This window comes from Ectopseudomonas composti, from assembly GCF_001567565.1.
Taxonomy (GTDB): Bacteria; Pseudomonadota; Gammaproteobacteria; order Pseudomonadales; family Pseudomonadaceae; genus Aquipseudomonas; species Aquipseudomonas composti_A.
In genome coordinates, this window is the sequence record NZ_LSSW01000020.1 from 228217 (window position 1) to 285887 (window position 57671).

Genomic DNA, 57671 nt, shown 5'->3' on the forward strand with positions numbered 1-57671 from the left:
GGCGAACAGGCAGAAGAACAGGGCGAACCCGGCCAGCACCGCCGCCAGCTCCTGGCTCTCGGCGTTGATCGCCCGCGCCAGGCGCCGGGTCAGAGCCTGCATTTCAGGCGAACAGTTCGATGATGCGCTGGCGCTGCGCCGCGTCGGGCAAGCGCCCCTGCCCGGCGAGAATGTTGTCAGCCATATAACGGGGGTTGGAGGAGGCCGGAATCACTGCGGTCACCGCCGGATTGGCGAGGATGAACTTGAGCATGACCTGTGCCCAGGAGGTGGCGCCCAGTTCCATCGCCACCCAGTCCGGCAGGCTCTTGCCCTTGACCCGATCGAATAGCGCCGCGCGCTGAAATGGCCGGTTGATCAGCACGGCGATGCCCTTGTCGGCGCAGAACGGCAACAGCTCACGCTCGGCGTTGCGCTCACCGATGGAATAGTTGAACTGAACGAAATCCACCGGCTCCTTGCGCAGGACCTCGAGCAGACGATCGTGGGCGGAATCCAGATAGTGGGTAACGCCGATGTAACGCACCCGCCCCTGCGCCTTGAGATCGCGCAACAGGCCGAGCTGAGTACTGGTGTCCTGCAGGTTGTGCACCTGCATCAGGTCGATGGTGTCGGTGCGCAGCGCGGCGAAACTGGCCTGAACCTGGCGCTCACCGGCAGCGCGCCCGGTGGAGGACACCTTGCTGGCCAGAAACAACTTCTTGCGCATGTCGTCTTCAGCAGCCAGGGCACCGCATACCGCTTCTGCACGCCCGTAGCTGGGCGCGGTATCCACCAGGCTGGCACCGCCGTTGACCAGTTCCCGCAGCACGTCGCGCAGTGGCTGCAGGGCCTCGTCGGTCATGGCCACATCATGAGTGCGTGAGGTTCCCAGGCCGATCACCGGCAACTGCTCGCCGCTGCTGGGAATGGCCCGGGTCAGCAGGGTCTCGGAGACGGAAGCGAAAGACGGTAACCAGGGCATCAGGGCGGCCAGCGCCGCCAGACTGGCGCTGCCTTGCAGGACTCGACGACGACTGGGCATGACGTGGTTCCTCGAACAGTGACCGATTGGTTATAGGCACTGACCACGCAAGGGCCAAGGCGTTACATCCACTGGCGGCACGAGATCGAACGAAGCAAGTCGAGAGGAAAACCGCTGCAGCGCGGCGATGACGGTAGCGACAGAGGAAATAGGGCAGGCCCCAGACGCAATATCCGGTAACCAAAAACGCCGCTGCGCCACAGGGGATAAAGGCGCAACGGTCGGGAAACAGTGATCAGGCAGCGCGCGCAGCCGACTCGCTGATCAGCATCCCGTGGGAGACGAGATAGCAACGATGGCCGTTCTGCAGGGTAAGGGGGTTACGGCTGGAAATGCTCCAGCCCTTGTTCAGTAGTTGCTCGATGTGAGCACGCAGTGCCGGTAAATGGCGCTGTTCCTTCATGGCCGACCTCTCGTTATATGGGGTGCCCAGCACCCGCTAGCTCATCCGTGACGCACTTCGCAAAATAGTAGTGGCGCAGTGCCAGGAAATAAAGCGGCGCAATTCTGCATTTTTTTGTAGGACATTCGCTATAGCCGTGTTGCCATCAAGGCTGCGTCAACGCCCCCTGCTCCGTTCTCTGCGGGGAGGAGAACAGCAGATAGTCGTCCTCCAGCTTGCCGTAGCGCAGCAGCGCCAGATCCAGCAGGTAGTTCTGGTGCAGCTTCCATGGCACGCGGTCGCCCTGAGCCGGCAGCAGGTGCGAGGCGCGTTCGATATAGCCCGACTGCAGGTCGAGAAAGGGCTCTGACCGCACCTCGCCGTCGCTATCGCGCGGCGTCACCTGACGCATGCCGATGCGCTGCATATGGTTGATCAGGCGGCAGAAGTACTCGCTGGAAAGATCGGCCTTGAGCGTCCAGCTGGCATTGGTGTAGCCCATCACCACCGCCAGGTTGGGCAGATCACGCAACATGATGCCGCGATAGCCCATGCTCTTCGGCGCTTCGAAGGGCGCACCATCGACGCTCACGGCGATACCGCCGAACAGCTGCAATTGCAGGCCGGTGGCGCTGACGATCACATCCGCTGCCAGCTCCTCACCGTTCTTCAGGCGAATACCTTGCGCGGTCAAGCGCTCGATCTCAGCCGTCAACACCTGCGCCTTGCCCTGGCGCAACACGCGGAACAGATCGCCGTCAGGCACCGCGCAGACGCGCTGGTCCCAGGGCTTGTAGCTGGGGCTGAAGTGGCGCAGATCGACGTCGCCCAGTTGCCGCCGCACCAATCCCAGCAGCACTCGGCGCACCAGGTTGGGAAAGCGCTTGGCCAGTTTGTAGAACACCAGTTGCAGGGTCACGTTGCGGCCGCGTGCCAGGCGATACACCCACGTCTCGGGCACAACACGGCGCAGCGCATTGGACAACCCATCGCGCTGCGGCAAGTTGATCACATAGCTGGGTGATCGCTGCAGCATGGTGACCTGCGCGCCCTGCTCGGCCAACGCCGGCACCAGGGTCACGGCGGTGGCGCCACTGCCGATCACCAGCACGCGCTTGCCGCTGCAGTCGAACCCCTGCGGCCACTGCTGCGGGTGGATGAAGGTGCCCCGATAGTCATCGCGCCCGGCAAAATCCGGGGTGTAGCCGGCCTCGTAGCGGTAGTAGCCGGTGCACATCATCAGGAACTGACAGCTCATGTGCAGCGGCTCGCTGTCGTCGCCGCGCTGCACCAGCAGTTGCCAGGTGGCGCTGGCACTGCACCAATCGGCCTTGAGCACCTTGTGGCGATAACGGATCAGCCGCTCGATACCCTGCTCGGCGGCGGTCTGCTCGATATAGCGGCGGATCGACGGACCATCGGCGATGGCCTGGGGGTCGCTCCAGGGCTTGAAGTTGTAGCCGAGGGTGTACATGTCCGAGTCGGAGCGGATGCCCGGATAGCGAAACAGATCCCAGGTCCCGCCCATGGCTTCGCGCCCTTCCAGCACGGCGAAACGCTTACCCGGGCACTGGCGCTGGAGATGACAGGCAGCGCCGACGCCAGACAGGCCTGCGCCGATGATCAGGACATCCAGGTGTTCCACGGACATGAGACACACTCGCTAGAGATGAATGCTGAGCTTCACCCTAGTCGAGAGCGCTGTCATCCGTTCTTTAGTGTGGCTAGAGTGGCTCAGGAATAACCGGCGAGAGCACTCATGAACACGGCCAACTGGGAACTGCTGTCCTACATCGTCACCGTGGTGGCGTTGCCGTTTGCCATCGCCGTATTTCTCTTCGAACAGCGCAAGGAACGGCAGAACGAGGAAGACGCCACCTGGCAGCAGGTGTCCGACGCCTACATCGACTTTCTCGAAGTGGTACTGGCCAACCCCGACCTGCGCCTGCGCAGCCAGCGCGCGACGGCCAATCTCAGCGACGAGCAGCAGGAGCGCATGCTGGTGATCTTCGACATGCTGGTGTCGCTGTTCGAGCGCGCCTACCTGCTGCTCTACGAGCCGAAGATGGACGAGAAACGCCGACGCCGCTGGCACTCCTGGGAGGATTACATGCGCGAATGGAGCCGCCGCGAGGATTTCCGCGAACGCCTGCCGCAACTGTTGCGCGGTGAAGACCCGGGATTCGCTGCCTATATCCAGCAACTGGCCGTGGAAGAAGCGCGCAATGCCGAGTGAACCACACGACTGGTCGGATGCGCCCGTGCGGCGCTAAGCTGTGGCGATGACCACACCCTACCTGACCACGCAGCAGACCAGCAGCACGGACGCCGCCAGCGGCTTGCGGCTGGGAGGCGACTGGACGCTGGCCCACTACAACCGACTCGAGCCCCAGGTTCTGGCCCTGCGCGAACGGATCCAGGGCGAGGAGCCCGTCGACCTCAGCCAGCTGGCGGCCTTGGATACCGCAGGTGCAGCCCTGCTGGTGGAGCTGTTCGGCAGTGAACGACTGCGCCGGCTGATCCAACAGGCACAGCTCGACGAACAGCACCGCTCCCTGTTGCTGACGGTAGCCAACGCCATGGCCGGCAGTAGCGAGACGCACACCACAGCGGAGCCGTCGGTGCTGCGCGAGGTGCTCGGGCATATCGGTGAAGTGGTCGAAAGCCTGTGGCACCAGGGCCGCGCGCTGCTCGGTTTCATGGGCCTGACCCTGACCAGCATGCTGGCGATAACCGTGCGCCCGGCGCGCTGGCGCCTGACCTCGCTGGCCGCGCATCTGGAACAATGCGGGCTCAATGCGGTGCCCATCGTCGCCCTGCTGACCTTTCTGGTGGGCGCCGTGGTGGCCTTTCTCGGCGCCACCATCCTCGCCGACTTCGGCGCCAGCATCTACACGGTGAACCTGGTCGCCTTCTCCTTCCTGCGCGAATTCGGCGTGCTGCTCACCGCCATTCTCATGGCTGGCCGCACCGCCAGCGCCTTCACCGCACAGATCGGCTCGATGAAGGCCAACGAAGAAATCGACGCCATTCGCACCCTCGGCCTGAGCCCCATCGAGCTGCTGGTGCTGCCGCGGGTGTTCGCCATGCTCATCGCCCTGCCGATCCTGACCTTCATCGCCATGCTCAGCGGCATGCTCGGCGGCGCCCTGGTCTGCGCCCTGTCGCTGGACATTCCAGTCGCCATGTACCTGTCGATCCTGCAGGACAGTGACCTGCTGCGGCACCTTCTGGTGGGTCTGCTCAAGGCCCCGATCTTCGCCTTCCTGATCGCCCTGATCGGCTGCCTGGAAGGCTTCAAGGTCAGTGGTAGCGCGCAATCGGTGGGTGAGCACACCACCTCGGCGGTGGTCCAGTCGATCTTCGTGGTCATCCTCCTCGACGCCCTGGCGGCGCTGTTCCTGATGGAGATGGGCTGGTGAATCGGGACAAGGTCATCGAGGTACGCGACCTGTGCAATCGCTTCGGCAGCCAGGTGGTGCACGAACATCTGGATTTCGACCTGTACCGTGGCGAGATTCTCGGCGTGGTCGGCGGCTCCGGTACCGGCAAGTCGGTGTTGCTGCGCAGCATCGTCGGCCTGCGCCGGCCCAATGCCGGCACCGTACGCGTTTTCGGCGAAGAGCTGCTGAGCCTGTCGGCCGAGAAGCGCTCGCAGCTGGAACGGCGCTTCGGTGTGCTCTACCAGCGCGGTGCGCTGTTCTCCTCGCTGACCGTCAGCGAGAACGTCGCCCTGCCGCTGATCGAGCATGCCGGCCTGTCGCGCGCTGCCGCCGAGCGCCTGGCGCGGGTCAAGATCGCCCTGGCCGGCCTGCCGCAGGATGCCGGCAGCAAGTATCCCAGCTCGCTGTCCGGCGGCATGGTCAAGCGCGCCGCCCTGGCCCGCGCCCTGGCACTGGACCCGGACATCCTGTTTCTCGACGAGCCCACCGCCGGCCTCGACCCGATTGGCGCGGCGGCCTTCGACCAACTGATCCGCACCCTGAGCGACAGCCTGGGCTTGAGCGTGTTTCTGGTGACCCACGACCTGGACACGCTGTACAGCATCTGCGACCGGGTCGCGGTGCTGGCGCAGAAGAAGGTGCTGGTGGCCGATCGTCTGGACGTGGTGGCGGCCACCGACGACGCCTGGATTCAGGAATATTTTCACGGCCCGCGTGGACGCGCGGCCGCACAGACCGCTGCGGCGGCAGGGAGTCAATGAATGGAACCCAGAGCCCATCATGTGCTGATCGGCCTGTTCACCGTGCTCACGGTGGGCGCGGCACTGCTGTTCGGCCTGTGGCTGAGCAAGGCTGGAGCGGACCGCGCCTTCACCGACTACGAGGTGATCTTCAACGAGGCGGTCACCGGCCTGTCACAGGGCAGCGCCGTGCAGTACAGCGGTATCAAGGTCGGCGACGTGATCAGACTGGGGCTCGACCCGGACGACCCACGCACCGTGCGCGCCCGTATTCGCATCGTCGGCAATACCCCCATCAAACAGGACACCCGCGCGCGCCTGTCGATCACCGGCATCACCGGCCTGGCGGTCATCCAGTTGCATGGCGGCAGCCCGGAAAGCCCGGCGCTGGAAAGCCAGAATGGAAAGCCCGGCATCATCATCGCCGACCGTTCACCGCTGTCGCGGCTGATGGCCAACGGCGAAGACCTGGTGGTCAACATCACGCGCCTGCTCAACCGCGCCAACCGCATGCTGTCGCGTGAGAACGCCGAGCGCGTGTCGCGCACCCTGGAGAATCTGGAGCAGGCCACTGCAGGTATCGCCGAGCAACGCGGTGAGCTGGGCGAAGTCCTGCGCCAGACCAGTGCCGCCACCCGCGAAGCGGCCGAGCTGATGCGCACCGCCAATCACCTGCTCGACGGCCAGGGCAGCCAGGTGCTGGAGAATGCCGAGCGCCTGATGGCTTCGCTGGAACGCAGCAGCCGCACTATCGAGGAGCTGCTGCAGAGCAATCGCAGTGCGCTGGACAACGGCATGCAGGGCCTCGCCGAGCTGGGCCCGGCGATTGGCGAACTGCACGACACCCTCAGTGCCCTGCGCGGCTTCTCCCGTCGCCTGGAGCAGGACCCCACCGGCTACCTGCTGCGCAACGACAGCATCAAGGAGTTCCAACCATGAAGCGTCTGTCCCTGCTGCTGGCCGCCAGCCTGCTCGGCGCCTGCTCGATCCTGCCGCAGAGCGAACCGCTGGATATCTACCTGCTGCCGGGCGCCATGCTGCCGGCGCAAACCCAGCGCGTCGACTGGTCCTTGCGGGTGGACAGCCCGAGCAGCAACCAGATGCTCGACGGCACGCGCATCATCGTGTTGCCCGAGCCGGGCCGGATCAACACCTATCAGGGCGTACGCTGGAGCGAGCGCACCCCGCAGTTGCTGCGCGGCCGCCTGCTCGACGCCTTCCACGACGACGGACGGATTCAGGCACTGAGCAACGAGGAACAGCGCCTGCAGGCCGACCTCGAGCTGGTCAGCGACCTGCGCAGCTTCCACAGCCAGTACCGCGACGGTGTTGCCGAGGCGCTGATCCAGCTCGATGTGCGCCTGGTCGACGCACGCGACCAACGCATCCTCGCCAGCCGCCGCTTCAGCGTCAGCCAGCCGGCACGCGACACCTCGATTGCCTCGGTGGTGACGGCCTTCGGTCAGGCCGGCGATCAATTGTCCCGCGAGCTGGTGGACTGGACACTGGCCGAAGGACAGCGCGCCATCCCGTAGGATGCGCTACGAGATCGACGTCTCGAGCCAGGTTCGCACTTCAGCGTAAGGGTAATCCTCCAGCGCAGCGAAGCCGGCCAGCTGACGCGCCTTGAGCTTGGTCAACAGCGGCGTGGTCACACCACAGAGAAAGCGCGTCAGGCACTCATGGCTCGGTCTTTCGCCGGCGTGCTGCAGGTGCTTTTCGACGAAGGCCGCGCATAGCGCCTGCGCATCACGAGCGCTCAACGGCGGCAGCTCTGGCGGTTGCGGCAGGGTGGCGACACGTCCCAGGCATACCGAGCAATGCCCACAATGCTCGGGCGCCTGCTCATCACCGAAGTACAGCGCCAGGCGCCGGCTCAGGCATTCACGGCTCTCGAACAGGGCGAGCATGGCCTGGATGCGGGCGATTTCGCTGCTCTCATGAGCGCGAAAGTGCGCGTGCAGATCATTGGCCAGCGCCGCCACATCGAAGTCGCCGTCGAGCACGGCATAGACCTCGGTCATCTGCTTGCTTTCCAGCTCCAGCCAGCCCTTTTCCTGGAAGTAATCCAGCGCTTTGACCACCCGCGCACGCTCGGCGCCGTGATCGCGGTACAGCACATCGAAATCCAGGGTATTCCACGTCCGCGCGCGGCGAGAGCTGGACAGGATGGACTCTACGAACAGACGGCGCTCGCCGTCGAACTTGGCCAGCAGCGCCTCGTCATCGAGCAGCAACTTGAAGCGGTACTCGGCGAAGTAGGCATAGCGCGGCGCAATGACGCCACGCAGCTCCAGCTGCACCAGCAGGGTCTTGAGCGGCAGCGCGCGGATATTGCTCAGATCCGCCAGCTGATTGAGCATCAGCTCCCACTGCCCACCCGTGCCGACCGCGCGTAGGTCGTCGAGCACGGCGCGAATGCCAGAGAGTTCTGGCGTGTCGCCATAGACGAAGTTCTCCAGCACGCTGAGGCCGTCGCGGCTGGCCAACACCAGACAATCCGAAGCCTGACCATCGCGCCCGGCACGACCGATCTCCTGGCTGTAGTTCTCCACCGACTTGGGCAAGTCGAAGTGCACCACATTGCGGATGTCACGCTTGTCGATGCCCATGCCGAAGGCGATGGTAGCGACGATGCATTCCAGCTCGCCGGCCATGAAACGGCGCTGGATCGACTCGCGTGCCTCGTGCGCCATACCGGCGTGGTAGGCGCTGACCGCCAGGCCGTCGCGCGCCAGGCGTTCGGCGACCTGCTCGGCGCTCTTCTGCTGGGTGACGTAGACGATGCTCGCCTGGCCGCAACGCGGTGCCAGCCAATCCTGCAGGCGCCGCAACTTGGCGCCGCCGGGCACCGGCTCGACCAGCAGATTGAGGTTGGGTCGATAGAAGCCGGTGGTGACCACATCCGCCTCGGCGATGGCGAATTTCTCGCGCATGTCGGCGATCACCTTGGGCGTCGCCGTAGCGGTGAGCAGCAGCACCTGATTGATGCCGAACTGGCGCTGGTAGTCGGGCAGCTTGAGGTAGTCCGGGCGGAAGTTGTGGCCCCACTCGGAGATGCAGTGCGCCTCGTCGACTACCAGCAGAGAGATCGGCACCTGGGCGATGAAGTTGCGAAAGCGCTCGTTTTTCAGGCGCTCCACCGAGATCATCAGGATCTTCAGCTCGCCGCTGCGGGCGCGGTTCATCACCTCGGCAGCCTGCTCGCGACTTTGCGCCGAGTCGATGCTGGCCGCCGCGATGCCATGGGCATGCAGGAAGGCCAGTTGATCCTGCATCAGCGCCAGCAGCGGGGAAATCACCAGCGTCAGGTGCGGCAGGTGCAACGCCGGCAACTGGTAGCACAGGGACTTGCCCGAGCCGGTGGGGAAGATCGCCGCCGCCGAGCGGCCAGCGAGCACGGCACTGATCACCGCCTCCTGACCGGGGCGCAGACGCTCGAAGCCGAAGACACGTTTGAGGGTGGACATGCGCTGTCACTCCGTTGACCGCTGAATGGCCCATGACCATAGCGCGGTCGCGTAGGGTGCGCCATGCGCACCGCCGTATTGACCGATGAAGCCGGTGCGCTCGGCGCACCCTACCCCATGAATGACAAAGCCGCCCGAAGGCGGCTTTGTCAGAGAACACGGCTCAGCTTACAGCTGCGGGCCGGCGTTCTTGATCGCTTCACTGACATCGAACTTGGCGAAGTTATCGATGAACAGCTTGGCCAGGCCCTTGGCGGCTTCGTCGTAGGCGTTCTTGTCAGCCCAGGTGTTGCGCGGGTTGAGCAGGTTGGTGTCGACGCCCGGCACGGCCTTCGGCACGTCCAGGTTGATGATCGGCAGGTGCTCGGTCTCGGCACCGATCAGCGCGCCGCTCTGGATGGCCGCGATCACGCCACGGGTGGTGGGGATGTTGAAGCGCTTGCCGACGCCATAGCCGCCGCCAGTCCAGCCGGTGTTGACCAGGTAGACCTTGGAGCCGAAGGCGTTGATGCGCTTGATCAGCAGCTCGGCATAGACGCCAGCCGGACGCGGGAAGAACGGCGCGCCGAAGCAGGTGGAGAAGGTCGACTTGATGCCGCCGCCCGAACCCATTTCGGTGGAACCGACCAGCGCGGTGTAGCCGGACAGGAAGTGGTAGGCCGCCTGCTCGTTATTGAGGATCGACACCGGCGGCAGTACGCCGGTCAGGTCGCAGGTCAGGAAGATCACGGCATTCGGCTCGCCGCCCAGATTCTTCTCGCTGCGCTTCTCGACGTACTCCAGCGGGTAGGCCGCGCGGCTGTTCTGGGTCAGGCTGTCGTCGGCGTAATCCGGAGTACGGCTGTCGTCGAGCACGACGTTTTCCAGCACGGTGCCGAACTGGATGGCTTTCCAGATCACCGGCTCGTTCTTCTCGGACAGGTCGATGCACTTGGCGTAGCAGCCACCTTCGACGTTGAACACCACGCCCTCGCCCCAGCCGTGCTCGTCATCACCGATCAGGTAACGCGACTCGTCGGCGGACAGGGTGGTCTTGCCGGTGCCGGACAGACCGAAGAACAGGGTCACGTCGCCTTCTTCGCCGATGTTGGCGGCGCAGTGCATCGGCAGCACGTCTTTTTCCGGCAGCAGGAAGTTCTGCACGGAGAACATGGCTTTCTTCATTTCACCGGCGTAACGCATGCCGGCGATCAGCACCTTGCGCGCTGCGAAGTTGATGATCACGCAGCCGTCGGAGTTGGTGCCGTCACGCTCAGGCACGCACTCGAAATTGGCGACGTTGAGGATCTGCCACTCGGCCTTGGCGCCCGGGTTGTAGGACTCGGGGTTGATGAACAGCTGACGGCCGAACAGGTTCTGCCAGGCGGTAGCGGTGGTCATCTTGACCGGCAGGTAGTGCTCTTCGGCGGAGCCGACGTGAACGTAGGAAACGAAGTGATCCTGAGCGGCGTTGAAGGCCTCGACACGCTCCCACAGGGCAGCGAACTTGTCGGCTGGGAACGGACGGTTGATGTTGCCCCAGGCGATTTGAGCCTCGGTGCTCGGCTCCTGAACGATGAATCGATCAGCCGGCGAGCGGCCAGTGCGATGACCGGTGCGTACGACCAGCGCGCCGTTGGCGGCCAGTTCCCCTTCACCACGGCGAATGGCTTCTTCGACCAGTTGCGCGGCGCTGATGTCGGTGTACACGGCGTTGTTGGCTTGCGTCATGAGGGTCCCCGTCGGCCGCTGGCCGAGTCTTCCGAACGTTGTGTAGTACAGGGGCAACTGCGCTACACGGTAAAAAAGTCGCGGGAGTATGCCAGAAAAGCGATCAGCTTGGCAGCCTCCGATCCGATCTTGCCCCGATAGTGACAGTCTATTGGCGCGAGAGGTTCATCAGTGACGGGTCTGCGACGGCGCCTCGCTACCGGCTCCGGCGAACAGCTGGGCGATGTCGGCGGCATCGAAGGCATAGCGTTCGTTACAGAACTGACAGTCGATCACCACGCTACCGCCCTGCTCGGCCAGCAAGAGCTCGGCATCGGCCTGACCGAGGCTGGCCAGGGCACTGGCCGAGCGCTCACGCGAGCAGCTGCAGCGAAACTGCAGCGGCTGCTCGTCGAACAGACGCACATTCTCTTCGTGGTAGAGGCGATGCAGCAGCGTCGCGTTGTCCAGGCCCAGCAGCTCTTCGGCGCTCAGGGTGTCAGCCAGGGTCAGCACGTGGTTCCAGCTCTCGGCGCGTGCCTCGGGCTCGGTCTGGTGGTGCACCGGCAGTTGCTGCAGCAGCAGACCGCGCGCACGTTGGCCGTCGGCCTTGAGCCAGAAGCGCGTCGGCAACTGCTCGGAGCTGGCGAAGTAGTTGGACAGGCACTGCGCCAGGTCCACGCCGTCCAGGTCGACGATACCCTGGTAGCGCTGGCCACGGGTCGGATCGATGGTGATTGCCAGCACACCTTGGGGCATCAGGCTCTGCAGGTCGGCATCGGCGCCGATCTGCTCGCCGTCGTAACGGGCAATGCCGCGCAGCTCACGGGCGCTGGAGCACTCCACCATCAGCAGCGACAGCGGGCCTTCGGAGCGCGCCTGCAGCACCAGCAGGCCGTCGAACTTGAGGGTACCGACCAGCAACGCGGCAGCGGCCATCATCTCGCCGAGTAGCTGTGCCACCGGCTGCGGGTAGGCGTGTTTGGCCAGCACATGAGCGTAGCTCTCGCGCAGAGCGACCATCTCACCACGCACATCGGTGTCGTCGAAGAGAAAGCGTTGACTGAAGTCGTTCATGGCGGGTGGCCCAGGGTCTGTAAAAAAGGCTGGCGATTTTATGCACAAATGCCGGCACAACCAAGGCCCGAACGTCATGTGCGCGCGCTCACAAAAAACGGATTCAGCCCTGAACCTGGACTGAACAGCCGCACAGATGGCCTTGCACTGTCGCCAAGAGTGCCTATCATCCGCGCGCCCGAAAGGGTCTGTCATAAATCTGCAAAGGGACTTCTCATGTCGAGCACGTTCATCAATCGCCACTGGCAACCACGCGCCCTGCTGGTCTGCCACCTCGTGGCCGTCGTGCTGCTCGTCAGCTGGTTATGGCAACCCACGCGCGAGCTGTGGAACCACTTCGACCTGTGGCTGTTCAAGCTGCTCAACGACCCGGTACACGCTGGCGGCCTGTGGGCACACATCTGGGCCATCGGCAGCATGCGCCCGGTCGATGCGGGCGTTGGCGTGGTCATGCTGGCGGTCATGCTCAAGGCCGACCTGGTGTTCACCGGGCCGCAGGTGCGCCGGGCACTGTTCGCCTTCCTGGTCGCCCTGGTGGTGATGCTGCTGATACGCGTGCTGTTTTCCGATCTGGTCGAATACATGGGCTGGCAGCACGCCAGTCCGTCCCTGGTGGTAGAAGGCAGCGCGCGCCTGACCGAAATGTTCCCGGCCTGGGAAGAACGCTGGGACCTGAAGGACAGCGCCAGCCGCAGCTTCCCCGGTGACCACGCCTCCGTGCTGCTGATCTGGGCCTACTTCATGAGCTTCTTCGCCCGCGGCTGGCGCCTGCTGCTGGTCTGGGGCATTACCGTGGTCGGCATATTGCCGCGCCTGGTGGCGGGCGCTCACTGGGGGGCAGACGCCTTCGTCGGCGGCGTATTCCTCAGCCTGCTGGCGCTGGCCTGGAGCTGTTACACCCCTCTGGGCTATCACGCCAGCGAATGGCTGGAGAAGATCACCCTGCCGATCACCTCGCGCCTGAGCAAACTCCCCCTGCTGGGCCGCCTGAGCATCGTCAGCGGACGCTGAACGAAGTAGCCCGGTGCAATCCGGGCTACAGGCAAGCGTGCTGCCCCGCCAGCCCAAGGCTGCGCCAACATCGGTCGGTGTAGGGGCGGTGCGGTGCGCAGCACAGCACATCCTACGGGCAGGTAGCGCTATTCGTCCTCGTCCGCCCAGGGGTGGCGCAAGCCGCCATCCTGCTGCTCGTTGAACTGGTGGATCTGTCGGCGCTGCTTCTTGCTCGGACGACCGTCGGTCTGTACGCCGAGGCCACCGGCCTTGCGCATCGCCGCAGCCTGTTCGCGGCGCGCGATGCTCTCTTCGGTTTCACGGTAGAGCAGTTGCGCCTCGGGCGCGCCACGGCGCACGGCGGACAGCGCCAGCACGACCACGGTGCGTTCGTCGAAACCGGTACGCAACACATATTCATCACCGACCCTGGGCTCCTTGCCCGGCTTGCAGCGGTCACCGCGGTGGTGCACCTTGCCACCTTCTATAGCCGCCTTGGCCAGGGCTCGGGTCTTGTAGAAGCGCGCCGCCCACAACCATTTGTCCAGGCGCACCTTGTCGTCGTCTTTTTCGCTCATCTAATACTCTGAAGGGGTTTGGCATTCGCACGCGCAGCGGATGCAGTTGTCACACGACACAACTAGAATGCGCGGAATCATAGGCGTTGTCGGCCGCAGGGGACACTCCCACCTTGAAGACTTTCGACCAGCTCAGCGTGATCGGCCTGCGTGAGTGGATCAATCTGCCCGAGCTCGGCATCATCGGCCTGCGTGCCAAGATCGACACCGGTGCCAGCACCTCCAGTCTGCATGCCAGCGACATCCAGCCGTTCCAGCGCGATGGCGAAGACTGGGTGCGCTTCACCGCCTACCTCGGCACCCAGGTACAGAGGCGCCATCGCTGCGAGGCGCAGCTGGTCTCGGTCAAACGCATCAAGAGTTCCAACGGTCAGGCGCAGAGCCGCTACGTGATTCGTACCCACCTGGCCCTGGGCGATCGCCTGTGGCCAGTGGAATTCACCCTGGCCTGTCGCAAGACCATGCGCTATCGCGTACTGCTCGGTTCCAAGGCGCTGATCACCGGCCAACTGGTGGTCAATCCTGCTCTCAGCTACGTGCAGGACAAACCCTCACTCTCCTCTGCCCTTCCAGGTGCCCAATGAAGATCGCCGTGCTGTCGCGTAACCCGCGTCTGTATTCCACCCGCCGACTGGTGGAGGCCGGCCAGCAGCGTGGCCACGAAATGGTGGTGATCGATACCCTGCGCGCCTACATGAACATCGCCAGCCACAAGCCGCAGATCCACTATCGCGGCCAGGCCATGGAGGGGTTCGATGCGGTGATCCCGCGCATCGGCGCTTCGGTGACCTTCTATGGCTGCGCGGTGCTGCGTCAGTTCGAGATGATGGGTGTCTACCCGCTCAACGAGTCGGTGGCCATCAGCCGCTCGCGCGACAAGCTGCGCGCCCTGCAACTGCTCTCGCGCAAGGGCATCGGCCTGCCGGTCACCGGCTTCGCTCACTCGCCGGACGACATTCCCGACCTGATCCAGATGGTCGGCGGTGCGCCGCTGGTGATCAAGGTCCTGGAGGGCACCCAGGGCATGGGCGTGGTGCTGGCCGAGACGCACAAAGCGGCCGAATCGGTGATCGAGGCCTTCCTCGGTCTCAAGCAGGACATCATGGTCCAGGAATACATCCAGGAAGCCGGCGGCGCCGATATCCGCTGCTTCGTGGTCGGCGACAAGGTGATCGCAGCGATGAAACGCCAGGCCAAGGCCGGCGAATTCCGCTCCAACCTGCACCGGGGCGGTAGCGCCAGCCTGATCAAGATCACCCCGGAGGAACGCATGACCGCCGTGCGCGCCGCCCGCGTGATGGGCCTGAACGTGGCCGGGGTCGATATCCTGCGCTCCAACCATGGCCCATTGGTAATGGAGGTGAACTCCTCGCCAGGCCTGGAGGGCATCGAGACCACCACCGGCAAGGACGTCGCCGGGATGATCATCCAGCACCTGGAAAAGAACGCCGAACCCGGCCAGACCCGCACCCGAGGCCGCGGATGAGCCAAGTGTTCGACGGCCGCCTGGCGCTGATCGCCCCCGCCGCCGCGATTGCCGAAGAGGTACTGGAAGCGACCCTGGCCCAGCTCGATGTGCTGGGCATCCGCTATCACCTGGGCCGGCACGTGCGCGCCCGCCATCGCTACCTGGCCGGCACGCCGGAGCAGCGCCTGGAAGACCTGCACCAGGCCTTCAGCCTGCCTGATATCAGCGCCGTCTGGTGCCTGCGTGGCGGCTACGGTTGCGCGCAACTGGTGGCGGACATCGACTGGAGCCTGCTGCGCCAGGCCAGCCCGCGTCCGCTGATCGGTTTTTCCGACCTGTCGATCCTGCTCGATGCCTTTCAGCAACGAGGCTTGCCGGCCATTCACGGCCCGGTGGCCACGGCGCTCGGTCATCAGGCGCTGTCTGCCCCTGGTGGCCAGCGCGAGCGCCTGGCCTCGATGCAGGCGCTGTGGAGTCTGCTCAAGGGCCAGCACCGCCAGCTACCCCTGCGTCACATCAGCGGCCCGCAACTAGCCATCGAAGGCACCTTGCAGGGCGGCAACCTGACGGCATTGGCCAGCGCATGCGGCACTGGCGCGGCGATGCGCCTGGCCGAGGACTCGATCCTGATTCTGGAAGACGTCGGCGAGCCCTACTACAGACTCGAACGCAGCCTCTGGCAGCTGCTGCACAGTTTCTCCGGGAAGCGACCACGCGCCGTATGCCTGGGCAGTTTCACCGACTGTCCGCAACGCGGCGTGCACCACAGCCTGGAGCAGATCGTCGGCGAGTACCTGGCGCCGCTGGGCGTCGCGCTGTACGGCGACCTCCCCAGTGGCCACGGTGACGTCAATTATCCCTGGCCCTATGGCCAGCGGGCGCGCTTGAGTGGCAACAGCCTGAGCTGGTAACCCTGCTCAGCGCTGGCGCGCCTGCATCCAGGCGAGAAACTCCGCTTCCATCATCGGCCGGCCGAACAGATAGCCCTGCCCCAATGCACAGTCCTGCTCGCGCAGCAGCGCCAGCTGACTCTCGCGCTCGATCCCTTCGGCCACGCATTCAAGGCCCAGGTTGCGCGCGATCATCAGGATGGTCTGCACCAGCATGCGTCCGCTCGCCTCGCCATCCAGATCGGCGACAAAGCTGCGGTCGATCTTCAACCGGTCCAGCGGCAGGCGCTTGAGGTAGGTCAGCGACGAGTAGCCGGTGCCGAAGTCGTCGATGGCAAAGCGCACGCCCTGCTGCTTGAGGCGTTGCATGTTGCCGATGCAGCGCTCGACGTCTTCGAGCAGCACACCCTCGGTAATTTCCAGCTCGAGGGAGTGCGCCGGTACGCCGTGATCACGCAGGCAACGCTCGACACGCTCCACGCAGCCCACCTGGCGCAGCTCGCGCGGGCTGAGATTGACCGCCAGCACCAGCTGCGGCCACTGCGCCTGCCAGCGCGCCAAAGCGGCGCAGGCATGCTCCAGCACCCAATGACCGATGTCCTGGATCAGGCCGGTTTCCTCGGCCAGCGGGATGAACTGATCCGGGCCGATTTCGCCGCGCTCGGGGTGCATCCAGCGCAACAGCACCTCGGCACCGGCGAGCGAACCGTCAGCCAGCATCAGCTGTGGCTGGAACACCAGATGCAGCTGCTGACGGGCGATGGCCTGGCGCAGCTCGCCCTGCAACTGCAGGCGCTGGTCGATGGCCGCCTGCATCTCCGGGGCGAAAAAATGCAAGGCGTTGCGCCCGGCATGCTTGGCCCGGTACATGGCGGTGTCGGCCTGCTTGAGAATGTCCGAAGCCTGCTGCAGGCCCATCGGGTGCAGGGCGATGCCGATGCTGGCGCTGATCGCCAACTCATGGCCGTCGATCAGACAGCTGCCTTGCAGGCCGCGCAGCAGCTTCTCTCCCACTGCGGCGGCATGCTCGGCAACGGCCTGCGGCTCGTGACCCAGGGCTTCGAGCAGCACCACGAACTCATCCCCGCCGAGACGCGCGAGGGTGTCTTCGGTGCGCAGCTCGGCAGCCAGGCGTGCCGTCACCTCGACCAGCAGGGCGTCACCGAGCAGATGGCCGAGACTGTCGTTGACCGTCTTGAAGTGGTCCAGGTCGATGAACAGCAAGGCGCCCAGGCTGCCCTCACGGCCCTCCCGATCCATGGCGTGCTGCAAGCGATCGAGCAGCAGGCGGCGATTGGGCAGGCCGGTCAGCTCGTCGCTGTAGGCCAGGCGCTCGATCTCGCGTTGATAGCGCTGGCGCTCGGAGATGTCGGTGATGCTGGCGCGGATCAGCAGCTGTTCGCCCGGCATGCGCACCAGGCGCACTTCGCACGGCAGTTGGCGGCCGGCGCTGTCCCGGTGGGTCCACTCGAATACCGGCGCTTCACCGGCAACGGCGCGACGCAGGAACTGTTTACCGGCGCGGGCGGACGGGCGACCGTCACTCTGGCGCACCGGGCTGATGCTCTGAATCGACCGGCCGATCAGCTCATCGCGAGGGTAGCGGAACAGGCTCAGGGCATTCGCGTTGCATTCGACGATAGCGCCGTCCGGATTGAACAGCAGGATCGCCTCCGGCGCATGCTCGACCAGGGTGCGATAGCGAGCCTCGGCTTCGCGACGGGCACTGATGTCCTCGACCAGCAACAGGAACAGCGTCTGCCGTCCGCTGCGCACGGCGCGCAGGCTAACGCGGGTAAAGACCACCTGGCCATCGGCGCGCAGAAAACGCTTGTCCATCTCGAAGCCGTCGCTGACACCGCGCAGAACCTGCTCCACATGAGCCTGCTCGGCAGGCAGATCATCGGGGTGCGACAGCTGCCGCCAACTGTTGACGAGCAGCTCGTCGCGATCGAAGCCGAGGATGCTGCACAGCTTCTGGTTGACCTCTTCCCAGGCAAAGCTCTGAGTGGTCAGCGCCATGCCGATCAGCGGTGCTTCGAAGAACAGGCGCAAACGCTCGTCGCGTTCTCGCAGCTGCGACTCGGCGCGCTTGCGCTCGCTGATGTCCTGAACGACCCCATAGATGCGCACCAGGCTGCCATCGGTATTGCGTTCGGGAATACCACGCAAACGCAGCAGCCGCCCTCCCAGACGCGCGACCAGGCGAGTCTCGACGTCCAGCTCCTCGAGCCCTCCCAGCGCTGCCTGCAGGGTCTGCATGATCACCGTCTGGCTCGGTGTGTCGAAGTAATCGAGCGCCTGCTGGAGAGAAGGTGGTCCCAGGTGGAGGTCACGCTCGACGATGCGGTAGCAGCCATCGCTCCAAAACATGCCGTAATCGCTGATCTCCAGCACCCAACCGCCCAGGTTGGCGATGTCCTCGGTCTGGCTGAACAGATGACTCTGGCGTAGCAGTTGCGAACGCTGCTGCTCGACCTTGGCCGCCAGCTCGACGCGCTCGGTGACATCGTGCTGCAGTCCGAGGAAATGACTGATGCCCTGCTCGTCACGCATCGGCGCCAGCACCACCTCGTTCCAGAACGGTTTGCCGTCCTTGCGGTAATTGCGCACCACGGCGTGGCCGCTGCGGCCGTCACGCAGCGCATTGCGCAGTGCCTGCAGCTCCAACTGGGCACGCTCCTCGCCGAGCAGGAAGCGGCAGTTGCGCCCCAGCGCCTCATCGGCGCTGTAACCGGTCATCTGGCTGAACGCGGTATTGCAGTAGACCAGGGGCAAATCGGCCTGACGCGCATCGGCGATGGTCATGCCCAGCGGGCTGGCCTCCATCGCCAGGTTGGCGCGAGCCAGTTGCTGCTGCATCTGCGCACTACGCGCCAGCGCCTGACGCAGATCGCTGATTGCACGCCCTACCAACAAGGTAGCGCCCATCAGCAGCACGACGGCGAAGTGCAGTTGGTTACGCTGCATGTCCAGCTCGCTGAAACTCAGGCTACCGCGCAGCAGGGGCAGCGGCAGGGTCGCCGCGTACACCAGCAACACCCCATACAGGGCGCCAGCGAAGGCATGTCGCAGCGCCAACACCAGCATGCTCAAACCCAGCAGCGGCAGGGCGAGCTGGGCCGGCAAGCTGGCGCTGAGCAGCATCAACGCCACGAACACACTCAACGCCAACAGCCAACCACCCGGCGAACGGCTGATGCTCAACGTCGGCGCACTGCTCGCGCCCCGATCCCGAAGCCAGCCGCGATCCCGCAGCAACGGGGTGCCGAACGCCAGCAGCGGCGCCGTCAGGGCGAGCAGGTTGATGGTGTCGCTCAACCACACGGCCAGGCTGGCCTGCGCCCATCGCTCATCGACCTGAAAGCCGGTCAGCCAGAGGTTGCTTTGCAGGCCGAGCGCCACCAGGGTGCTCGGCATCAATACGGCGAAGGCGAGAAACCTCAGCAAGTCGCTCAGGCGCCCCAGAGCCGGATCGAAAGGCTGGCGGCGCAGCAACCACCAGCCTAGCGCTATGGCAGCGGTTTCAGGCAGGGCGTAGAGCGGCCCCCACTGCCAGGGCAGGCCCCATAGCGGCACGCTGAACAGGGCATTGAGGTACAGCGCCGGCAGCACGCGCGGCCCCCACCACAGGCAGAAGGCGAGCCCCAGCACCAGAGGCAGGTAACACAACGCCACCCCGTCGCTGAGGCGGGTCGCCAGGGAAATCCAGGTTGCCAGGTGCAGAATCGGCAGCGGCAGCCACCAGGTCCAACTGGGCAAGCGGTCAGGGAACGCGGCGGACATGCAGGCCTCGAATCGGTGCGCTGGCACAGCATAGCCCAGCCCCAAAGTGCTTGGCAGCATATTGCCAGCACACGAGGAAGGTAATAGGACGTTTGGTTATACCGCGTCGCGCGGCAAAAGCAGGCCGAGCGGTAGCCGTACCCGCGCTTCAAGGCCGCCACCACTGCGGTTGCGCAGCTCGACGCTGCCCCCGTGCAGCGCCGCGATGCGTTTGACGATGGCCAGGCCCAGGCCGGTGCCACGCCCGCCACGGGCGCGATCCCCGCGAATGAAGGGGTTGAAGATGCTGTCGAGCTCGGCCGGGTCGATGCCGTTGCCACGATCCAGCACGCTCAGCACCACATAAGGCGCGCTGTGGTCACCGGCCAGGCTGGCCACCACCTCGACCGCGTCGCCACCGCCATGATTGAGGGCATTCTCCACCAGGTTGGTGAGCAGGCGTTTGGTCGACACCCGGCGCAGCGGAAACGGCGGGATCTCTTCCAGGCACAGACGCACCCGCTCGCTGCCCTGGTTGTAGGGCGCCAGCGTTTCGCGCACCAGCTCGGGGAAATCGGCCTCTTCCACCGGCTCGTCGCGACCGTCGCGGATAAAGGCGAGGAACTGATCGAGGATGGCGTCCATATCTTCGATGTCGCGCACCATGTCTTCGGCCAGCTCGGAATCGTTGTCCATGAACTCCAGCGCCAGGCGCAGGCGCGTCAGCGGTGTGCGCAAGTCGTGGGAAACCCCGGCCAGCATCAATTCGCGCTCGCGCCCGGCCTGCTCGACGTCCTCGGCCATCTGATTGAAGGCGCGGTACACCTCGGTCATCTCGCTCGGCGTATCGCTCACCGGCAGCCGTACGCTGCGCCCCTGGCCGAGCTGGCGCGCGGCGAAGACCAGTCGCTTGAGCGGCGCATTAAGCTGGCGCACGAAGATCCAGGCCGCGGCCGTGGACAACAGGCCGATACCGAGGAACCAGCCGAGCACGCTCCAGATGCGCTGGCCACGCAACGGATGCGGATACATCGGCACCCGCACCCAGCCCTCGCCGAGACTCGGCGCACGCACCCACAGCGCCGGCGGCGTGGTCGCGCGCACGCGGGTTTCGGTATCCGGGCCGAGTTCGGTCTGCATCTGCCGCTGGAAAATTTCGCTGTAGGGCCAGTGCTGCTCGCTGGCCGGCACCTTGTCGCGCGGGATGCGCTTGAGCCCGGCGGCCTGAGCGATATGGTCGCGGTCATCGGGGTTGGCCGCCCAGTAGGCGCGCAGGGTCAGCGCCGCGCCGTGGCTGTACTGGCGGTCGACCAGCACATCCTCGTTCATCATCAGATAAATGAGGGTCAGTGCCTTGGAAAACAGCACGACGACGAGCACCAGCCAGAGGGTGCGGGCGAAGAAGCTTTGCGGGAACCAGACAGGTGCCTTCACAAGCGACAGGCCTCACGCTTCGAGCTGCAAGAAAACGCCGCCCGCGCTGCAATCCAGGGCAGCTTGTGGCTCGTCGCTTGCTGCCTCACTTGTTGCCATCCGGCACGAAAACGTAGCCCACACCCCAGACGGTCTGGATATAGCGTGGTTTGGACGGGTCCGGCTCGATCAGGCGGCGCAGGCGGCTGATCTGCACGTCGATGGAGCGCTCCAGCGCATCCCACTCGCGACCGCGTGCCAGGTTCATCAGCTTGTCGCGGGTCAGCGGCTCGCGTGCATGCTGCACCAGCGCCTTGAGCACGGCGAACTCGCCGGTGGTGAGCATGTGCACTTCCTCGCCCTTCTTCAGCTCGCGGGTGGCCAGTGACAACTCGTACTCACCAAAGCTGACGCTCTCGTCCTCGCTACCCGGCGCGCCCGGCACCACCGGTGCCTGACGGCGCAGCACGGCCTTGATCCGCGCCAGCAGTTCACGCGGGTTGAAGGGCTTGGCCAGGTAATCGTCAGCGCCCAGTTCCAGGCCCTGGATGCGACTGGACTCATCGCCCTTGGCAGTGAGCATGATGATCGGGATCTGGTTGTTCGACTCACGCAGGCGGCGGCAGGCAGACAGACCATCCTCGCCCGGGAGCATCAGGTCGAGGACCACTAGGTTGAACAGTTCGCGCGCCAGCAGACGATCCATCTGCTCGACGTTCTCCACCGCACGAACCCGGTAGCCCTGCTCGTCGAAGAAACGTTCGAGCAGGCGGCGCAGACGGGCGTCATCATCGACGATGAGAATCTTCTCGCCTTCGGCGGCAGGGGCAGCGGACTGGGTCATGGCGTCTCCTTGGACAGCCGTACTATGGACGGCAAGTGGCGGCATTATCGCTCAGGCGCATGCCTGGGCGCTTCAGCCATTGTTAGCAGATTTTTCCCCGAACGGTTCCCAGCATGAGCGGGTGCGGTGTTTATAATGCGCCGCTTTCGTGTCTGGCCGGCATTCCTGCCGCCACCCTGTCGCTCAGTGGGTAGCTTTATATTTATGGACAGCATCAACAACCGCATCGCTGAAGAACTGGGCGTGCGCCCGCAACAGGTCGCCGCCGCCGTGGCCCTGCTCGACGAAGGCTCCACCGTGCCCTTCATCGCCCGTTACCGCAAAGAAGTGACCGGTAGCCTCGACGACACCCAGTTGCGCCATCTGGAAGAGCGCCTGCGCTACCTGCGCGAGCTGGACGAACGCCGCGTGGCGATCCTCGCCAGCATCGAGGAACAGGGCAAGCTGACCGCCGAACTAAAGCGTGAAATCGACCTGGCCGACACCAAGACGCGCCTCGAAGACCTTTACCTGCCCTATAAGCAGAAACGCCGCACCAAGGGCCAGATCGCCCTGGAAGCCGGCCTCGGCGAGCTGGCCGATGCGCTGTTCAACGATCCGAGCCTGGCCCCCGAGCAGGAAGCCGAGCGCTTCATCGACGCCGAGAAGGGCTTCGCAGATGTGAAAGCCGTGCTCGAAGGCGCCAAGTACATCCTCATGGAGCGTTTCGCCGAAGACGCCGCGCTGCTCGACAAGCTGCGCAGCTTCCTCAAGGACAACGCCACCCTCAGCGCTCGCCTGGTGCCGGGCAAGGAAAACGAGGGGGCCAAGTTCAGTGACTACTTCGAGCACGACGAAGCGCTCAAGGGCGTGCCGTCGCACCGCGCGCTGGCGATCTTCCGCGGGCGCAACGAAGGCATCCTCAGTTCCAGCCTCAAGGTCGGCGAAGAGCTGCCCGGCACCCTGCACCCGTGCGAGCTGATAATTGGCGAGCGCTTTGGCCTGGAGAACAAAGGCCGCGCCGCCGACAAATGGCTGAGCGAGGTGGTGCGCTGGACCTGGAAGGTCAAGCTGTACAACCACCTGGAAACCGACCTGCTCGGCGAGCTGCGCGAGAAGGCCGAGGACGAGGCGATTGCCGTGTTCGCGCGCAACCTGCACGACCTGTTGCTGGCTGCCCCGGCCGGCCCGCGCGCCACTCTGGCGCTCGACCCCGGCCTGCGTACCGGCTGCAAGGTGGCCGTGGTCGATGCCACCGGCAAGGTGCTGGAAACCGCCACCGTCTACCCGCACGCGCCGCGCAATGACTGGGACGGCACCCTGGCCATCCTCGCCAAGCTGTGCGCCAAGCATGGCGTCGACCTGCTTTCCATCGGCAACGGCACTGCCAGCCGCGAGACCGACAAGCTGGCCGCCGAACTGATCAAGAAGGTGCCGGGCCTGAAGCTGACCAAGGTGATGGTCTCCGAGGCCGGCGCCTCGGTGTACTCGGCCTCGGAACTGGCCGCGCGCGAATTCCCCGATCTCGACGTGTCGCTGCGCGGCGCCGTCTCCATCGCCCGCCGCCTGCAGGATCCGCTGGCCGAGCTGGTGAAGATCGACCCGAAATCCATCGGCGTCGGCCAGTACCAGCACGACGTCTCGCAGCTCAAGCTGGCGCGCTCGCTGGACGCCGTGGTCGAAGACTGCGTGAACGCCGTCGGCGTGGACGTCAACACTGCCTCCGCCGCCCTGCTGGCACGCATCTCCGGCCTCAACGCGACCCTGGCGCAGAACATCGTGCAGTACCGCGATGCCAACGGCGCCTTCACCTCGCGCGCGGCGCTGAAGAAGGTCCCGCGCCTGGGCGAGAAGACCTTCGAGCAGGCCGCCGGCTTCCTCCGTGTGATGAACGGCGACAACCCGCTGGACGCCTCGGCAGTGCACCCGGAAACCTACCCGCTGGTCGAGCGCATCGCCCAGGACACCGGCCGCGACATCCGCTCGCTGATCGGCGACTCGGGCTTCCTCAAGCGCCTGGATCCGGCCAAGTTCACCGACGAGCGCTTCGGCCAGGTCACGGTCGGCGACATCCTCAAGGAACTGGACAAGCCCGGCCGCGCCCCGCGCCCGGAGTTCAAGACCGCCGAGTTCCAGGAGGGCGTGGAAACCCTCAAGGACCTGCAGCTGGGCATGATGCTCGAAGGCGTGGTGACCAACGTCACCAACTTCGGCGCCTTCGTCGACATCGGCGTGCATCAGGACGGCCTGGTGCACATCAGCGCGCTGTCGGAGAAGTTCATCAAGGACCCTCACGAAGCGGTCAAGGCCGGCGACGTGGTCAAGGTCAAGGTGATGGAAGTGGACATCCCGCGTAACCGCATCGCCCTGTCCATGCGCATGGGCGACATCCCCGGCGAGAAAGTCGAAGGCACACGCGGCGGGCAGTCCCGTGGTGGCAACCGTGGCGGCAACACGCCGCGCAGCGAGCGCCATTCCAGCCAGGACAAGCCGGCACCGGCCACCGGCGGCATGGCCGCCCTGTTCGCCAACGCCAAGCAGTTGAAGAAATGAGTACGGAAGCCAACGTCGGCGCCAGCAGCGCCTTTTCCCGCCTGCTCGGTCTGGAGATTCTCCAGGCCGGCGGCGGTGAGGCGCGCGTACGCCTGACCCTGACCGACGACCTGCGCAACCTGCACGGCAAGCTGCATGGCGGCGCGCTGTTCTCGCTGATCGACACCGCCATGGGCCAGGCCAGCCACAGCCTGGGCGACGGCGGCCCGAGCAGCGTGACCCTGGAGTGCAAGATCAACTACATCCGCCCGGTGTCCGAGGGCAGCGTGCTGTGCCATGCCAAGGTGTTGCACGCCGGACGCCGCACCCAGGTGGTCGAGGCCGAGGTGTTGCAGGGCGACAAACTGGTCGCCAAGGCACAAGGCACCTTCGCCTGCGTGTAATCGTCCGGGTTCGATCTCGTCTAACGTGAGAGCATCGTCGCCCCTTGCAGAGTGCAGGGGCGATCCCCATATTGTGGCGACTGCCCAGTTAGGAATTGCATCTTGAGCAACCTTCTCTCACGCCGCCTGGCCCAGCTCGGCGAGCCGGCCAACCTGTCCCTGCTGGGTGAATGCCTGCACGGTATCGAGCGCGAATGCCTGCGTGTCGATCGTGACGGTCAACTGGCCCTGACCCCGCACCCGCAAGGGCTGGGTTCGGCATTGACCCACACTCAGATCACCACCGATTACTCCGAGTCGCTGCTGGAGTTCATCACCGGCACGGCCACCGATCCAGCCGCCACCCTCGACGAACTGGAAAACATCCACCGCTTCGCCTACGACAAGCTCGACGCTGAACTGCTGTGGAGCCCGTCGATGCCCTGCGCGCTGCCGGACGAAGAGACCATCCCCATCGCCCGCTACGGCAGCTCCAACATTGGCCGCCTCAAGTACGTGTACCGCAAGGGCCTGGCACTGCGTTACGGCAAGACCATGCAGTGCATCGCCGGCATCCACTACAACTTCTCCCTGCCCGAGCAGCTGTGGCGACTGCAGCGCCAGGCCGAAGCCAGCACGCAGAGCGAGCGCGATTATCAATCGGCGCGCTATATCGCGCTGATCCGCAATTTCCGCCGTTACAGCTGGCTGCTGATGTACCTGTTCGGTGCCTCCCCGGCGCTGGACAAGGGCTTCATGCGCGGCCGCCCGCATCAGCTGCAGGAGCTGGACCCCAGCACCTTGTACCTGCCCTACGCCACCAGCCTGCGCATGAGCGACCTGGGCTACCAGAGCAGCGCGCAGTCCGGTCTGACGCCCTGCTACAACGACCTGGCCAGCTACACCGACAGCCTGCGCCTGGCAGTCGGCACGCCCTACCCGGCCTACGTCGAAGCCGGTACCAAGCGCGGCGACGAGTGGCTGCAGCTGAACACCAACATCCTGCAGATCGAGAACGAGTACTACTCGAGCATCCGCCCGAAACGCGTGACGCAAAGCGGTGAGCGCCCGATTCAGGCGCTGAGCAGCCGTGGCGTGCAGTACGTGGAAGTGCGCTGCCTGGACATCAACCCCTTCCTGCCGCTGGGTATCGACGTGGCGCAGGCGCGCTTCATCGACGCCTTCCTGCTGTTCTGCGCGCTGGAGGACAGCCCGCTGCTGGAAAACGGCGAGTGCAGCAGTTGCACCAGCAACTTCCTCAAGGTGGTCACGGAAGGACGCCGCCCCGGCCTGCACCTGCAGCAAGGCAACCAGCAGGTGGAACTCAAGGTCTGGGCCAGCGAGTTGCTCGAACGCATCCTGCCGCTGGCCGAACTGCTCGACCGTAGCCAGGGCAACAACACGCATGTCGAGGCACTGGCGCAGCAACAGGCCAAGGTCGCGGATGTGGAAATGACGCCGTCGGCCCAGGTGCTGGCCGTTCTGCGTCAGGGCAAGAGCTTCACCGAGTTCGCCCTGCAGCAGAGCCTGCGCCACGCCGAGTACTTCCGTGGGCAGCCACTTGGCGCCGAACAGCAACAGGCCTTCGAACAGGCTGCGCATGATTCGCTGGCCGGCCAAGCGGAGCTGGAGGCGCAGCCCGAAGAGGATTTCGATGCCTTCGTTGCGGCCTACCAGGCGAGCATCCTCACCCTGGCCGGGTAAAGCCAGCAGGGCCGCACACCCCCATGCCAATCAGGTTACGCGTGCTGCGCACGGCGCACGTGCGTAGCCTGGGTGTGCGCCACTGGACGGAAGATCGCGATTCGTCGACTGTGTCACAAAGCCAGCCAGCGGAGCAAAAGCCAGGATGGGCGGCCACCCCCGCACTCGCCCAGCCAGCTAGCATTGCCGGGTAAAGGACGATAGACGAGCAGCGCCCATGGCCGATGACGCCACGCCGCAATGGAGCTTGGAAAGCCTGACCAAGGCCTACCAGCAAGGCTATATGGCCGGTCTCACCGGCCAGCCCAGAGCGCGCCAGCCGTACCCCGACGAAATCCCGGCAGCTGCCTGGGAGGCCGGCTGGGACGATGGCTTCGAACAAATGCGCCTGCAGCAGCACAGCGCCTGACGAACAATTGCGATTGCCATCAATTCCGTAGGAGCGGCTGGGCGGCATTCCGCTTCAGCCGCGAAGCTCGCGGATAAATCCGCTCCTACAGTTCGCTGGACAGACGCTGCAGCCTACAACGCCTTCTCGAACACCTTGGAATTGCGCTGATAGTTGTACAGCGACGCCCGCGCAGTGGGCATGCGCTCGACACTGCTGGGTTCGAAGCCGCGCTCGCGGAACCAGTGGGCAGTGCGGGTGGTGAGCACGAACAGGGTCTTGATCCCCTGCGCCCGCGCCCGCGCCTCGATGCGTTCGAGCAACTCGTCACCACGGCCGCCGTGACGGTAGTCGGGATTGACTGCCAGGCAGGCCAATTCGCCACAGTCCGAGTCGGCGATGGGATACAGCGCCGCACAGGCGATGATCAGGCCCTCGCGCTCGACGATGCTGAACTGTTCGATCTCGCGCTCCAGCACCTCACGCGAACGGCGCACCAGAATGCCCTGCTCCTCCAGCGGGCTGATCAGTTCGATCAGGCCGCCAACATCCTCGATGCTCGCCTCACGCAACGACTCGAACTGCTCCTGCGCCACCAGGGTGCCATTGCCGGTGCGAGTGAACAGTTCGCTAAGCAGCGCACCATCGGTGGCGTAGCTGACGATATGACTGCGCTTGACCCCGCCTCGGCAAGCCTCGGCGGCGGCATCGAGCAACTCGCCCTGGTAGTTGCTGCCCAGGCGCGCCAGGTGCGCCGGCACCTGCTGCGGACGCAGTTCGCGCACCAGCTTGCCGTTGTCGTCGAGCAGACCGTCCTCGGCGCCGAACAGCAGCAGTTTGTCCGCGCCCAGGTCGATGGCGGCGCGGGTGGCGACGTCCTCACAGGCCAGGTTGAAGATTTCCCCGGTGGGCGAATAGCCCAGCGGTGACAGCAGCACGATGCTGCGCTCGTCGAGCTGGCGATTGATGCCCTTGCGGTCGATGCGGCGCACTTCGCCGGTGTGGTGATAGTCGACGCCATCGACCACGCCGATCGGCCGTGCAGTGACGAAGTTGCCGCTGGTCAGACGCAGGCGCGAGCCCTGCATCGGCGAGGCGGCCATGTCCATCGACAGGCGCGCTTCGATGGCGATACGCAAGTGGCCGACGGCGTCGATCACGCACTCCAGGGTGGGCGCGTCGGTGATTCGCAGGTCACGGTGGTAATGCGGGGTCAGGCCACGGGCAGCGAGACGCATCTCGATCTGCGGACGCGAACCGTGCACCAGCACCAGGCGCACGCCCAGGCTATGCAACAGCACCAGGTCGTGGACGATATTGGCGAAATTGGGGTGGGCAACGCCCTCTCCCGGCAGCATGACCACGAAGGTGCAGTCGCGGTGGGCGTTGATGTAAGGCGAAGCGTGGCGTAACCAGGTGACGTAGTCGTGCATGAGCAATCCATTAGCGTCGAGACGTTAGACGGGCATGGCCGTCGTGTTCGGTTAAAGAGTCGCTCTCATCGTCGCTGCACGTCGTCACTCCGGGTCAGGCAGTAGTGTTGGATCAATTGGCGCAGCAGCGCCACAGTAGGTTCGATGCGGGCCAGCTCCAGGTGTTCCCCGGGCTGGTGGGCACAGTCGATATCACCGGGGCCGAGCACCAGGGTCTCGCAGCCAAGTTGCTGAAGATAAGGCGCTTCGGTACCGAATGCCACCGCCTGGGCCGTGTGTCCGGTCAAGCGCTCGGCCACCCGCACCAGCTCCGCATCCGCGCTCTGCTCGAACGGCGGCACGGCGGGGAACAGCGGACCGTAGTCGATACGCACCTGATGCTTGAGCGCCAGCGGTTGCAGCTTGCCGCGAATCGCTTCGCGCAGCACATCAGGATCCATACCAGGCAGCGGGCGCAGATCGAACTCCAGCGCACACTGGCCGCAGATGCGGTTGGGATTGTCACCGCCATGGATGCAGCCCAGGTTCAGCGTCGGCTGCGGCACGCTGAATTGCGGGTTGTTGAACTCGCGCTGCCACTGCGCGCGCAGGCCGCGCAGCTCACCCATCACGTCCTGCATGGCCTCCAGGGCGCTATGCCCGAGGGCCGGGTCGGAGGAATGGCCACTCTGCCCGAGAATATCGACGCGTTCCATCATCACGCCCTTGTGCAGGCGGATCGGCTTGAGGCCGGTCGGCTCACCGATCACCGCCGCGCGGCCGAGCGGACGGCCGGCCTCGGCCAGAGCACGGGCACCGGCCATGGAGCTTTCCTCGTCGCAGGTGGCGAGGATCAGCAGCGGTTGCTTGAAGGGCTGATCGAGCAGCGGCCGCACGGCCTCGATGGCCAGGGCGAAGAACCCCTTCATGTCGCAACTCCCGAGGCCGACCCAACGGTCGCCGACTTCGGTCAGCTTGAGTGGGTCGCTCTGCCACAGGGCGGCGTCGAAGGGTACGGTGTCACTGTGACCGGCCAACACCAGGCCGCCTGGGCCGGAGCCATAGCTGGCAAGCAGGTTGAATTTTCCGGGCGCGATCTGCTGGGTTTCGCAGGTAAAGCCCAGATCGCCGAGCCAGGCAGCGAGCAGCTCGATGACAGGCGCGTTGCTCTGGTCCCAATTGGGCTGGGTGCAGCTCACCGATGGCGCTGCAATCAGCGCAGCGAACTGCTCTTGAAAGGACGGCAGGGGCATCGGCGATCTCCAAAAAACGATGCCCCATGATAGGGGCATCGAACCTCAGAGGGCACCTCTAAAAACTACCTACGTTGTCATAGCGGCGTTGAAAGCAGGCTCAGAATGCTCATTTACAACTCGTAAACTGCGCTTCTTCGCCTGCCTTCTCCTTGCGCCGACCGCCTCGCCTACATTTTTAGAGGCACCCTGACGTGAAACCGCCGAAGTGGAATCAGACCCCGCCGAACAGCGCGCGCAGAATGAAGAAGAAGAAGATCGAGAGGATCGCACCGGCCGGCAGGGTGATGATCCAGGACAGGAAGATCTTGCCGATCATGCCCAGGTTCAAAGCACCGATACCACGCGCCAGGCCGACGCCGAGGATGGCCCCCACCAGGGTGTGGGTGGTAGACACCGGCAGGCCCAGGCCCGAGGCGCTGACCACGGTGGTGGCAGCGGCCAGTTCTGCAGCGAAACCACGGCTGGGGGTCAGCTCGGTGATTTCCTTGCCGATGGTGGCGATGACCTTGTAACCGTAGGTGGCCAGGCCAACCACGATGCCCAGCGCGCCCAGCAGCAGGATCCAGCCTGGCACCAGCGACTTCTCGCCAGCGGCGAGTTCACCACCGCTCTGGATCACACCGACGATGGCCGCCAGCGGACCAACGGCATTGGCCACGTCATTGGAGCCGTGAGCGAAAGCCATGGAGCAGGCGGTGAAGATCATCAGGATGGCGAACACCTTCTCCACACTGGAGAAGTGGAAGGCCTTGTCAGCCTCGGCATCGACATGGATGCGGCTCAGCAGCGCGATACCGATCAGCATGACCAGCACGCCGATCCCGATCGAAAGCATGAAGCCCTCGGTGCTGGAGAGGTCCAGACCAACGTGCTTGAGGCCCTTGGTCATGGTCATCAGCGAAATCATGAAGCCGGTGATGAACATGTACAGCGGCACGTAGCGCTTGGCGTTCATGAAGGGGTTGTCGGTATCGATGATCAGTTTCTGCACACTGACGAACAGGCAGAAGGAGATGATCCCGGCAAGCATCGGCGTGACCACCCAGCTGGCCACGATGGGGCCGACGCCGCTCCAGTGCACGGCATCCATCGACACACCGGCGGCGGCGAAGCCGATCACCGCACCGACGATGGTATGGGTGGTGGACACCGGCCAGCCGCGCATCGAGGCCACCAGCAGCCAGGTGCCCGCCGCCAGCAACGCCGACATCATGCCCAGCACCATGAGATTGGGGCTGATCAGATTGGCATCGACGATGCCGTTCTTGATGGTTTCGGTCACCTGGCCACCGGCCAGATAGGCACCGGCGAACTCGAAGACCATGGCGATGATGATCGCCTGTTTGATGGTAAGTGCACGCGAGCCAACGGATGTACCCATAGCATTGGCTACATCGTTGGCTCCAACACCCCAGGCCATGAAAAAACCGAAAAGGCAGGCAAGAACGAGCAGCACCAGCCCGTAGTCCGCAATCAGAGACATAAAATAAGTTTCCGTAGATCCCAGAAAGGACACTGGCGCTTAGCGCGCCAGCAGTTGTTCCAGTCGGTTGCCCACTCGTTGGGCACGGTCGGCGACATCGCCGACCCAGTCGATGATCTGATAGAGGAACATCACATCGACCGGGGGAAGGTCCTTCTCCAGCTTGAACAGGTTGCGGCGCACCTCGATCTGCAGGCGATCGGTATCGTTTTCGATCGAACCGAGCTCCTCGATCAGGGTTTCCACAAGCACAGCTTCACGGCCGGCGAAACCGGTCTCGAGCAGCTCATCCAGTTCGTTCATTGCCTTCAGCGCCTGGGCGCTGGCGTCCACGCTGCGCTGCACGTAGGTACGCATCAGCGGCTGCAGCGGCTGTGGAATGGCCATCTGCCGGCCAAGCATGAGGCCGGCGATGTCCTTGGCACGGTTGGCGACTTTGTCCTGTACACTGAGCAGTTCCAGCAGGTCCGAACGCGGCACCGGCAGGAACAGGCTCTTGGGCAGGTGCAGACGTACGCTTTTCTTCAGCTTGTCCGCTTCGTGCTCCAGCCGGGACATCTCCTGTTGTACCTGTTCCACCTTGGCCCAATCCTCGGCCATCACGGCTTCGAAGAAAGGCACCAGGTTCGCCGCGCACTCATGGGCCTTGGCGATATGCTGTTGCATCGGGCCGATGGGTGAACGGCCGAACAGGCTGACAAAGGGATTGATAGGCATAGGGTAAGCCCCCGTTTTGAGAAGGCCGCAAGTATAGGGACCGGCTTCGTCATCCGCCAGCACGCGTCATCGGTCTGTCACATTTTCATAAAAGGCTATCTAGCTCTCCACCATGGTCAAAGAAACCGAAATCAAACTGCGCGCCAGCCGCGCCACCCTGGCCGCCCTGCGCGAACATCCGTTGCTGAAAAAGCGCAACAAGAGCGGTTGGCAGCGCGGCGAGCTGTTCAACCAGTACTACGACACCCCGCAGCGCGAGCTGGCCAGTGCCAAGGTCGCCCTACGCCTGCGGCGTGACGGCGAGCAGTTCATCCAGACCCTGAAGAGCCGCGGCCAGAGCGTCGCCGGCCTGTCCGAACGCAACGAATGGGACTGGTACCTGGATAGCGCCGAACTCGACCTCGGCAAGCTCGATGACCAGTGCTGGCCGGCCAGCCTGGCCGAGCTGGACAAGAACACCCTGCAGCCACTGTTCACCACCGACTTCGTCCGCGAGAAAGCCGAGATCGCCTGGGGCCGCGGCAAGGCCAAAGTGGTGATCGAGGCCGCGCTGGATCTGGGCAAGGTCATCGCTGGCGAAGGCGAAGAGGAAATCTGCGAGCTGGAGCTGGAGCTGCGCCAGGGCGAACCCGCCGCACTGCTGGAGCTGGCCTGTGAGCTGGCCGCCGAACTGCCGCTGATGCCCTGTGACATCAGCAAGGCCGAACGTGGGTATCGCCTGTTCGACGCCGGCAGCTACAACCTCAGCCTGCCGGCCCCCGAGCTGAACGCCGAGCTGTCCCTCGACGACGCCTTTGCCGCGCTCGCCTGGCACCTGCTCGGCGCCAGCCAGCGCCTCGCCGAACAGTATCGCTGGAATGGTCACTGGAGCCTGTTGCAGCAATGGCTGGAGCAATTGATCGATCTGCGCGCCCTGCTCGCCAGCCTCGGTCAGGCCGCGCCGCGCGCCAGTTCTCGTGAACTGCGCGAAGCGCTCGATGCACTGCTCGAAGACTGGCGCCCGCGCCTGGCCGCCGGGCAGGACGACGACAGCATGCGGCGCAATGCGCCGGCACTGTTCGCCGCCGAGCTCGATGGCTGCCGCTGGGGCCTGCTGTCGCTGAAGCTGTCTTACTGGCTGCTGCAGCGCAACTGGACGCTGGAGCGTAACAACCGTGGCAACCGCCAGGGCAGCGCGGCCCTGGGCAACTGGCTGCCTACCCTGCTGGGCGAAGAAGGCGCTGCCCTGCAGCTGCGCCGCTACCAGCAACAGCCGGAAGACCTGGCCGAGCAGATGCCGCGCCTGGAGCGCCTGCTGGTCTGGCTGCGCCTGGCACGTGGCGTACTGGAAGTGCCCGAAGTCGACCGCCTGTATGGCGAGCTGAACAAGCTGTACGGCCTGGCCCAGCAGGCGCTGGATGACGAGCAACGTCAGCTGCGCCCGACGCAGACGCAAATCCTGCAAAGCCTCAAGGCCTGGAAAGCGCTGGTGAAGTAACGACCACAGCACTGTGGGAGGCGTTTTCGCGGCGAGCCTTTGGTCGCGACTGAGTCACCTGCCACACACCATGAAAAACGGGCCCCGCGGGGCCCGTTTTTCATTTCAGCGCAGCACTCAATTGTCGGCGCTGGAGCGACTGTCGACGACGGGCTGCCAGGATGGCTTGGTCGTCTCGTCCATGGCCTGCTGCATGGCCTTCTTGCGCTTTTCTTCGGCGCGGTGAGCGAAGAACCAGGCCAGGAAGGTGGCAAATGACACCGCCAACAGGATCAGGCTGGCTACCGCGTTGATCTCCGGTTTAACCCCCAGGCGCACGGCGGAGAAGATCTCCATCGGCAGGGTGGTCGAACCCGGACCGGAAACGAAGCTGGCCAGCACCAGGTCGTCCAGCGACAGGGCGAAGGACATCATCGCCCCCGCCGCCAGCGACGGCGCGATCATCGGCACGGTGATCAGGAAGAACACCTTCCACGGCCGCGCGCCCAGGTCCATAGCCGCCTCTTCGATGGACATGTCCAGCTCACGCAGACGCGACGACACCACGACCGCCACATAGGCCGAGCAGAAGGTGGTGTGAGCGATCCAGATGGTGGTCATGCCACGCTGCATCGGCCAGCCGATCAGCTGCGCCATCAGCACGAACAGCAGCAGCAGCGACAGACCGGTGATCACTTCGGGCATCACCAGCGGCGCGGTGACCAGGCCACCGAACAGAGTGCGCCCCTTGAAGTGGGTGATACGGGTCAGCACGAAGGCCGCCAGGGTGCCCAGCGCCACCGCCGCAATGGCGGTGTAGCAGGCGATTTCCAGTGAGCGCATCACCGAGTTCATCAGCTGTGTATTGTCCAGCAGGCCGACGTACCACTTCACTGACCAGCCGCCCCACACCGTTACCAGCCGCGAGGCGTTGAACGAGTAGATGACCAGAATGACCATGGGCAGGTAGATGAACACCAGCCCCGCCCAGAGCATCAGGCTGGAGAAACTGAAACGCTTCATGGCCGCCCCTCCAGTTCTTTAGCCACGCTTCTGGTTAAAAAGCCGGTTGAACAGGATGACGGGCTCATTGCGATTAGCTCAGTCATGGCCGGCCCTCCAGCTCTTTCGCCTGGTTACGGTTGAACAGGATGATGGGCACGATCAGGATCGCCAGCATTACCACCGCCAGAGCAGACGCCACCGGCCAGTCGCGGTTGTTGAAGAACTCCTGCCACAGCACCTTGCCGATCATCAGGGTCTCCGGGCCGCCAAGCAGTTCGGGGATGACGAACTCACCGACCACCGGAATGAACACCAGCATGGAGCCGGCGATGATGCCGTTCTTCGACAGCGGCACGGTGATCTTCCAGAAGTTGTTGAAGTTGCTCGAACCCAGGTCAGAGGCCGCTTCCAGCAGACTCAGATCATGCTTCACCAGATTGGCGTAGAGCGGCAGGATCATGAACGGCAGGTACGAATAGACGACGCCGATGTAGACCGCCGTGTTGGTGTTGAGGATCTGCAGCGGCGAGTCGATCAGGCCGATGCTCATCAACAGACTGTTGAGCAGCCCGTTGTTGCCGAGAATGCCCATCCAGGCATAGACGCGGATCAGGATCGCGGTCCAGGTCGGCATCATGATCAGCAACAGCAGCACGGTCTGCTGCGACTTGGGTGCCCTGGCGATGGCGTAGGCCATCGGATAGCCGATCAGCAGGCACAGCAGGGTGCTGAAGAACGCCACCTTCAACGAGCCGAGATAGGCCGAGAGGTACAGGGCGTCCTCGGTGAGGAAGATGTAGTTGCCGAGATTCAGCAACAGCGTCAGCTTGTTGTCCGCCCACTCATAGATTTCCGTGTACGGCGGAATCGCCACGTCAGCTTCGGCGAAGCTGATCTTCAGCACGATGATGAAGGGCAGCAGGAAGAACATGAACAACCACAGGAAGGGTATGCCGATCACGGCATGCCGCCCCCTGGGCAGATAGCGCGCCAGTTTGCTCATTTTCATGATTGCAGTACCACGCCGCTGTCGTCTTCCCAGTACACCACCACCGGATCGTCCCAGGTCGGACGCTTGCCGCGGCGCTCGGCATTGGCGATGAAGCACTGCACCACCTGCCCGGAGGTAAGCTTGACGTAGTACACCGAGTGGCCGCCCAGATAGGCGATGTCATGCACGTGACCGTTGCACCAGTTGTACTCGGGATGCTCGTGATCTTCCGGCAGCGCGGTGGCCATCAGCAGCTTCTCGGGGCGCAGGGCGTAGCTGACGGACTTGTTCTCGGCGCGGGTGCTGACGCCGTGACCGATGTAGATCGGCTTGTCCAGTTGCGGACAGTCGATAACCGCGTGGTCGACCTCATCAGTGGTGATCTGGCCGTCGAACAGGTTGACGTTACCGATGAACTCGCACACCAGGCGACTGGTCGGCGTCTCGTAGATGTCGATCGGGCTGCCGGTCTGAGCGATCCAGCCCAGGTGCATGATGGCGATGCGCTGGGCCATGGTCATGGCCTCTTCCTGATCGTGGGTCACCATCACGCAGGTCACGCCGACGCGCTCGATGATTTCCACCAGCTCCAGCTGCATCTGCGAGCGCAGCTTCTTGTCCAGTGCACCCATGGGCTCGTCGAGCAGCAGCAGCTTCGGCCGCTTGGCCAGAGAACGGGCCAGGGCCACACGCTGACGCTGACCACCGGAGAGCTGGTGCGGCTTGCGCTTGGCGTACTGGGTCATGTGCACCAGCTTGAGCATCTCCGCTACGCGCTCGTCGATTTCCGACCTGGACAGCTTGTCCTGCTGCAGGCCGAAGGCGATGTTCTGCGCCACGGTCATATGCGGGAACAGGGCATAGGACTGGAACATCATGTTGATCGGACGCTGGTACGGCGGCATGTCCGTGATGTCCACGCCATCGAGGATGATGCGCCCCTCGGTCGGCCGTTCGAAGCCGGCGAGCATGCGCAGCAGGGTCGACTTGCCTGAGCCGGAGCCGCCAAGCAGAGCGAAGATCTCGCCCTTGTTGATGGTCAGCGAAACGTCGTCGACGGCTACGGTCTCATCGAACTTCTTGGTTACCCGATCGATCTTGACCAGCACCTCTTTCGGTGTCTGATCCCCCTCGAGGGCTTTTTTGTAGGCGCTGGAGGCAACAGCCATTTAGGAGAACTCCCGGAAGATTGTGCCCGACCCCCAGGGCCGGGCAGGAACGATTACTGACCCGACTTGACCTTGGTCCAGGTGCGAGTCATCAGGCGCTGCACCTTCACTGGCAATTCAGCGGAGATGTACAGCTTGTCCAGTACGGCCTGCGGCGGGTACACGGACGGGTCGTTGCGAACCTCCTGATCCATGAACTCGTCCGCCTTGATATTGGGGTTGGCGTAACCGACGTAATCACTGACTTCGGCGATCACTTCGGGCTCGAGGAGGAAATTGATGAACGCGTGGGCCTGGTCGGCATTCGCTGCGTCGGCGGGAATGGCCATCATGTCGAACCAGAGGTTGGCGCCTTCCTTGGGAATGCTGTAGGCGATCTCGATACCCTTGCCGGCTTCTTCGGCGCGGTCGGCGGCCTGCAGGATGTCGCCGGAGAAACCGGCTGCCACGCAGATGTTGCCGTTGGCCAGATCACCGATGTACTTGGAACTGTGGAAGTAGGTGACGTAGGGGCGCACTTCCAGCAGTTTGGCTTCGGCCTTGGCGTAATCGTCGGGGTTGGTGCTGTTGGGGTTCAGCCCCAGATAATTGAGCATGGCCGGGATCATTTCGTCGCCTGAATCGAGGAAGGCAACGCCGCACTCGCTCAGTTTCTTGATGTTCTCCGGCTCGAACAGCACGGCCCAGGAATCGATCTCCTCGACGCCGAGCGCGGCCTTGACCTTCTCGACGTTGTAACCGATGCCGTTGGTACCCCACAGGTAGGGCACGGCGTACTGGTTACCCGGGTCGTTGGTTTCCAGCTGCTTGAGCAGCGCTGGATCGAGGTTATTCCAGTTGGGCAGTTTGGCGCGGTCCAGTTTCTGGAAGGCGCCGGCCTTGATCTGCTTGCCGAGGAAATGGTTGGAAGGCACCACCACGTCGTAACCGCTACGACCAGCGAGCAGTTTGCCTTCGAGGGTTTCGTTGGAGTCGAACACGTCATAGATCGGTTTGATACCGGTTTTCGCTTCGAACTTGGCCAGCGTCTCTTCGCCGATGTAGTCGCTCCAGTTGTAGATGTGCACCGTCTGCTGAGCCAGGGCGGCTCCACTCAGGCTAGCAGCTGCCAGGGCGATAAGAGTCTTGGGCAGGGTTACTCGCACAGTTTCATCCTCGCTTAGTGGCCGCTAAAAAAGCGCGGCACTTTATAGAAAAACGCGTTGGGAATCAGCGACTGCCAAATCAAGCCGCACCGCTACCACCTCGGTCTGCTGACTCGAGGACGCGCATATCGACGGCCGTCATGGCCCTGTAAAGTGTCCCTTGAAACCTGGCGGGCAAGCCCGCCAGGTGGTACTGCCTCTACGATCAGCGACCGGACTTGATCTTGGTCCAGCTGCGGGTCATGGTGCGCTGCACGGCAGGCGCCAGGTCCGGGAAGGTGTAGATCTTCTTCAGCACTTCCGGAGTCGGATACACGCCCGGATCGGTACGCAGTGCTTCATCCACCAGCGGAGTGGCGGCAGCGTTGCCGTTGGGGAACTGCACGTAGTTGGTGATGCTGGCCATCACCTCAGGCTTCATCAGGTAGTTGAGGAAGACGTGTGCAGACTCGACGTTCTTGGCGTCGGCCGGCACGGCCAGCATGTCGAAGAACGAACCGGCGCCTTCCTTCGGAATGTTGTAGCCCACTTGCACGCCGTTCTTCGCTTCTTCGGCGCGCGCCTTGCTCTGATAGATGTCACCCGAGTAACCAATGGCGACGCAGATGTTTCCGTTGGCCAGATCGGAGATGTACTTGGAGCTGTGGAAGTAGGCCACCGACGGACGAATTTTCATGAACAGCTCTTCGGCCTTCTTCAGCTCACCCTTGTCGCTGCTGTCCGGGGCATAGCCCAGGTAATGCAGGGCGGCCGGCAGGATCTCGGTCGGCGAATCGAGGAAGGAAACGCCACAGGACTTCAGCTTCTCCATGTTTTCCGGCTTGAACACCAGGTCCCAGGAATCGACCGGCGCGTCGTCGCCGAGCACCGCCTTGACCTTCTCGACGTTGTAGCCGATGCCGATGGTGCCCCACATGTAGGGGATGGAGTACTGGTTGCCCGGATCGCTTGGCTCCAGGGCCTTGAGCAGGTCCTTGTCCAGGTTCGACCAGTTCGGCAGCTTGGACCTGTCCAGCTTCTGGAACACGCCAGCCTTGATCTGTTTGGCCAGGAACGGGTTGGACGGTACCACCACGTCGTAACCGGAGCTGCCGGCCAGCAACTTGGCTTCCAGCACTTCATTGCTGTCGAAGACGTCGTAAACGACCTTGATGCCGGTTTCCTTCTCGAAATTGGCCAGGGTGTCTTCGGCGATGTAATCGCTCCAGTTGTAGACATGCAGCACCTTGTCGTCAGCCTGAGCAGCGCCTGCCACGGCCGCGGTCAGGGACAACGCGAGAAGGGTCTTGCCGAATGTTTTCATGCGTACAGCTCCTGTTGTTGTGTCGATATTCCAGAGGTCGCGCAAGCCGTTCGAATCAGGCTGGCTCACGCACTCTGGCGCAGTCTGGCAAGGTCATGGCACCGCTGACAACTTTCCGTGGCTGCGGGCTTTCAGACCTACAGGTCACGCTGAGTCAGATCCAGGCACTTGCGCGCTTTCTCTATCAGTTCATCCACTTCCGCCTGGCTGATCACCAGAGGCGGCGCGATGATCATGGTGTCGCCCACGGCGCGCATGATCAGACCGTTATCAAAGCAGTGGCCGCGGCAAATCATGCCTACCGCCTTGTCACCCGGATAACGTTTGCGCGTCGCTTTGTCCTGCACCAATTCGATAGCGCCGAGCATGCCGATACCGCGTACTTCACCCACCAACGGGTGATCCGCCAGCTCACGCAGACGACGCTGCAAATACGGTGCCGTTTCTGCTTTAACCCGCTCGACGATGCCCTCTTCCTTGAGAATGCGCAGGTTCTCCAGACCCACTGCCGCCGCCACCGGATGCCCGGAATAGGTGAAGCCGTGATTGAAGTCGCCGTGCGCCTCGATCACTTCGAACACCTTGTCGCTGACGATCAGCCCGCCCATCGGCACGTAACCTGAGGTCAGGCCCTTGGCGATGGTCATCAGGTCGGGCTTGAGATCGTAGTACTGGCTGCCGAACCACTCGCCGGTACGGCCGAATCCGCAGATCACTTCGTCGGCGACGAACAGGATGTCGTACTTGGCGAGGATTTCCTTGATGCGCGGCCAGTAGCTCTGCGGCGGGATGATTACGCCGCCGGCGCCCTGGATCGGCTCGGCAATGAAGGCTGCAACGTTGTCTTCGCCCAGCTCGAGAATCTTCTTCTCCAGCTGATCGGCAGCCCAGATGCCGAAGGCTTCCGGGGTCATGTCGCCGCCTTCACCGAACCAGTACGGCTGCGGGATATGGGCGATGCCGGGGATCGGCAGGTCGCCCTGCTCGTGCATGAATTTCATACCGCCGAGGCTGGCGCCGGCCACGGTGGAGCCGTGATAGCCATTGTCGCGACCGATGATGATCTTCTTGCTCGGCTGGCCCTTGCACGCCCAGTAGTGGCGTACCAGACGCAGCATGGTGTCGTTGCCTTCGGAACCCGAACCAGTGAAGAACACATGGTTCATGCCGGCCGGCGCCAGCTGGGAGATAGCATGCGCCAGTTCCAGCACCGGCGGATGGGCGGTCTGGAAGAAGGTGTTGTAGAACGGCAGTTGACGCATCTGCGCGCTGGCAGCTTCGACCAGTTCCTCGCGGCCATAACCGACGGCCACGCACCACAGGCCGGCCATGCCGTCGAGGATCTTGTTGCCCTCGCTGTCCCACAGGTGCACACCTTTGGCCTCGGTGATGATGCGCGGGCCTTTCTCGGCCAACTGCTTGTAATCACTGAACGGCGCCAGGTGGTGAGCCTGGCTCAGGGCCTGCCACTGAGCAGTCTTGGGATTGTTCGCTTGCTTGTTCATTACCAACACCTTGCTAGCACGCAGCGCCAGCGGCGCTACGCAGAGATTCGTGGCAGCGGCCGCGCCAGGCGCGGCCGGTAGCCCATTACACCGACAGCAGGAGGAACTCGCGCTCCCAGGAGCTGATCACGCGCTTGAAGTTCTCGTGCTCGGCACGCTTGACCGCGACATAGCCACGCATGAACTTCTCGCCGAGGTACTTCTCGGCAGTCTTGCACGCCTCCATGCGTTCCAGCGCCGCTTCAATGGTCAGCGGCAGGCGCAGGTTGCGGCGCTCGTAGCCACGGCCCTTGACCGGTGCACCGGGGTTGATGCCTTCGACCATGCCGATATAGCCACACAGCAGGGATGCCGCCAGCACCAGGTAGGGGTTGGCGTCGGCGCCGGCCAGACGGTTCTCCACACGGCGGTTCTGCGGGCTGGCCTCCGGCACGCGCAGGCCCACGGTACGGTTCTCCTCGCCCCATTCGACGTTCACCGGCGCCGAGGTATCGGGCAGGAAACGGCGGAACGAGTTGACGTTGGGCGCGAACAGCGGCAGCAGCTCGGGGATGTATTTCTGCAGGCCACCGATGTGGTGCAGGAACAGTTGGCTCATGGTGCCGTCCTCGTTGGAGAACAGGCTCTTACCGGTCTTGATATCCACCACGCTCTGGTGAATGTGCATGGCACTACCAGGCTCGTCGGTGATCGGCTTGGCCATGAAAGTGGCCGCCACATCATGCTTGAGCGCGGCCTCGCGCATGGTGCGCTTGAACACGGTGATCTGGTCGGCCAGGTGCAGCGCCTCGCCATGGCGGAAGTTGATCTCCATCTGCGCCGGGCCGTCTTCGTGGATCAGCGTGTCGAGATCCAGGTGCTGCAGCTCGCACCAGTCGTAAACGTCCTCGAACAAGGGGTCGAATTCGTTGGCGGCGTCGATGGAGAATGACTGCCGGCCTACTTCCGGACGGCCGGAACGGCCCATGGGTGCCACCAGCGGGAAGTCCGGGTCACTGTTGCGCTTGGTCAGGTAGAACTCCATCTCCGGCGCGACGATGGGCTTCCAGCCTTTGTCTGCATACATCTGCAACACGCGCTTGAGGATGTTGCGCGGCGACAGCTCGATAGGGTTGCCCTGCTTGTCGAAGGTGTCGTGGATCACCATGGCGGTGGGCTCGATGGCCCAGGGCACGACGAAAACAGCATTGGCGTCCGGACGGCAGAACATGTCGATGTCCGCCTCGTCCAGCAGGTCGTAATAGATGTCGTCCTCGACGTAGTCGCCGGTCACGGTCTGCAGCAGCACGCTCTCAGGGAGGCGCATGCCCTTCTCGTCAAGGAACTTGTTGGTCGGCGATATCTTGCCGCGGGCAATGCCGGTCAGGTCGCTGATCAGACATTCAACTTCGGTGATTTTGCGTTCTTTCAGCCAGCTCGTGAGCTGGTCTAACTTGGTACTCATAGAGACCTCAGGGTTGTAGAACCAACTAGGGTTATAGCTGGTTCAGCGTTGCCCCGCCTTCTCCCTGCAAGCCTCACCAAAGGCCTGGAAGAAAGCGAGATATTCGGGTGGATGCTACTAGGGGTACGGCACCTCCGACACCTGACTTATCACTCCACCGAAAGAAAATCGCCCGCCCTTGTCAATCGACCCCGGCCCTTCTAGCTCGCGGCATAGCGCGAGCCCAACAGAGCCGACGAACGATTTGCACACTGCAGGACGCGAGCCACCGGGCACAGCAAGGGGCGCTGCGCAGCCGCGTGCGCTATCGTGCAGGGTATTGGGTGAACGAAAGGCCTGATGACACAGACCGAGCGGCGATGATGCCGCCGAGGAAAAAAGCTGCCGTGTTGCGACGTCGCCAGGCATGCTCAGCGCGGGGGCCAGCATGATGTGCAGGCCAGCCTCGCGAACGAGGACAGTAGAGGTAGCGTGACCGTTGGTTATGGCACAAGCGCTGACGCCGATGCTCGGCAGGCAAAACATGAGACACCCGTATTATTGCTGTTATGGGTTTCGACCGAGCTTAGCGTTGTTCATTTTTTTACACAATAGCTCTGTAAAAAATTGAACACACCCCATTGAGCACCCCGGAAAGACTCCGGTTGAAGACGCCTGAAAGGCCTGGAAATGCCCCAAAATTGGCCATGACGCCCCATGACAGGGCATTATCGGGCCAGCTTGACAGTAAAGTGCGTTTCGGATTGACTCACACCCGTGCATTCGCATGATTGATATATTTAACAAAAAGGTGTTGCATCATGTCGGTACCCCCGCGTGCCGTTCAGCTTAACGAAGCGAACGCGTTCCTCAAGGAACATCCCGAGGTCCAGTTCGTCGACCTTCTTATTGCAGATATGAATGGTGTGGTGCGCGGCAAGCGCATCGATCGAAACGCCCTTCACAAGGTGTACGAGAAAGGCATCAACCTGCCGGCCTCGCTCTTCGCTCTCGACATCAACGGTTCCACCGTCGAAAGCACCGGCCTTGGCCTGGACATTGGCGATGCCGACCGTATCTGCTTTCCCATCCCCAATACCCTGTGCAACGAACCCTGGCAGAAGCGCCCCACCGCGCAACTGTTGATGACCATGCACGAGCTGGACGGCACGCCTTTCTTCGCCGACCCGCGCGAGGTATTGCGCCAGGTGGTGCAGAAGTTCGACGAACTGGGCCTGCGTATCTGCGCAGCCTTCGAACTGGAGTTCTACCTGATCGACCAGGAGAACGTGAACGGCCGCCCGCAGCCGCCACGCTCGCCGATCTCGGGCAAGCGCCCGCATTCGACCCAGGTCTACCTGATCGACGATCTCGACGAGTACGTCGATTGCCTGCAGGACATGCTCGAAGCCGCCAAGGAGCAGGACATCCCGGCCGACGCCATCGTCAAGGAGAGCGCCCCGGCGCAATTCGAGGTCAACCTGCACCACGTCGAAGACGCCATCAAGGCCTGCGACTATGCGCTGCTGCTCAAGCGCCTGATCAAGAACATCGCCTACGACCATGAGATGGACTCCACCTTCATGGCCAAGCCCTATCCGGGCCAGGCGGGCAACGGCCTGCACGTGCACATCTCGCTGCTCGACAAGAAGACCGGCAAGAACATCTTCGCGGCCGAGAATCCACTGGAGAACACCTCGCTGCGCCATGCCGTGGGCGGCATCCTCGACACCCTGGCGGCGTCGATGGCCTTCCTCTGCCCCAACGTCAACTCCTACCGCCGCTTCGGCGCACAGTTCTACGTGCCCAACGCGCCGAGCTGGGCGCTGGACAACCGCACCGTGGCCGTACGCGTGCCTACCGGCAGCGCCGATGCCGTGCGTATCGAACACCGCGTCGCCGGTGCCGATGCCAACCCCTACCTGATGCTGGCCTCGATCCTCGCCGGTATTCACCACGGCCTGACCAATCAGATCGAGCCGGGCGAGCCGATCGAGGGCAACTCCTACGAGCAGCTCGAGCCCAGCCTGCCGAACAACCTGCGCGATGCCCTGCGTGAGCTGGACGACAGTGAAGTACTGAACAAGTACATCGATCCGAAGTACATCGACATCTTCGTCGCGTGCAAGGAAGCCGAATTGCAAGAGTTCGAGACCACCATCTCCGACCTCGAATACAACTGGTACCTGCACACCGTGTGACCCCGAGAAAGCCGGCCGCAGAGCCGGCTTCTTTTTGCCTGCCAACTGCCAACCGACAGCTCCGGCGCTTGGCCTCGGAGCCAGTGGTTCGCCGCACGGCGACCCCGCTGACATGAATCAACCCCCGGCGGCCGAGGCCGCCGGATACTGTTGCCTTCATCCTTCAGGGAGCTACTCATGCAACGCGCTCTTGCCGCCGTCCTGCTAGGCCTGATTTCCAGCCTGGCTCAGGCAGCCGACAGCATCCGTGTCTACAACTGGAACGATTACATCGCGCCACAGGTACTGGAAAACTTCACCCGCGACACCGGGATCGAAGTCGAGTACCACACCTTCAGCAGTGCCGAGGAACTGAACGCCGCACTGGAAAGCGGCCAGGCCATCGACATCGCCGTGCCCTCGCACAATGCACTACCAGGACTGATCGCCAGCGGCCGCATTCGCCCACTGGACTTCAACCTGCTACCCAACCGCAGCCATCTGGACAAGCAACTGCTGAGCAAGCTGGCGGCGGTCGACCCGCAGAATCGCCATGCCGTGCCGTACCTGTGGGGCGCGGTCGGCCTGGCGATCAACACGCCGCAGGCCGAAGCCGCCTACGGCGGACCACTGCCGCACAGCTGGAGCCTGCTGTTCGACCCCGAACAGAGCAAGCGCCTGGCCAGCTGCGGCATCAGCGTGCTGGATGCCTCGGATGAAACCCTGTCACTGCTGCTCAACTACCAGGGCCGCAGCCTCGCGCGCAGCGCCCCGAGCCGGGTCGAACGCGCCGGCAACGTACTCGAGGCCTTGCGCCCGAACCTGCGCTACGTCGACAGCGAGCGCTATATCGACGACCTCAACAATGGTCGCCTGTGCCTGGCCATGGCCTGGGTCGGCGACGCCCTCGCCGCTGCGCAGGCCGGGCAACCGGTCAGCTTCGTGGTGCCGGACGAAGGCTCGGTACTGTTCATCGACAACCTGGTGATCCCCGCCAGCGCTGCCCGCCCGGACCTTGCCCATCGTTTCATCGACTACCTGATGCAACCGCAGGTAATCGCCCAGGTTACCGCCGAGACCCTCTACCCCAACGGCAACGCCGATTCGGCGCAATTCATCGACAGCGCCCTGCTGGCACAACCCGGCCTGTACCCGGATCAGGACACCAAGCGCCGCCTGTATCCACTGGAAGTGCTTCCGGAGAAACACGCACAGGTGCGCAGCAACGTCTGGCAACGCTTCCTCGATGGCGGCTGAAAGGCCTGGCGAGGCCAAGGCAATCGCATGAGGCTCTTTTACCTCCTTCCGGGAATGGCAGAGCTCTTGTAGGAGCGGATTTATCCGCGAAATTCGCGATGAAATCGCGAATAAATTCGCTCCTACACCGTTTATGCGATTGCCTCGTCGGCGCCAGCTGACGTCCAATAGCACCTCGACCCACGAGGAGCCCCGCCATGTCGCGCCCCGCCAGCACCCGCAAGCCGCGCGCCAGCAGCCAGGCTCGCATCGCCGTTATCCTCGGCGCCGCCCGCGAGTTGCTGGCCGAGCAAGGCATGACCAACCTGTCGATCTACGCGGTGGCCGAGCGGGCGGGCATTCCACCGTCGTCGGTGTATCACTTTTTCGCCAGCGTGCCCGCTCTGCTCGAGGGTCTGACCGCCGACGTGCACGCAGCCTTTCGCGGCAGCCTGCTGGAACCGGTCGATCATGCCGCCTTGCGCACCTGGCACGACCTCTCGCGCCTGGTGGAACAGCGCATGCTGAGCATCTACGCCCAGGACGCCGCCGCTCGCCAGTTGATCCTCGCGCAGCATGGTCTGGCCGAGGTGACCCAGGCTGACCACCAGCACGACCTGGAACTGGGTCGATTGATGCGAGCGCTGTTCGAACGGCATTTCCCCCTGCCGCAATTACCGACGGATATCGATGTATTCACCCTGGCCATGTCCCTGGGTGATCGCGTGTACGCCCGCGCGGTACAGCTGCACGGCGAAATCACGCCACGCCTGGCCGAGGAAGGCATGCGCGTATTCGACGCCTACCTGGGGCTCTACCTGCCTGCCGCGCTGCCGAAGCGCCCCACCCCGCTGGAATAATCCCCGCGCCCGTCTCGTCTCGCAACAACCGTCAAACACGGTGCGCCCCGCGCCCGCACCTCATTATCTCGATAAAAATCGGATTAATTTCACTTTTGCGAGCAGAATCAGCTTCTAATATCGATATTTATCGGATATAAATCGACCATCTCGCCTTGGTCGATGTTTAGCCACGGCACTGCGAAAAGGCCTCCGGCGAACCCGGTACGGCCTGTGAACGAGCCAAGAGGTGCTTTATGTCCCGTATCGTTACCGTCGCCGCGACCCAGATGGCCTGCTCCTGGGATAGTGCCGCGAATATCGCCAACGCAGAAAAGCTGGTGCGCCAGGCCGCAGCCCAGGGCGCGCAGATCATCCTGATCCAGGAGCTGTTCGAGGCGCCCTACTTCTGCCAGAAACCCAACGCCGACTACACCCAGCTGGCGACCTCCGTTGAAGAAAATCCGGCCATTGCGCACTTTCAGAACGTTGCCGCGGAGCTGAAGGTGGTGTTGCCGATCAGCTTCTTCGAACGCGCTGGCCGCGCCCGCTTCAACAGCATCGCCATCATCGACGCCGACGGCACGAACCTCGGGATTTATCGAAAAAGCCACATCCCGGATGGCCCCGGCTACCACGAGAAGTACTACTTCAACCCAGGCGATACCGGCTTCAAGGTCTGGGACACCGCCTATGCGCGTATCGGCGTAGGCATCTGCTGGGACCAGTGGTTCCCCGAGTGCGCACGCAGCATGGCGCTGATGGGCGCGGAAATCCTCTTCTACCCGACCGCCATCGGCAGCGAGCCGCACGATGCAGGCATCAACTCGCGCGAGCACTGGCAGCGCGTGCAACAGGGCCATGCCGGCGCCAACGTGATGCCGCTGGTGGCCAGCAACCGTATCGGTCGCGAAGAGCAGGACGGCTACGACATCACCTTCTACGGCAGCTCGTTCATCGCCGACCAGTTCGGTGAAAAGGTCAAGGAACTGAACCAGACCGAGGAAGGCATCCTGGTGCACAGCTTCGATCTGACCGAGCTGGAGAAGGTGCGTAGCGCCTGGGGTGTGTTCCGCGACCGCCGGCCGAACCTATACTGGCCGCTTTCCACACTCGATGGCGAAAACCTCTGCGAGTGAACGTAGCCCGGATGCAATCCGGGGATTTTTCTCACGACACCCCGGACTGCATCCGGGCTACAGGTGAAACATGACCACGCTGAACACCACTCCACGCGCCGATGGATTCCGTATGCCGGCGGAATGGGAAACCCACAGCAAGACCTGGATCGTCTGGCCCGAGCGTAGCGATAACTGGCGCAACGGCGGCAAGCCGGGCCAGGCCGCCTTCGTCGCCGTGGCCAAGGCCATCGCCCAGTTCGAGCCAGTGACCGTCTGCGTCAGCGCAGCGCAGTACGAGAACGCCCGTGCACGCCTGGACGACAGCAACATCCGCCTGGTGGAAATCACCACCGACGACGCCTGGGTGCGCGATACCGGCCCGACCTTCGTGATCAATGACAGCGGCGAAGTGCGCGGTGTGGACTGGGCATTCAATGCCTGGGGCGGCTTCGACGGCGGTCTGTACTGGCCATGGCTACGTGATGACCAAGTGGCGCGCAAGATCCTCGAAATCGAAGGTTGCAAACGCTACCGCACCGACGGCTTCGTGCTTGAAGGCGGCTCGATTCATGTCGATGGCGAAGGCACCCTGATCACCACCGAAGAGTGCCTGCTGAACAACAACCGCAACCCGCACCTGACCCGCGAAGGGGTCGAAGCCATGCTGCGCGAGCATCTGGCCATCGACACCGTGATCTGGCTGCCGGACGGCCTGTACAACGACGAGACCGACGGCCACGTCGACAACTTCTGCTGCTACGTGCGCCCCGGTGAAGTGCTGCTGGCCTGGACCGAAGATCAGAACGATCCCAACTACCCGCGCTGCCAGGCCGCCATGCGCGTGCTGGAAACCGCGCGCGACGCCAAGGGCCGGCAGCTGACCGTGCACAAGATGCCGATTCCCGCCCCGATGTACGCCACCGCCGAAGAGTGCGCAGGCGTCGATATGGTCGAAGGCAGCCAGGAGCGTAGCCCGGACGTTCGTCTGGCCGGCTCCTACGTCAACTTTCTCATCGTCAACGGCGGCATCGTCGCGCCGAGCTTCGATGACCCGAAGGACATCGAGGCCTGCACCATCCTCCAGCGCATCTTCCCCGAGCATCGCGTGGTGATGGTACCGGGCCGCGAAATCCTCCTGGGCGGCGGCAATATCCACTGCATCACCCAGCAGCAACCAGCCCCGCAGGGTGCCTGAACCTGACGGTTCGCTGCACAAGTCGCCATGAAAATGCCCGGCCTGTGCCGGGCGTTTTCGTTCCCTCTCGAAGGCGGACAGCCGTCACTTCATCTTGCAGGTATTGATCCCCAGCAGCGGATAGGCCGGGCAGAAGCGGAAGATGCCGGTGGCCAGCGGCACCAAGCCGATCCAGCCCCACAGGCCGATGACACCGGCCAGGCTCAGCGCGATGAGGATCAGCCCTGCGGCGATACGCAGGCTACGGTCGAGCGTTCCAACATTGGCTTTCATCGAGGTTCTCCAGGTCATCGTCCACGCCGGCCTTCCAGCGCAGTAAAGATCAGCATTCCGGCAAGCATCGCGGCGACGAACAACGCGGCCTGCCAGTACCCGGTCAGCAGGACGGCCAAGGCCGGCCCCGGACAGATACCGGCGATCCCCCAGCCAACACCGAACAGCAGGCTGCCACCAATCAGCCGGGCATCCAGATCGCGCCGCGCGGGCAGCTGCATGGCACCACCAAGCAGCGCCTTGGCGCGCCGTCGTGCCAGGCTCAGCGGCAACGCAGCGACGCCAATCGCGCCAGCCATCACCAGCGCCAGCGACGGGTCCCAGTTGCCGGCTAGGTCGAGAAAAGCCAGCACCTTGCCGGGGTCGGCCATACCCGCCAGCAGCAGACCGAGACCAAACAGCAGGCCACAAACGAATGCACTGAGTCTGACCACGTTCAACCTCCCAACAGATGACGCAGGACAAATACGCAGGCGAAACCCGAGGCCATGAAGCACAGCGTGGCCACCAGCGAGCGTGGCGACAGGCGGGCAATACCGCAGACGCCATGGCCACTGGTGCAACCCGAGCCATAGCGGGTACCGATACCGACCAGTAGGCCGGCCACGATCAACCCCAGGCTGCCGGTCTCGAAATGAAGCGTGGGCAACGCCGCGAATAGCCCCCAGAGCAGGGGCGCCAGCAGCAGACCAAGGACAAAGGCGACCTTCTCGCCGCGCCCTTCGCCCCCACGCTGCAGCAGGCTACCGAGCAAGCCACTGATGCCGGCCACGCGGCCATTGGCCAGAGCGAACACGGACGCCGCCAGGCCGATCAGCGCACCACCGGCCAGGGCGCTCCAAGGGGTGAAACTGGCCCAGTCGACGTTCATTGCCGGCCCTCGCAGAACAGACGATAGAGCGTCTCGATCACCGCCAGCGCCGCCGGACTGCTGATGCGATAGAAGATCTGCTTGCCGTCGCGACGGGTCTCCACCAGCCCTTCACGACGCAACACCGCCAGTTGCTGCGACAGCGTGGGCTGCTGGATACCGAGCAGCGCCTCCAGCTCGCTGACGTTACGCTCGCCCTGCGACAGCTGGCAGAGCAGCAGCAGACGATCCGGATTGGCCAGCGCCTTGAGCAGCTGCCCGGCGGCGTCGGCATTGGCCCGCAGCTGCTGGATATCGATGGTTTCGGCCATGAGACACCTTCACTCAATACAATATGTATTTTTATATATTGTATATTGAAAAAGTGTTAGCGCAACTGACCGGCGGTAGGAGGGGGACTGCACAGGCCGCCTTGCAGGAGCGGCTGCAACCGCGAAAGTCCGTCCAACCGTGCACAGCACAAATAGAGGGAGGGGCTCTATCCGCGACAAGAGCTCGCCACTAAAGCGCCTCCCACAAAGGGTATCGTCAACAATCTCGCCGAATCCACAGATCTCCCCGGATTACATCCGGGCGACCACTGACGCCATGCAAGCGCACTCACTGGCGATACGCACACAAGCAACAATCACCAGCTCAGAAACGCGGAAACCCGCCGTGGCGGGTTTCCGGGTCGAAGCCAGGTGAATCAGGCGTCGGCGTCGGCAGCAGCCTGATAGGCCGCAGCGTCGAGCAGCTTGTCCAGCTCGCTGGCGTCGCTCGGCTTGAGCTTGAAGAACCAGCTGCCGTACGGGTCGCTGTTGACGCTTTCCGGGCTGTCGGCCAGCGATTCGTTGATGGCGATGACCTCACCAGCAACCGGTGCGTAGATGTCGGAGGCCGCTTTGACCGACTCCACCACACCCGCCTCCTGGCCAGCGTTGAGTTGCTTGCCGACTTCCGGCAGCTCGATGAACACGACGTCACCGAGGGCTTCCTGGGCGTGGTCGGAAATGCCCACGGTCACGCTACCGTCAGCCTCCAGGCGCGCCCACTCGTGGCTGGCGGCATAACGCAGATCGGCGGGGATATTGCTCATGTTTGATTCCTCGTAAACGGTGACGGCAAGTGGACCGTCAGGACAATTTAGCAGGCCACGGCGTCAGGAGAAGCCAGCACCGCGAACAAAAAAAGAGCGTGACCACGATATTGCGAGCCAGGGCCATGCAATACCGATATCGGGCCTGCAAAACCAGGTGCGCAGGCGCTGTGTACTTTGTACAAGCTTGCTTGTAACGCTGGCGCGCAGCGCATCGTAGTCAGCTTCTCAGATAAGGGTTTTACCGTGGCGAACGAAGCTCGGCTTGACCACGCGTACTGGGTACCACTTGCTGCGTATCTCCACCTCGGCACGGTCCCCGGTGGTTGCCGGCACACGCGCCAGCGCAATGGATTTGTTCAGCGTGGGTGAGAAGCTACCGCTGGTGATCTCGCCCTCGCCAAGGCCGTCGACGCGTACCACCTGATGCGCACGCAGCACACCGCGCTCTTCCAGCACCAGGCCTACCAACTTGCTCGGGCAACCAGCGGCGCGCTGCGCTTGCAGCGCCTGGCGACCGATGAAGTCGCGCTCGGCAGGCTCCCAGGCGATGGTCCAGTCCATGTTGGCGGCCAGTGGGCTGACCTGCTCGTCCATGTCCTGGCCGTAGAGGTTCATGCCCGCCTCCAGGCGCAGGGTGTCGCGTGCGCCGAGGCCGATGGGTGAGATACCAGCACCGACCAGATCGTTGAGGAAGGACACCACCTCGGTCACCGGCAGCACGATCTCCAAACCGTCCTCACCGGTGTAACCGGTACGCGCGATGAACCAGTCGCCCTCGGGCAGCCCCTGAAACGGCTTGAGCTCATGGATCAGCGCGGCGCGAGCCTGGCTCAGCAGCTCGGCGACACGCGCACGCGCCTTGGGGCCCTGGATGGCGAGCATGGCCAGGTCGCGGCGCTCTTGCAGTTGCACGTCGAAATCAGCCGCCTGCGCGTGCATCCAGGCCAGGTCCTTGTCACGGGTGCCGGCGTTGACCACGAGGCGGTAACCACCTTCGGTGAGGTAGACGATCAGGTCGTCGATCACCCCACCCTGCTCATTGAGCATTGCGCTGTACAGCGCCTTGCCCGGGCTATCCAGACGGGCCACATCGTTGGCCAGCAAACGCTGCAGATAGGCCTGCGCCTGGCTGCCGCCGACGTCCAGCACGCACATGTGCGAGACATCGAACACGCCGCACTCGCGGCGCACCTGATGATGCTCCTCCACTTGCGAACCGTAGTGCAGCGGCATGTCCCAGCCGCCGAAATCCACCATCTTGGCCCCCAGTGCCAGGTGCAGGTCATAGAGGGGGGTGCGCTGTCCCATGGGTTATCTCCTTCCGGGCTTGGCGAAGCGATTCAGACCCCCGAGAAGCTAGCTGCGTGCCATTGCTGCGTTACAGCCAGGCTCAAAATGCTCATGTGCAAAAGCACACTCCGCTTTTTCGCCTGGCTGCGCCTTGCACTGGCCGCCTCGCCTACGCTTCTCGATACGTCTGCCGGATGGGCCGGCTCGCGAATGGCGCGCATTGTAGCCGCAAGGTCGGCGGGGGTCATCTGACCAAAGGTCGCGCAGTGAGCCGAGCCGGGATATGCCTCAGCCCAAGGCCGGAACCAGAGGCTTTCAGCCGAAGCTGCGGGCCGAACGCCGAATCAGCAGAATCACCGGCAACAGGCCGACCAGCACCAGCGTCAGGGCCGGCAGCGCAGCGCGCGCCCACTCTCCTTCGCTGGTCATCTCGAAGACCCGCACCGACAGCGTATCCCAGCCGAACGGACGCATCAGCAGGGTCGCCGGCATTTCCTTGAGTACGTCGACGAACACCAGCAACGCAGCCGACAACGTGCCAGGCAGCAGCAGCGGCAGGTAGATCTTGAAGAACAGCCCGGGGCCGCCGACGCCAAGGCTGCGAGACGCCTCCGGCAGAGACGGACGAATACGCGCCAGGCTGGTCTCCAACGGGCCGAAGGCCACCGCCATGAAGCGGATCAGATAGGCCACCAGCAACGCCGCCAGGCTGCCCATCAGCAAGGGTTTGCCGGCACCGCCCAACGCCGTGGACAGCGGAATCACCAGTTCACGATCGAGAAAGCTGAACGCCAGCATGATCGCCACAGCCAGCACCGAGCCCGGCAGGGCATACCCGATGTTGCCCAGCGCTACACCGAAGCGCACAGCACGATTCGGCGCCTGACGCCGGGCGAAAGCCAGCAGCATGGCCACACTGACGGTGATCAGCGCCGCCATGCCGCCCAGGTACAGGGTATGCAGGATCAGACCGGCATAGCGCTCGTCGAGATCGAAACGCCCGCGCTGCCAGAACCACGCCAGCAGTTGCAGCAGCGGAATGACGAAGGCACAGGCGAACACCAGACCACACCAGGCACTGGCGGCCAGGGCCTTCCAGCCGTGCAGGTGATACAGCGCCTTGCCGCGTGGTCGCTCGTTGGCCGGCCTTGCGGCGCCGCGCGCACGGCGCTCGCCATAGAGCACCAGGGCGACGGCCAGCAACAGCAGGCTGGCCAGCTGCGTAGCGCTGGTCAGGCTGTAGAAGCTGTACCAGGTCTTGTAGATCGCCGTGGTGAAGGTGTCGAAATTGAACACCGATACCGCACCGAAATCGGCCAGGGTCTCCATGATCGCCAGCGCCAGGCCAGCGCCGATGGCCGGCCGCGCCATGGGTAATGCCACGCGCCAGAAAGCCTGCCAGGGGCTCTGCCCGAGCACCCGAGCCGCCTCCATCAAACCCTTGCCCTGGGCCAGAAAGGCGCCCCGGGCGAGCAGGTAGACGTAAGGGTAGAACACCAGCACCAGCACGATGATCACGCCACCGGTCGAGCGCACACGCGGCAGCCGCAGGCCACTGCCGAACCATTCGCGCAACAGCGTCTGCACCGGGCCGGCGAAATCTAGCAGACCGACGAAGACGAACGCCAGCACGTATGCGGGTATGGCGAAAGGCAGCATCAGCGCCCAGTCCAGCCAGCGCCGGCCGGGAAACTCGCAGAGGCTGGTGAGCCAGGCCAGGCTCACCCCCAGCAACGTCACCCCTAAGCCGACCCCGACCACCAGCGTCAGCGTGTTGCCGATCAGGCGTGCCATCTGCGTCTGCCACAGGTGCGCCCAGATCTGCTGATCCACCTCGTGCCAGCTCAGCAGCAGCACCGACAACGGCATCAGCACCAGAACGGCGACGGCAAGAACGATGGGGTACCAGCGACGCTGGACGGGATGCGGCACGCGGATTCCTCGACTACGGAAAAGACGACGCCCCGGCTAGGCGGGGCGTCGCAGTATAACGGCAGCGGGGCGGATCGCCGAAGGCACGATCCTCTTTACTGCCAGCCAGCGCGATCCATCAGCATGGTCGCTTCGGCCTGGCGCTTGCCCGCCACTTCGGTGGCCACGGTATCGGCCTTGAAGGTGCCCCAGGACGCGACCTCGGCGGACGGCTGCACCGCAGGGTTGGCCGGGTATTCCTGGTTGACGCCGGCGAAGATGCTCTGCGCGTCCGGGGTGGTCATCCACTCCAGCAGCTTCCTGGCCTGCTCGGCATGCGGTGCATGCTTGGTCACGCCGGCACCGGCCAGGTTGACGTGCACGCCACGGTCAGCCTGGTTCGGCCAGAACGGCTTCACTTTCAGATCCGGGTTCTGCTTGTGCAGGCGGCCATAGTAGTAGGTGTTGGTGATGCCCACATCGCACTGGCCGGCGTCGATGGCCTGCAGCAGCGCAGTGTCATCGGCGAATACATCGGTCGCCAGGTTGTCGACCCAGCCCTTGACGATTTCCTCGGTCTTCTCGGCGCCATGGGCCTCGATCAGGGTGGCGGTCAGCGACTGATTGTAGACCTTCTTGCTGGTGCGCAGGCACAGGCGGCCTTCCCAGTTCTTGTCCGCCAGGGCTTCGTAGGTGGACAACTCCTCCGGCTTGACCCGCTCGGTGGAGTAGAAAATGGTCCGTGCGCGCAGCGACAGGCCAGTCCAGCTGTCGGTGCTGGAGCGGTACTGGGCCGGAATATTGGCGTCGATGATGTCGGACTTGGTCGGCTGCAGCACGCCTTCCTGCTCGGCTTGCCAGAGGTTGCCGGCATCGACGGTGATCAGCAGATCGGCCGGGGTATTGGCACCTTCGGCCTTGAGGCGGGCGATCAGCGGGGCCTCCTTGTCGGTGATGAACTTCACCTTGACCCCGGTTTTCTCGGTATAGGCGTCGAACACTGGCTTGATCAACTCATCGATGCGAGCGGAGTAGACCACCACCTCATCGGCAGCCTGGACGGCAGTTGCCAAGGTGCTAAGAGTGAATGCGGCGAGGAGCGTGTTGCGAGCCTTCATGGGACCAGCCTCTTGTGGATAACAAAGTGGCTGAATAGTAGTGAATGTTATTTGCCTTCTCAACGTAAACAACAACGCGAAACGCAGCAGTTATTACAAGTTGCGTCAGCTCAGGCCCTGGCCAGCTCCGGCAGATCACCCGACAGCCCAAGGGCCTGGCGCACGAACAGCGCCTTGGCTTCTGCCTGGCTATCCACCAGGTCGAGGCCGACGTTGCGCAGCAGGCGCAGCGGCAGCGGGTCGGCCTGGAACAGGCGCTGGAACCCTTCCATCGCGGCCATCATCGCCAGATTATGCGGCATGCGCCGACGCTCGAAACGGCTCAGCACCCGCTCCTCAGCAAGGTTCTCGCCTCGCGCAGCGGCATGCAGCAGCACCTCGGCGAGCACGGCCGCATCGAGAAAGCCCAGGTTGACGCCCTGCCCCGCCAGCGGGTGGATGGTGTGCGCGGCATCGCCGATCAGCGCCAGCCCCGGCTCCACATAGCGCTTGGCGTGGCGTTGGCGCAGCGGGATGCACAGACGACGATCGGCATGCAGCACCTTACCCAGGCGCGACTCGAAGGCCTTGCCCAGCTCCACGCAGAACGCCTCGTCATCCAGCGCCATCAGGCGCTCGGCCTCCGCCGGCACGGTCGACCAGACGATCGAGCACCAGTGCTCGTCCGCCGGCCCGGCCAGTGGCAGGAACGCCAGGGGGCCATCGTCGGTGAAGCGCTGCCAGGCCGTGGCCTGATGCGGGCGCTCGCAACGCACGCTGGTCACGATGGCGTGATGCAGATAGTCCCACTCACGGGTGGCGCAACCGGCCAGGCGTCTTACCGCGGAGTTGGCGCCATCGGCAGCCACCAGCAGCGGTGCACGCAACTGGCGACCATCGGTAAGGGTCAGCAGCCAGTCGTCACCGCTGCGGCGCAGCTGCTCAAGGCGTGCCCCGGGCAGCAGGCCGATCTGGCTGTCATGCAGGCGTTCGAGCAGGGCGTCCTGCACCACACGATTCTCGACGATATGGCCCAGCGTATCGGCATGCACGCTGGCGGCGGCGAAATGAATGCTGCCGGTGCCGGAGCCGTCCCACACGTGCATTTCGCCATAAGGGCAGGCGCGCCGCGCGGCGATACCTTGCCAGGCGCCCAGGCGTTCGAGGATGCGCTGGCTGGCCATCGACAGCGCGCTGACGCGCGGCTCGAACGGCGCCTGCGCAGCGAACGGTGACACGCTGAGCGGGCTGCCATCGACGATCAGGATGTCCAGGCCACTGTGCTCCAGCGCCAGAGCCAGGGTACTGCCGACCATTCCGGCGCCGACGATGATCAGATCCGCTCGCATATTCATTCCTTGGCTGTCAGAGACTTCGCGTGCCCATGCCCATCGCCTGGCGGGCGAACCAACGCTTGGCCGGCGGCAACAGATCGAGGCCGAGCAGGCCGAGGTTGCGCCCGGTGGCCAGCAGCGGCTGGGCGTTGCTGAACAGACGTGTCACCTGATCGGAGAAACCGACTGTCATATTCTGGTCGCGCTGCTGACGCTGCTGATAACGCTGCAGGGTGGTGAAGTCACCCAAGGGGGCGTCGCTACCGATCAGCACCTCGGCCAATGCCAGCGTATCGCGCAACGACAGGTTGTAGCCCTGGCCGGCAATCGGGTGCAGGCTGTGCGCCGCATTGCCGAGCACCACCAGATGCGCGCGCACCTGTTCCTGCGCTTCGACCAGGCTCAGCGGATAGAGATGTCGCGCACCGACCTGCCGCAAGGCGCCCAGGCGGTAGCCGAAGGCCTGCTGCAACTCCGCGAGAAAGTTTGCCTCGCTGACGCGCAACAAGCGCTCGGCGTCGGCGCTGGCGCGCGTCCAGACCAGCGCACAGCGGTTGTCGCTCAGGGGCAACATGGCCATGGGGCCGTCATCGGTGAAGCGCTCGAAGGCCTGGCCGCGATGCGCTTCCAGCGGACTGACGTTGGCGATCAATGCGCTTTGACCATAGGGTTTGCTACTGACGACGATACCGAGCTGCTCGCGCAGAGCGGAACGCCCACCGTCAGCGAGAATCGCCAGGTCGCAATCGAGGCAGGTCTCATCGTTGAGGGTCAGGCGATAGCCATCGTCGACACGCTGCATGCCGACCACTTCAGCCGGGCAGCGCCATTCGATCACCTCCGCATCCAGCGCCTGCCACAGGCAATGGCCGATCCAGGCGTTCTCCACCACGTAGCCAAGCGCCGGCACACCTTCTTCGATGGCCTGCAGGCGCGCGGCGCCAAAGCGGCCACGGTCGGAAACATGAATCTGCTGAATCGGCTCGGCGCGCTGGGCGATGCACTGCCACAGACCAAGGCGCTCGTAGATCAGCCGGCTGCCGTAAGACAGCGCGGTGGAGCGCGCGTCGTAGCTGGGCTGATATTCGCTGCCCGGAGCGAAGGGCTCGATCAGGGCAATGCGCCAACCACGCTGACGCGCGGTGTCCTGCAGGGCCAGCGCCAGGCTGGCTCCCACCAAGCCACCACCAATGATCGCCAGGTTCACACGGGACATGGGCTCAGGCCGCCTCGCTTCGAGCAGCAGCCATCAGCGCCTCGATCTCGGCGACGGTCTTGGGCACACCACCGGTGAGCACCTCGCACCCCTTGCGGGTCACCACCACGTCGTCTTCGATGCGCACACCAATGCCGCGCCACTTCTTGGCGACCCTGTCGTCGTCCGCCGCGATATAGATGCCGGGCTCGACCGTCATCGCCATGCCCGGTTCGAGCACGCGCCACTCGCCGCCGACCTTGTAGTCGCCGACGTCATGCACGTCCATGCCCAGCCAATGGCCGGCGCGATGCATATAGAAGGGTTTGTAGGCCTCGCCGGCGATCAGCTCGTCGACATCGCCGCTGAGCAACCCCAGCTCCACCAGCCCAGCGGTGATCACCCGCACGGTGGCCTCATG

The 57671-nt window shown here is 63.9% G+C and carries 52 protein-coding genes (2 of these 52 only partly in view); 19 read left to right on the forward strand and 33 right to left on the reverse strand.

Features of this window, described 5'->3' with window-relative positions; all coding sequences use genetic code 11:
* The 4 genes from PCLY_RS07010 to PCLY_RS07020 form a co-directional block, all read right to left on the reverse strand.
* Positions 1–102: the 5' end (the start) of an NTP/NDP exchange transporter gene (locus tag PCLY_RS07010; RefSeq protein WP_061238575.1), read on the reverse strand. The gene continues 1203 nt to the left of window position 1, outside the view; only the first 102 of its 1305 coding nucleotides appear in the window; the start codon lies at positions 100–102; its stop codon lies off the left edge, out of view.
* 1 nt (position 103) lies between these two features.
* Entirely contained in the window at positions 104–1024 is a 921-nt protein-coding gene (locus PCLY_RS07015; RefSeq protein WP_061238576.1) for an aldo/keto reductase, read from the reverse strand.
* Positions 1025–1259: 235 nt separating this feature from the next.
* Positions 1260–1427, reverse strand: a complete 168-nt coding sequence (locus PCLY_RS25010) for a hypothetical protein (protein WP_197432151.1) — start codon at positions 1425–1427, stop codon at positions 1260–1262.
* A gap of 145 nt (positions 1428–1572) precedes the next feature.
* Complete coding sequence (locus PCLY_RS07020; protein WP_061238577.1) at positions 1573–3057, reverse strand: flavin-containing monooxygenase; 1485 nt, start codon at positions 3055–3057, stop codon at positions 1573–1575.
* A 108-nt stretch (positions 3058–3165) separates the two neighbouring features.
* Between PCLY_RS07020 and PCLY_RS07025 the strand changes: the two genes are divergently transcribed.
* From PCLY_RS07025 to PCLY_RS07045, 5 genes are read left to right on the forward strand one after another with little or no spacing between them, the layout of a single operon-like run.
* Positions 3166–3642: a hypothetical protein gene (locus PCLY_RS07025; RefSeq protein WP_061238578.1), complete on the forward strand. Its 477-nt coding sequence runs from the start codon at positions 3166–3168 to the stop codon at positions 3640–3642.
* Positions 3643–3688: 46 nt separating this feature from the next.
* Positions 3689–4828 (forward strand): ABC transporter permease, encoded by a 1140-nt coding sequence (locus tag PCLY_RS07030; protein ID WP_061238579.1) that lies wholly within the window; start codon positions 3689–3691, stop codon positions 4826–4828.
* Entirely contained in the window at positions 4825–5610 is a 786-nt protein-coding gene (locus PCLY_RS07035; protein ID WP_061238580.1) for an ABC transporter ATP-binding protein, read from the forward strand. The genes PCLY_RS07030 and PCLY_RS07035 overlap by 4 nt, the downstream gene beginning before the upstream one ends.
* On the forward strand, positions 5611–6528 hold the full coding sequence (locus PCLY_RS07040; protein ID WP_061238581.1) for an MlaD family protein: 918 nt from the start codon (positions 5611–5613) through the stop codon (positions 6526–6528).
* Positions 6525–7124 (forward strand): ABC-type transport auxiliary lipoprotein family protein, encoded by a 600-nt coding sequence (locus PCLY_RS07045; protein ID WP_061238582.1) that lies wholly within the window; start codon positions 6525–6527, stop codon positions 7122–7124. The genes PCLY_RS07040 and PCLY_RS07045 overlap by 4 nt, the downstream gene beginning before the upstream one ends.
* 6 nt (positions 7125–7130) lie before the next feature.
* Here PCLY_RS07045 and PCLY_RS07050 read toward each other — a convergent pair whose 3' ends face one another.
* From PCLY_RS07050 to hslO, 3 genes are all read right to left on the reverse strand, one after another.
* Positions 7131–9059: a RecQ family ATP-dependent DNA helicase gene (locus PCLY_RS07050; RefSeq protein WP_061238583.1), complete on the reverse strand. Its 1929-nt coding sequence runs from the start codon at positions 9057–9059 to the stop codon at positions 7131–7133.
* Between the two features lie 168 nt (positions 9060–9227).
* Positions 9228–10769: a phosphoenolpyruvate carboxykinase gene (locus tag PCLY_RS07055; protein ID WP_061238584.1), complete on the reverse strand. Its 1542-nt coding sequence runs from the start codon at positions 10767–10769 to the stop codon at positions 9228–9230.
* A 168-nt stretch (positions 10770–10937) separates the two neighbouring features.
* Positions 10938–11825: an Hsp33 family molecular chaperone HslO gene (gene hslO / locus PCLY_RS07060; RefSeq protein ID WP_061238585.1), complete on the reverse strand. Its 888-nt coding sequence runs from the start codon at positions 11823–11825 to the stop codon at positions 10938–10940.
* Positions 11826–12041: 216 nt separating this feature from the next.
* On the opposite strand from hslO, the gene PCLY_RS07065 reads away from it, so the two are divergent.
* A complete protein-coding gene (locus tag PCLY_RS07065; protein WP_061238586.1) occupies positions 12042–12836 on the forward strand; it encodes a phosphatase PAP2 family protein in 795 nt (264 codons plus the stop codon).
* A gap of 128 nt (positions 12837–12964) precedes the next feature.
* Here the strand turns inward: PCLY_RS07065 and PCLY_RS07070 are convergent, their stop codons facing one another.
* Positions 12965–13396: an RNA-binding S4 domain-containing protein gene (locus PCLY_RS07070; RefSeq protein WP_061238587.1), complete on the reverse strand. Its 432-nt coding sequence runs from the start codon at positions 13394–13396 to the stop codon at positions 12965–12967.
* A gap of 113 nt (positions 13397–13509) precedes the next feature.
* On the opposite strand from PCLY_RS07070, the gene rimB reads away from it, so the two are divergent.
* From rimB to PCLY_RS07085, 3 genes are read left to right on the forward strand one after another with little or no spacing between them, the layout of a single operon-like run.
* Positions 13510–13980 carry a retropepsin-like aspartic endopeptidase RimB gene (gene rimB / locus PCLY_RS07075; RefSeq protein ID WP_061238588.1) on the forward strand — a complete coding sequence of 157 codons (471 nt, stop codon included), beginning with the start codon at positions 13510–13512 and terminating at the stop codon, positions 13978–13980.
* Positions 13977–14882 carry a 30S ribosomal protein S6--L-glutamate ligase gene (rimK, locus tag PCLY_RS07080; protein ID WP_061238589.1) on the forward strand — a complete coding sequence of 302 codons (906 nt, stop codon included), beginning with the start codon at positions 13977–13979 and terminating at the stop codon, positions 14880–14882. Before rimB ends, rimK begins: the two co-directional genes overlap by 4 nt.
* Positions 14879–15775: a S66 peptidase family protein gene (locus PCLY_RS07085; protein WP_061238590.1), complete on the forward strand. Its 897-nt coding sequence runs from the start codon at positions 14879–14881 to the stop codon at positions 15773–15775. The genes rimK and PCLY_RS07085 overlap by 4 nt, the downstream gene beginning before the upstream one ends.
* A 6-nt stretch (positions 15776–15781) precedes the next feature.
* Here the strand turns inward: PCLY_RS07085 and PCLY_RS07090 are convergent, their stop codons facing one another.
* The 3 genes from PCLY_RS07090 to ompR all read right to left on the reverse strand — a co-directional run bounded on the left by PCLY_RS07090 (position 15782) and on the right by ompR (position 21776).
* Positions 15782–19540 (reverse strand): bifunctional diguanylate cyclase/phosphodiesterase, encoded by a 3759-nt coding sequence (locus PCLY_RS07090; RefSeq protein WP_061238591.1) that lies wholly within the window; start codon positions 19538–19540, stop codon positions 15782–15784.
* A 96-nt stretch (positions 19541–19636) separates the two neighbouring features.
* Positions 19637–20953 (reverse strand): ATP-binding protein, encoded by a 1317-nt coding sequence (locus PCLY_RS07095; protein WP_061238592.1) that lies wholly within the window; start codon positions 20951–20953, stop codon positions 19637–19639.
* A gap of 85 nt (positions 20954–21038) precedes the next feature.
* Positions 21039–21776: an osmolarity response regulator transcription factor OmpR gene (gene ompR, locus PCLY_RS07100; protein WP_061238593.1), complete on the reverse strand. Its 738-nt coding sequence runs from the start codon at positions 21774–21776 to the stop codon at positions 21039–21041.
* A gap of 204 nt (positions 21777–21980) precedes the next feature.
* Between ompR and PCLY_RS07105 the strand changes: the two genes are divergently transcribed.
* The 4 genes from PCLY_RS07105 (at position 21981) to rmf (ending at position 26783) form a co-directional block, all read left to right on the forward strand.
* The gene (locus PCLY_RS07105; RefSeq protein WP_061238594.1) at positions 21981–24308 is read left to right on the forward strand and encodes a Tex family protein; all 2328 of its coding nucleotides are present in this window, start codon (positions 21981–21983) and stop codon (positions 24306–24308) included.
* Positions 24305–24691, forward strand: a complete 387-nt coding sequence (locus tag PCLY_RS07110; RefSeq protein WP_061238595.1) for a PaaI family thioesterase — start codon at positions 24305–24307, stop codon at positions 24689–24691. Before PCLY_RS07105 ends, PCLY_RS07110 begins: the two co-directional genes overlap by 4 nt.
* 102 nt (positions 24692–24793) lie before the next feature.
* Positions 24794–26374: a glutamate--cysteine ligase gene (gshA, locus tag PCLY_RS07115; RefSeq protein WP_061238596.1), complete on the forward strand. Its 1581-nt coding sequence runs from the start codon at positions 24794–24796 to the stop codon at positions 26372–26374.
* 217 nt (positions 26375–26591) lie between these two features.
* Positions 26592–26783 (forward strand): ribosome modulation factor, encoded by a 192-nt coding sequence (gene rmf / locus PCLY_RS07120; RefSeq protein WP_061238597.1) that lies wholly within the window; start codon positions 26592–26594, stop codon positions 26781–26783.
* A gap of 113 nt (positions 26784–26896) precedes the next feature.
* Here the strand turns inward: rmf and argA are convergent, their stop codons facing one another.
* The 4 genes from argA to PCLY_RS07140 form a co-directional block, all read right to left on the reverse strand.
* On the reverse strand, positions 26897–28195 hold the full coding sequence (argA, locus tag PCLY_RS07125; protein ID WP_061238598.1) for an amino-acid N-acetyltransferase: 1299 nt from the start codon (positions 28193–28195) through the stop codon (positions 26897–26899).
* A gap of 65 nt (positions 28196–28260) precedes the next feature.
* A complete protein-coding gene (gene argE / locus PCLY_RS07130) occupies positions 28261–29427 on the reverse strand; it encodes an acetylornithine deacetylase (RefSeq protein ID WP_061238599.1) in 1167 nt (388 codons plus the stop codon).
* A gap of 214 nt (positions 29428–29641) precedes the next feature.
* The gene (locus tag PCLY_RS07135) at positions 29642–30913 is read right to left on the reverse strand and encodes an inorganic phosphate transporter (protein ID WP_061238600.1); all 1272 of its coding nucleotides are present in this window, start codon (positions 30911–30913) and stop codon (positions 29642–29644) included.
* A gap of 39 nt (positions 30914–30952) precedes the next feature.
* Positions 30953–31630, reverse strand: coding sequence for a TIGR00153 family protein (locus PCLY_RS07140; protein WP_061238601.1), 678 nt, complete (start codon positions 31628–31630; stop codon positions 30953–30955).
* Between the two features lie 112 nt (positions 31631–31742).
* On the opposite strand from PCLY_RS07140, the gene PCLY_RS07145 reads away from it, so the two are divergent.
* A complete protein-coding gene (locus tag PCLY_RS07145) occupies positions 31743–33107 on the forward strand; it encodes a CYTH domain-containing protein (RefSeq protein WP_061238602.1) in 1365 nt (454 codons plus the stop codon).
* A gap of 117 nt (positions 33108–33224) precedes the next feature.
* Here PCLY_RS07145 and PCLY_RS07150 read toward each other — a convergent pair whose 3' ends face one another.
* The 7 genes from PCLY_RS07150 to PCLY_RS07180 all read right to left on the reverse strand — a co-directional run bounded on the left by PCLY_RS07150 (position 33225) and on the right by PCLY_RS07180 (position 41648).
* Complete coding sequence (locus PCLY_RS07150; RefSeq protein WP_061238603.1) at positions 33225–34109, reverse strand: ABC transporter permease subunit; 885 nt, start codon at positions 34107–34109, stop codon at positions 33225–33227.
* A gap of 82 nt (positions 34110–34191) precedes the next feature.
* The gene (locus PCLY_RS07155; RefSeq protein ID WP_061238604.1) at positions 34192–35100 is read right to left on the reverse strand and encodes an ABC transporter permease subunit; all 909 of its coding nucleotides are present in this window, start codon (positions 35098–35100) and stop codon (positions 34192–34194) included.
* Positions 35097–36251 carry a polyamine ABC transporter ATP-binding protein gene (potA, locus tag PCLY_RS07160; protein ID WP_061238605.1) on the reverse strand — a complete coding sequence of 385 codons (1155 nt, stop codon included), beginning with the start codon at positions 36249–36251 and terminating at the stop codon, positions 35097–35099. Before potA ends, PCLY_RS07155 begins: the two co-directional genes overlap by 4 nt.
* A gap of 53 nt (positions 36252–36304) precedes the next feature.
* Positions 36305–37396 carry a polyamine ABC transporter substrate-binding protein gene (locus PCLY_RS07165; RefSeq protein WP_061238606.1) on the reverse strand — a complete coding sequence of 364 codons (1092 nt, stop codon included), beginning with the start codon at positions 37394–37396 and terminating at the stop codon, positions 36305–36307.
* A 205-nt stretch (positions 37397–37601) separates the two neighbouring features.
* On the reverse strand, positions 37602–38699 hold the full coding sequence (locus PCLY_RS07170; RefSeq protein ID WP_061238607.1) for a polyamine ABC transporter substrate-binding protein: 1098 nt from the start codon (positions 38697–38699) through the stop codon (positions 37602–37604).
* Between the two features lie 137 nt (positions 38700–38836).
* The gene (locus tag PCLY_RS07175) at positions 38837–40204 is read right to left on the reverse strand and encodes an aspartate aminotransferase family protein (protein WP_061238608.1); all 1368 of its coding nucleotides are present in this window, start codon (positions 40202–40204) and stop codon (positions 38837–38839) included.
* Positions 40205–40289: 85 nt separating this feature from the next.
* Positions 40290–41648 carry a glutamine synthetase family protein gene (locus tag PCLY_RS07180; protein WP_061238609.1) on the reverse strand — a complete coding sequence of 453 codons (1359 nt, stop codon included), beginning with the start codon at positions 41646–41648 and terminating at the stop codon, positions 40290–40292.
* Positions 41649–42448: 800 nt separating this feature from the next.
* Here PCLY_RS07180 and PCLY_RS07185 point away from each other — a divergent pair.
* The 5 genes from PCLY_RS07185 to aguA all read left to right on the forward strand — a co-directional run bounded on the left by PCLY_RS07185 (position 42449) and on the right by aguA (position 48198).
* Entirely contained in the window at positions 42449–43828 is a 1380-nt protein-coding gene (locus tag PCLY_RS07185; RefSeq protein ID WP_061238610.1) for a glutamine synthetase family protein, read from the forward strand.
* A gap of 177 nt (positions 43829–44005) precedes the next feature.
* Positions 44006–45064 carry a polyamine ABC transporter substrate-binding protein gene (locus PCLY_RS07190; RefSeq protein ID WP_061238611.1) on the forward strand — a complete coding sequence of 353 codons (1059 nt, stop codon included), beginning with the start codon at positions 44006–44008 and terminating at the stop codon, positions 45062–45064.
* A 197-nt stretch (positions 45065–45261) separates the two neighbouring features.
* On the forward strand, positions 45262–45903 hold the full coding sequence (locus tag PCLY_RS07195) for a TetR/AcrR family transcriptional regulator (protein ID WP_061238612.1): 642 nt from the start codon (positions 45262–45264) through the stop codon (positions 45901–45903).
* 236 nt (positions 45904–46139) lie between these two features.
* Complete coding sequence (gene aguB, locus PCLY_RS07200) at positions 46140–47021, forward strand: N-carbamoylputrescine amidase (protein WP_061238613.1); 882 nt, start codon at positions 46140–46142, stop codon at positions 47019–47021.
* 70 nt (positions 47022–47091) lie between these two features.
* On the forward strand, positions 47092–48198 hold the full coding sequence (gene aguA / locus PCLY_RS07205; RefSeq protein WP_061238614.1) for an agmatine deiminase: 1107 nt from the start codon (positions 47092–47094) through the stop codon (positions 48196–48198).
* A gap of 84 nt (positions 48199–48282) precedes the next feature.
* Here aguA and PCLY_RS07210 read toward each other — a convergent pair whose 3' ends face one another.
* The 11 genes from PCLY_RS07210 to pepP all read right to left on the reverse strand — a co-directional run.
* Positions 48283–48471 carry a YgaP family membrane protein gene (locus PCLY_RS07210; protein ID WP_061238615.1) on the reverse strand — a complete coding sequence of 63 codons (189 nt, stop codon included), beginning with the start codon at positions 48469–48471 and terminating at the stop codon, positions 48283–48285.
* A gap of 14 nt (positions 48472–48485) precedes the next feature.
* On the reverse strand, positions 48486–48905 hold the full coding sequence (locus PCLY_RS07215; protein WP_061238616.1) for a DUF6691 family protein: 420 nt from the start codon (positions 48903–48905) through the stop codon (positions 48486–48488).
* 2 nt (positions 48906–48907) lie between these two features.
* Positions 48908–49342, reverse strand: coding sequence for a YeeE/YedE family protein (locus tag PCLY_RS07220; RefSeq protein ID WP_061238617.1), 435 nt, complete (start codon positions 49340–49342; stop codon positions 48908–48910).
* Entirely contained in the window at positions 49339–49653 is a 315-nt protein-coding gene (locus tag PCLY_RS07225) for an ArsR/SmtB family transcription factor (protein ID WP_061238618.1), read from the reverse strand. Before PCLY_RS07225 ends, PCLY_RS07220 begins: the two co-directional genes overlap by 4 nt.
* Positions 49654–50030: 377 nt before the next feature.
* On the reverse strand, positions 50031–50420 hold the full coding sequence (gcvH, locus tag PCLY_RS07230; RefSeq protein WP_061238619.1) for a glycine cleavage system protein GcvH: 390 nt from the start codon (positions 50418–50420) through the stop codon (positions 50031–50033).
* A gap of 228 nt (positions 50421–50648) precedes the next feature.
* Positions 50649–51731 (reverse strand): glycine cleavage system aminomethyltransferase GcvT, encoded by a 1083-nt coding sequence (gcvT, locus tag PCLY_RS07235; protein WP_061238620.1) that lies wholly within the window; start codon positions 51729–51731, stop codon positions 50649–50651.
* 297 nt (positions 51732–52028) lie between these two features.
* Entirely contained in the window at positions 52029–53645 is a 1617-nt protein-coding gene (locus PCLY_RS07240) for an ABC transporter permease (protein WP_061238621.1), read from the reverse strand.
* Positions 53646–53740: 95 nt separating this feature from the next.
* A complete protein-coding gene (locus PCLY_RS07245; protein WP_061238622.1) occupies positions 53741–54742 on the reverse strand; it encodes an extracellular solute-binding protein in 1002 nt (333 codons plus the stop codon).
* 110 nt (positions 54743–54852) lie between these two features.
* Positions 54853–56076, reverse strand: coding sequence for a 2-octaprenyl-3-methyl-6-methoxy-1,4-benzoquinol hydroxylase (locus PCLY_RS07250; protein WP_061238623.1), 1224 nt, complete (start codon positions 56074–56076; stop codon positions 54853–54855).
* A gap of 10 nt (positions 56077–56086) precedes the next feature.
* Positions 56087–57271, reverse strand: coding sequence for a 2-octaprenyl-6-methoxyphenyl hydroxylase (gene ubiH, locus PCLY_RS07255; RefSeq protein ID WP_061238624.1), 1185 nt, complete (start codon positions 57269–57271; stop codon positions 56087–56089).
* Between the two features lie 4 nt (positions 57272–57275).
* Positions 57276–57671, reverse strand: partial view of a Xaa-Pro aminopeptidase gene (gene pepP, locus PCLY_RS07260; protein ID WP_082768030.1) — the end only. The gene runs 939 nt beyond the window's last position; 396 of the gene's 1335 nt are visible here — the last part of the coding sequence; its start codon lies beyond the right edge, outside the window; it ends in the stop codon at positions 57276–57278.

Excerpts from the sequence above, each read along its gene's own strand:
- ompR (WP_061238593.1), bottom strand. The coding sequence starts at position 21,776 with ATGACCCAGTCCGCTGCCCCTGCCGCCGAAGGCGAGAAGATTCTCATC.
- rimK (WP_061238589.1), top strand. The coding sequence starts at position 13,977 with ATGAAGATCGCCGTGCTGTCGCGTAACCCGCGTCTGTATTCCACCCGC.
- argE (WP_061238599.1), bottom strand. The coding sequence starts at position 29,427 with ATGCCCCTGCCGTCCTTTCAAGAGCAGTTCGCTGCGCTGATTGCAGCG.
- PCLY_RS07045 (WP_061238582.1), top strand. The coding sequence starts at position 6,525 with ATGAAGCGTCTGTCCCTGCTGCTGGCCGCCAGCCTGCTCGGCGCCTGC.
- gcvT (WP_061238620.1), bottom strand. The coding sequence starts at position 51,731 with ATGGGACAGCGCACCCCCCTCTATGACCTGCACCTGGCACTGGGGGCC.
- PCLY_RS07145 (WP_061238602.1), top strand. The coding sequence starts at position 31,743 with ATGGTCAAAGAAACCGAAATCAAACTGCGCGCCAGCCGCGCCACCCTG.
- PCLY_RS07030 (WP_061238579.1), top strand. The coding sequence starts at position 3,689 with ATGACCACACCCTACCTGACCACGCAGCAGACCAGCAGCACGGACGCC.
- PCLY_RS07220 (WP_061238617.1), bottom strand. The coding sequence starts at position 49,342 with ATGAACGTCGACTGGGCCAGTTTCACCCCTTGGAGCGCCCTGGCCGGT.
- PCLY_RS07185 (WP_061238610.1), top strand. The coding sequence starts at position 42,449 with ATGTCGGTACCCCCGCGTGCCGTTCAGCTTAACGAAGCGAACGCGTTC.
- potA (WP_061238605.1), bottom strand. The coding sequence starts at position 36,251 with ATGGCTGTTGCCTCCAGCGCCTACAAAAAAGCCCTCGAGGGGGATCAG.
- argA (WP_061238598.1), bottom strand. The coding sequence starts at position 28,195 with ATGCACGACTACGTCACCTGGTTACGCCACGCTTCGCCTTACATCAAC.
- aguA (WP_061238614.1), top strand. The coding sequence starts at position 47,092 with ATGACCACGCTGAACACCACTCCACGCGCCGATGGATTCCGTATGCCG.
- PCLY_RS07155 (WP_061238604.1), bottom strand. The coding sequence starts at position 35,100 with ATGAAAATGAGCAAACTGGCGCGCTATCTGCCCAGGGGGCGGCATGCC.
- PCLY_RS07135 (WP_061238600.1), bottom strand. The coding sequence starts at position 30,913 with ATGTCTCTGATTGCGGACTACGGGCTGGTGCTGCTCGTTCTTGCCTGC.
- PCLY_RS07225 (WP_061238618.1), bottom strand. The coding sequence starts at position 49,653 with ATGGCCGAAACCATCGATATCCAGCAGCTGCGGGCCAATGCCGACGCC.
- rmf (WP_061238597.1), top strand. The coding sequence starts at position 26,592 with ATGGCCGATGACGCCACGCCGCAATGGAGCTTGGAAAGCCTGACCAAG.
- PCLY_RS07070 (WP_061238587.1), bottom strand. The coding sequence starts at position 13,396 with ATGAGCGAAAAAGACGACGACAAGGTGCGCCTGGACAAATGGTTGTGG.
- PCLY_RS07245 (WP_061238622.1), bottom strand. The coding sequence starts at position 54,742 with ATGAAGGCTCGCAACACGCTCCTCGCCGCATTCACTCTTAGCACCTTG.
- PCLY_RS07175 (WP_061238608.1), bottom strand. The coding sequence starts at position 40,204 with ATGAACAAGCAAGCGAACAATCCCAAGACTGCTCAGTGGCAGGCCCTG.
- PCLY_RS25010 (WP_197432151.1), bottom strand. The coding sequence starts at position 1,427 with ATGAAGGAACAGCGCCATTTACCGGCACTGCGTGCTCACATCGAGCAA.
- PCLY_RS07150 (WP_061238603.1), bottom strand. The coding sequence starts at position 34,109 with ATGAAGCGTTTCAGTTTCTCCAGCCTGATGCTCTGGGCGGGGCTGGTG.
- PCLY_RS07105 (WP_061238594.1), top strand. The coding sequence starts at position 21,981 with ATGGACAGCATCAACAACCGCATCGCTGAAGAACTGGGCGTGCGCCCG.
- PCLY_RS07020 (WP_061238577.1), bottom strand. The coding sequence starts at position 3,057 with ATGTCCGTGGAACACCTGGATGTCCTGATCATCGGCGCAGGCCTGTCT.
- aguB (WP_061238613.1), top strand. The coding sequence starts at position 46,140 with ATGTCCCGTATCGTTACCGTCGCCGCGACCCAGATGGCCTGCTCCTGG.
- PCLY_RS07190 (WP_061238611.1), top strand. The coding sequence starts at position 44,006 with ATGCAACGCGCTCTTGCCGCCGTCCTGCTAGGCCTGATTTCCAGCCTG.
- gcvH (WP_061238619.1), bottom strand. The coding sequence starts at position 50,420 with ATGAGCAATATCCCCGCCGATCTGCGTTATGCCGCCAGCCACGAGTGG.
- PCLY_RS07085 (WP_061238590.1), top strand. The coding sequence starts at position 14,879 with ATGAGCCAAGTGTTCGACGGCCGCCTGGCGCTGATCGCCCCCGCCGCC.
- hslO (WP_061238585.1), bottom strand. The coding sequence starts at position 11,825 with ATGAACGACTTCAGTCAACGCTTTCTCTTCGACGACACCGATGTGCGT.
- PCLY_RS07210 (WP_061238615.1), bottom strand. The coding sequence starts at position 48,471 with ATGAAAGCCAATGTTGGAACGCTCGACCGTAGCCTGCGTATCGCCGCA.
- PCLY_RS07170 (WP_061238607.1), bottom strand. The coding sequence starts at position 38,699 with ATGAAAACATTCGGCAAGACCCTTCTCGCGTTGTCCCTGACCGCGGCC.
- PCLY_RS07025 (WP_061238578.1), top strand. The coding sequence starts at position 3,166 with ATGAACACGGCCAACTGGGAACTGCTGTCCTACATCGTCACCGTGGTG.
- PCLY_RS07090 (WP_061238591.1), bottom strand. The coding sequence starts at position 19,540 with ATGTCCGCCGCGTTCCCTGACCGCTTGCCCAGTTGGACCTGGTGGCTG.
- PCLY_RS07180 (WP_061238609.1), bottom strand. The coding sequence starts at position 41,648 with ATGAGTACCAAGTTAGACCAGCTCACGAGCTGGCTGAAAGAACGCAAA.
- PCLY_RS07055 (WP_061238584.1), bottom strand. The coding sequence starts at position 10,769 with ATGACGCAAGCCAACAACGCCGTGTACACCGACATCAGCGCCGCGCAA.
- PCLY_RS07250 (WP_061238623.1), bottom strand. The coding sequence starts at position 56,076 with ATGAATATGCGAGCGGATCTGATCATCGTCGGCGCCGGAATGGTCGGC.
- PCLY_RS07015 (WP_061238576.1), bottom strand. The coding sequence starts at position 1,024 with ATGCCCAGTCGTCGTCGAGTCCTGCAAGGCAGCGCCAGTCTGGCGGCG.
- PCLY_RS07065 (WP_061238586.1), top strand. The coding sequence starts at position 12,042 with ATGTCGAGCACGTTCATCAATCGCCACTGGCAACCACGCGCCCTGCTG.
- PCLY_RS07110 (WP_061238595.1), top strand. The coding sequence starts at position 24,305 with ATGAGTACGGAAGCCAACGTCGGCGCCAGCAGCGCCTTTTCCCGCCTG.
- PCLY_RS07195 (WP_061238612.1), top strand. The coding sequence starts at position 45,262 with ATGTCGCGCCCCGCCAGCACCCGCAAGCCGCGCGCCAGCAGCCAGGCT.
- PCLY_RS07050 (WP_061238583.1), bottom strand. The coding sequence starts at position 9,059 with ATGTCCACCCTCAAACGTGTCTTCGGCTTCGAGCGTCTGCGCCCCGGT.
- PCLY_RS07040 (WP_061238581.1), top strand. The coding sequence starts at position 5,611 with ATGGAACCCAGAGCCCATCATGTGCTGATCGGCCTGTTCACCGTGCTC.
- PCLY_RS07140 (WP_061238601.1), bottom strand. The coding sequence starts at position 31,630 with ATGCCTATCAATCCCTTTGTCAGCCTGTTCGGCCGTTCACCCATCGGC.
- ubiH (WP_061238624.1), bottom strand. The coding sequence starts at position 57,271 with ATGTCCCGTGTGAACCTGGCGATCATTGGTGGTGGCTTGGTGGGAGCC.